The 43,871-nt window shown below is 70.9% G+C and carries 42 protein-coding genes, 1 pseudogene and 1 riboswitch; of the genes and pseudogenes, 8 read left to right on the forward strand and 35 right to left on the reverse strand.

Annotated elements, in window-relative coordinates:
* A partial coding sequence (locus M1E25_RS04370) for a PucR family transcriptional regulator ligand-binding domain-containing protein (RefSeq protein WP_251409832.1) occupies positions 1-997 on the reverse strand: 997 nt, incomplete at its 3' end.
* A 137-nt stretch (positions 998-1,134) separates the two neighbouring features.
* On the opposite strand from M1E25_RS04370, the gene M1E25_RS04375 reads away from it, so the two are divergent.
* Both M1E25_RS04375 and M1E25_RS04380 read left to right on the forward strand, forming a co-directional pair.
* The gene (locus tag M1E25_RS04375) at positions 1,135-2,607 is read left to right on the forward strand and encodes a sodium:solute symporter family protein (RefSeq protein ID WP_251409835.1); all 1,473 of its coding nucleotides are present in this window, start codon (positions 1,135-1,137) and stop codon (positions 2,605-2,607) included.
* A gap of 55 nt (positions 2,608-2,662) precedes the next feature.
* The gene (locus M1E25_RS04380; protein ID WP_251409838.1) at positions 2,663-4,300 is read left to right on the forward strand and encodes a thiamine pyrophosphate-binding protein; all 1,638 of its coding nucleotides are present in this window, start codon (positions 2,663-2,665) and stop codon (positions 4,298-4,300) included.
* 63 nt (positions 4,301-4,363) lie between these two features.
* On the opposite strand, the gene M1E25_RS04385 is transcribed toward M1E25_RS04380, so the two are convergent.
* Positions 4,364-4,876 carry an NUDIX domain-containing protein gene (locus M1E25_RS04385; protein ID WP_251409841.1) on the reverse strand — a complete coding sequence of 171 codons (513 nt, stop codon included), beginning with the start codon at positions 4,874-4,876 and terminating at the stop codon, positions 4,364-4,366.
* Positions 4,877-5,189: 313 nt separating this feature from the next.
* On the opposite strand from M1E25_RS04385, the gene M1E25_RS04390 reads away from it, so the two are divergent.
* The 3 genes from M1E25_RS04390 (at position 5,190) to M1E25_RS04400 (ending at position 7,538) form a co-directional block, all read left to right on the forward strand.
* Positions 5,190-5,921 carry an ABC transporter ATP-binding protein gene (locus M1E25_RS04390; RefSeq protein WP_251409844.1) on the forward strand — a complete coding sequence of 244 codons (732 nt, stop codon included), beginning with the start codon at positions 5,190-5,192 and terminating at the stop codon, positions 5,919-5,921.
* Entirely contained in the window at positions 5,903-7,132 is a 1,230-nt protein-coding gene (locus tag M1E25_RS04395; protein WP_251409847.1) for a hypothetical protein, read from the forward strand. The genes M1E25_RS04390 and M1E25_RS04395 overlap by 19 nt, the downstream gene beginning before the upstream one ends.
* 187 nt (positions 7,133-7,319) lie before the next feature.
* Entirely contained in the window at positions 7,320-7,538 is a 219-nt protein-coding gene (locus M1E25_RS04400) for a hypothetical protein (RefSeq protein WP_251409849.1), read from the forward strand.
* Here M1E25_RS04400 and M1E25_RS04405 read toward each other — a convergent pair.
* From M1E25_RS04405 to M1E25_RS04430, 6 genes and pseudogenes are all read right to left on the reverse strand, one after another.
* On the reverse strand, positions 7,525-8,577 hold the full coding sequence (locus M1E25_RS04405; RefSeq protein ID WP_251409852.1) for an ABC transporter ATP-binding protein: 1,053 nt from the start codon (positions 8,575-8,577) through the stop codon (positions 7,525-7,527). The two genes, M1E25_RS04400 and M1E25_RS04405, sit on opposite strands and share 14 nt — an antisense overlap.
* Complete coding sequence (locus M1E25_RS04410; RefSeq protein ID WP_372500520.1) at positions 8,577-10,316, reverse strand: ABC transporter permease; 1,740 nt, start codon at positions 10,314-10,316, stop codon at positions 8,577-8,579. The genes M1E25_RS04405 and M1E25_RS04410 overlap by 1 nt, the downstream gene beginning before the upstream one ends.
* Positions 10,292-11,395, reverse strand: coding sequence for a thiamine ABC transporter substrate-binding protein (locus M1E25_RS04415; RefSeq protein ID WP_251409858.1), 1,104 nt, complete (start codon positions 11,393-11,395; stop codon positions 10,292-10,294). Before M1E25_RS04415 ends, M1E25_RS04410 begins: the two co-directional genes overlap by 25 nt.
* 77 nt (positions 11,396-11,472) lie before the next feature.
* Positions 11,473-11,581: riboswitch (TPP riboswitch) on the reverse strand.
* Between the two features lie 61 nt (positions 11,582-11,642).
* Positions 11,643-12,749, reverse strand: a complete 1,107-nt coding sequence (rlmN, locus tag M1E25_RS04420) for a dual-specificity RNA methyltransferase RlmN (RefSeq protein ID WP_251409861.1) — start codon at positions 12,747-12,749, stop codon at positions 11,643-11,645.
* Positions 12,750-13,044: 295 nt separating this feature from the next.
* Positions 13,045-13,443, reverse strand: a complete 399-nt coding sequence (locus M1E25_RS04425) for a hypothetical protein (protein WP_251409864.1) — start codon at positions 13,441-13,443, stop codon at positions 13,045-13,047.
* Positions 13,440-14,014, reverse strand: a pseudogene (locus tag M1E25_RS04430) (transposase); the annotation flags it as partial. The pseudogene M1E25_RS04430 and the gene M1E25_RS04425, both read right to left, overlap by 4 nt.
* 294 nt (positions 14,015-14,308) lie before the next feature.
* Here M1E25_RS04430 and M1E25_RS04435 point away from each other — a divergent pair.
* Entirely contained in the window at positions 14,309-15,520 is a 1,212-nt protein-coding gene (locus M1E25_RS04435; protein ID WP_251409867.1) for a nitric oxide synthase oxygenase, read from the forward strand.
* A gap of 242 nt (positions 15,521-15,762) precedes the next feature.
* Here M1E25_RS04435 and M1E25_RS04440 read toward each other — a convergent pair whose 3' ends face one another.
* From M1E25_RS04440 to rpsB, 5 genes are all read right to left on the reverse strand, one after another.
* Positions 15,763-16,830 carry a phosphatidate cytidylyltransferase gene (locus M1E25_RS04440; RefSeq protein ID WP_251409870.1) on the reverse strand — a complete coding sequence of 356 codons (1,068 nt, stop codon included), beginning with the start codon at positions 16,828-16,830 and terminating at the stop codon, positions 15,763-15,765.
* A complete protein-coding gene (gene frr, locus M1E25_RS04445) occupies positions 16,830-17,387 on the reverse strand; it encodes a ribosome recycling factor (protein WP_251409873.1) in 558 nt (185 codons plus the stop codon). The genes M1E25_RS04440 and frr overlap by 1 nt, the downstream gene beginning before the upstream one ends.
* Positions 17,388-17,543: 156 nt before the next feature.
* On the reverse strand, positions 17,544-18,311 hold the full coding sequence (gene pyrH, locus M1E25_RS04450; protein WP_251409875.1) for a UMP kinase: 768 nt from the start codon (positions 18,309-18,311) through the stop codon (positions 17,544-17,546).
* Positions 18,312-18,470: 159 nt separating this feature from the next.
* Positions 18,471-19,307, reverse strand: coding sequence for a translation elongation factor Ts (gene tsf, locus M1E25_RS04455; RefSeq protein WP_251409879.1), 837 nt, complete (start codon positions 19,305-19,307; stop codon positions 18,471-18,473).
* Between the two features lie 88 nt (positions 19,308-19,395).
* Entirely contained in the window at positions 19,396-20,295 is a 900-nt protein-coding gene (gene rpsB / locus M1E25_RS04460; protein ID WP_251409882.1) for a 30S ribosomal protein S2, read from the reverse strand.
* Positions 20,296-20,690: 395 nt separating this feature from the next.
* Here rpsB and M1E25_RS04465 point away from each other — a divergent pair, with 395 nt between their 5' ends.
* Positions 20,691-21,590, forward strand: coding sequence for a M23 family metallopeptidase (locus M1E25_RS04465; protein ID WP_251409885.1), 900 nt, complete (start codon positions 20,691-20,693; stop codon positions 21,588-21,590).
* Here M1E25_RS04465 and M1E25_RS04470 read toward each other — a convergent pair.
* The 22 genes from M1E25_RS04470 to nsdA form a co-directional block, all read right to left on the reverse strand.
* A complete protein-coding gene (locus tag M1E25_RS04470) occupies positions 21,544-22,101 on the reverse strand; it encodes a TetR/AcrR family transcriptional regulator (protein WP_251409947.1) in 558 nt (185 codons plus the stop codon). The genes M1E25_RS04465 and M1E25_RS04470 overlap by 47 nt on opposite strands.
* Positions 22,102-22,180: 79 nt before the next feature.
* Complete coding sequence (whiG, locus tag M1E25_RS04475; RefSeq protein ID WP_251409888.1) at positions 22,181-23,017, reverse strand: RNA polymerase sigma factor WhiG; 837 nt, start codon at positions 23,015-23,017, stop codon at positions 22,181-22,183.
* Positions 23,018-23,249: 232 nt separating this feature from the next.
* A complete protein-coding gene (gene dprA, locus M1E25_RS04480; RefSeq protein WP_251409891.1) occupies positions 23,250-24,425 on the reverse strand; it encodes a DNA-processing protein DprA in 1,176 nt (391 codons plus the stop codon).
* The gene (locus M1E25_RS04485) at positions 24,422-26,038 is read right to left on the reverse strand and encodes a YifB family Mg chelatase-like AAA ATPase (protein WP_251409894.1); all 1,617 of its coding nucleotides are present in this window, start codon (positions 26,036-26,038) and stop codon (positions 24,422-24,424) included. Before M1E25_RS04485 ends, dprA begins: the two co-directional genes overlap by 4 nt.
* Entirely contained in the window at positions 26,038-26,505 is a 468-nt protein-coding gene (locus M1E25_RS04490) for a YraN family protein (protein WP_372500518.1), read from the reverse strand. The genes M1E25_RS04485 and M1E25_RS04490 overlap by 1 nt, the downstream gene beginning before the upstream one ends.
* Positions 26,506-26,645: 140 nt before the next feature.
* The gene (locus M1E25_RS04495; RefSeq protein ID WP_251409900.1) at positions 26,646-26,972 is read right to left on the reverse strand and encodes a DUF2469 domain-containing protein; all 327 of its coding nucleotides are present in this window, start codon (positions 26,970-26,972) and stop codon (positions 26,646-26,648) included.
* Between the two features lie 13 nt (positions 26,973-26,985).
* Positions 26,986-27,510: an NUDIX hydrolase gene (locus M1E25_RS04500; protein WP_251409904.1), complete on the reverse strand. Its 525-nt coding sequence runs from the start codon at positions 27,508-27,510 to the stop codon at positions 26,986-26,988.
* A gap of 13 nt (positions 27,511-27,523) precedes the next feature.
* A complete protein-coding gene (lepB, locus tag M1E25_RS04505; RefSeq protein ID WP_251409907.1) occupies positions 27,524-28,270 on the reverse strand; it encodes a signal peptidase I in 747 nt (248 codons plus the stop codon).
* A 58-nt stretch (positions 28,271-28,328) separates the two neighbouring features.
* Entirely contained in the window at positions 28,329-29,261 is a 933-nt protein-coding gene (lepB, locus tag M1E25_RS04510) for a signal peptidase I (protein ID WP_251409950.1), read from the reverse strand.
* A complete protein-coding gene (gene lepB / locus M1E25_RS04515) occupies positions 29,158-30,294 on the reverse strand; it encodes a signal peptidase I (RefSeq protein ID WP_251409910.1) in 1,137 nt (378 codons plus the stop codon). The genes lepB (M1E25_RS04510) and lepB (M1E25_RS04515) overlap by 104 nt, the downstream gene beginning before the upstream one ends.
* Positions 30,287-31,054 (reverse strand): signal peptidase I, encoded by a 768-nt coding sequence (gene lepB / locus M1E25_RS04520; RefSeq protein ID WP_251409913.1) that lies wholly within the window; start codon positions 31,052-31,054, stop codon positions 30,287-30,289. The genes lepB (M1E25_RS04515) and lepB (M1E25_RS04520) overlap by 8 nt, the downstream gene beginning before the upstream one ends.
* A gap of 45 nt (positions 31,055-31,099) precedes the next feature.
* Positions 31,100-31,450, reverse strand: a complete 351-nt coding sequence (gene rplS / locus M1E25_RS04525; protein ID WP_251409953.1) for a 50S ribosomal protein L19 — start codon at positions 31,448-31,450, stop codon at positions 31,100-31,102.
* A gap of 124 nt (positions 31,451-31,574) precedes the next feature.
* A complete protein-coding gene (gene trmD / locus M1E25_RS04530; RefSeq protein WP_251409916.1) occupies positions 31,575-32,402 on the reverse strand; it encodes a tRNA (guanosine(37)-N1)-methyltransferase TrmD in 828 nt (275 codons plus the stop codon).
* Entirely contained in the window at positions 32,402-32,989 is a 588-nt protein-coding gene (gene rimM / locus M1E25_RS04535; RefSeq protein WP_251409920.1) for a ribosome maturation factor RimM, read from the reverse strand. The genes trmD and rimM overlap by 1 nt, the downstream gene beginning before the upstream one ends.
* Positions 32,990-33,078: 89 nt before the next feature.
* A complete protein-coding gene (locus tag M1E25_RS04540) occupies positions 33,079-33,318 on the reverse strand; it encodes an RNA-binding protein (RefSeq protein WP_251409923.1) in 240 nt (79 codons plus the stop codon).
* Between the two features lie 2 nt (positions 33,319-33,320).
* The gene (gene rpsP / locus M1E25_RS04545) at positions 33,321-33,758 is read right to left on the reverse strand and encodes a 30S ribosomal protein S16 (protein WP_251409926.1); all 438 of its coding nucleotides are present in this window, start codon (positions 33,756-33,758) and stop codon (positions 33,321-33,323) included.
* Between the two features lie 172 nt (positions 33,759-33,930).
* A complete protein-coding gene (locus M1E25_RS04550; RefSeq protein WP_251409929.1) occupies positions 33,931-34,521 on the reverse strand; it encodes a hypothetical protein in 591 nt (196 codons plus the stop codon).
* A gap of 592 nt (positions 34,522-35,113) precedes the next feature.
* Entirely contained in the window at positions 35,114-36,652 is a 1,539-nt protein-coding gene (gene ffh / locus M1E25_RS04555) for a signal recognition particle protein (protein WP_251409932.1), read from the reverse strand.
* 147 nt (positions 36,653-36,799) lie between these two features.
* Complete coding sequence (locus M1E25_RS04560) at positions 36,800-39,325, reverse strand: [protein-PII] uridylyltransferase (RefSeq protein WP_251409935.1); 2,526 nt, start codon at positions 39,323-39,325, stop codon at positions 36,800-36,802.
* A 37-nt stretch (positions 39,326-39,362) separates the two neighbouring features.
* The gene (locus M1E25_RS04565; protein ID WP_251409938.1) at positions 39,363-39,701 is read right to left on the reverse strand and encodes a P-II family nitrogen regulator; all 339 of its coding nucleotides are present in this window, start codon (positions 39,699-39,701) and stop codon (positions 39,363-39,365) included.
* Positions 39,698-40,996 (reverse strand): ammonium transporter, encoded by a 1,299-nt coding sequence (locus tag M1E25_RS04570; protein WP_251409941.1) that lies wholly within the window; start codon positions 40,994-40,996, stop codon positions 39,698-39,700. Before M1E25_RS04570 ends, M1E25_RS04565 begins: the two co-directional genes overlap by 4 nt.
* 214 nt (positions 40,997-41,210) lie before the next feature.
* Complete coding sequence (gene nsdA, locus M1E25_RS04575) at positions 41,211-42,704, reverse strand: transcriptional repressor NsdA (RefSeq protein ID WP_251409956.1); 1,494 nt, start codon at positions 42,702-42,704, stop codon at positions 41,211-41,213.
* Between the two features lie 443 nt (positions 42,705-43,147).
* On the opposite strand from nsdA, the gene M1E25_RS04580 reads away from it, so the two are divergent.
* Positions 43,148-43,834, forward strand: coding sequence for a bifunctional DNA primase/polymerase (locus tag M1E25_RS04580; protein ID WP_251409944.1), 687 nt, complete (start codon positions 43,148-43,150; stop codon positions 43,832-43,834).
* Positions 43,835-43,871: the final 37 nt, after the last annotated feature.

Genomic DNA, 43,871 nt, shown 5'->3' on the forward strand with positions numbered 1-43,871 from the left:
CCGCGGCCAGGGCGGAGGCTGCGAGCGGGCCGCCCTCCTGCTGCGGGCCGCGCCGTCTGCCATGGACGACGGTCCATTCCTCGCCGCCGTCCAGCAGCGGCGCCACATCGGCCGGGGCGGCGCCCAGCAGCAGCCGTACCAGCGCGGCCGACCGGGCGGCGTCGGCCTCGGCGGTACGGGCCCCGGTCAGCAGGGACAGCAGCACGACCGCGACACCGGCGAGCGCCGCGCCCCCGGCGTCACGCACGGGAGTGCTCACGCCGAGGGCGGTGGCCCCGCCCCCGGGCGCGGCCGGTAGCCCGTACACGCTCAGTCGGCTCCCGCCGGCCGTCGCTGCGGCCGACGAACGTCCCGGCCGCAGGCGGGCGGCCAGCGACACCAGTTCGTCCCGGACCGGAGCCTCCGGCGGCGTCCCGGCCTCGGCCAGCCGGACACCGTCCCGCCCGAGGAGCACTGCCCATCCGCCGACGTGGCGGGCCAACTGCCGCAGGACGGCCGGGACCGGGTGCGGGCGGGCAGCGGCCACGGCAAGGGACCGCTGGGCCTCGGACATGTGCTGGAGGTCGCGGTGGCGCCGCTCGGCCACCGCCTGCCACATCGCCCGTGCCACGGCCGTGAACGGGGTGCGGCGCGGCACCTCGAGCAGCGGCAGTCCGTGGCGGTCGCAGGCCCGCACCAGAGCCTCGGGCACGGCCTCGTGGACGGGTGCGACGCCGAAGCCGAGTGCCGCCGCGCCCGCCTCGACCGTGCGGGCCACATAACGGTCCCAGTACTCCCCGGCCGCCGGACCGGCGTCGGCGGCCGGCCCCTTGACCCCGGCACTGAGCAGAAGTTCACCACCCAGCAGGTACGGAACGGGGTCCTCCATCTCGCTGGTGTGCACCGCGTGGACATCCCGGTCAGCCGCCGGGCCGGCCACCCGGCGCAGTCCGAGGGACGGCTCGTCCAGCAGCAGCGACAGCGGCACGGGAACGGTGGGAGGCAGGAGTTCGTGCACGGGGGTCCTCTGGATGTTTCATCCGTTCAGGGCTTCACAAGTGGAGGAAACATACACTTCCCGGCCCGATCGGCAGCCCCCTAGGGTCACAGCCCAGAACTCCTCCCCCTTCCGTCCCCCTCGCCCCAGGAGCAGCCATGGCTGTGGACTACGCCGTGATCGTCGTCTATCTCGCGGGGATGCTCGCGCTCGGCTGGTGGGGCATGCGCCGCGCCAAGTCGAAGAGCGAGTTCCTCGTCGCCGGCCGCCGGCTCGGACCGTCCATGTACTCCGGCACGATGGCCGCGATCGTGCTGGGCGGCGCGTCCACCATCGGCGGCGTCGGCCTCGGCTACCAGCACGGGCTCTCCGGCGCCTGGATGGTCTTCGCCATCGGCCTGGGGCTGCTGGCGCTCAGCATCCTGTTCTCGGCCCGCATCGCGCGGCTGAAGGTCTACACGGTCAGCCAAATGCTCGACCTGCGCTACGGCGGCACCTCGGGGCTCATATCCGGAATCGTGATGTGGGCGTACACCCTCATGCTCGCAGTGACCTCGACCATCGCGTACGCCACCATCTTCGACGTCATCTTCGGCATCGACCGAGTGGTGGCGATCATCCTCGGCGGGGCCATCGTGATCTGCTACTCCACGCTCGGCGGCATGTGGTCGATCACGCTCACGGACATGGTGCAGTTCGTGGTGAAGACGATCGGCGTGCTGCTGCTCCTGCTGCCCATCGCCGTGGTCAAGGCGGGTGGCTTCTCGAAGATGGCCGCCGAGCTTCCGGACGACTACTTCTCCCCGATGAGCATCGGAGCGCAGACCGTCTTCACCTACGTGCTGATCTACTCGTTCGGCATGCTGATCGGCCAGGACATCTGGCAGCGCGTGTTCACCGCACGCAGCGACCGCGTCGCCAAGATCGGCGGCACGGCAGCGGGCACCTACTGCCTGGCGTACGCGCTGGCCGGGGCCGTCATCGGGACCGCCGCGAAGGTCCTGCACCCGAACCTGGCCAGCGCCGACGACGCGTTCGCGGTGATGGTCAATGAGTCGCTGCCGATCGGCGTGAAGGGGCTGGTCCTCGCCGCGGCGCTGTCGGCGGTCATGTCGACCTCCTCCGGTGCACTGATCGCCTGCGCCACGGTGGCCAACAACGACATCTGGTCCCGGCTGCGCGGCAAGGTGGCCGCGGCCGGTGAGGCGGCGCACGACGAGGTGCGGGGCAACCGCGTCTTCATCCTGATCATGGGCGCGGCGGTCGTGGTCATCGCCATCGTGCTCAACAACGTGGTCGAGGCGCTCACCGTCGCCTACAACCTCCTGGTGGGCGGCCTGCTCGTACCGATCCTCGGCGGGCTGCTGTGGAAGCGCGGCACGGCGACCGGGGCGCTGGCGTCCGTGGCCGTCGGCGGCGTCACGGTCGTGGCCTTCATGTGGGCGAAGGGAATCCTCGCCAACGAGCCGATCTACTACGGGCTACTGGCCTCGCTCCTGACCTACGTCGTGGTCAGCCTGGCCACGAAGCCGACCGACCCGGCCGTGCTCGAGGCCTGGCGCAAGCGGCTGGCCGGCGAGGCCGGACCCGAACCGGAAGAGGCGCCCGCGGGAGTACCGGCCGGGGCCTGACCACCACACCCGCGGGCCGCACCCGCATCACCGCTTCCAGGAAGGCACCACCCCCATGCACAGCGCGCAGCCGCGCAACGGCGGCGACCTCGTCGTCGAATCCCTCACCTCACTCGGGGCGACCACGGTGTTCGGGCTCCCCGGACAGCACGCCCTCGGCACGTTCGACGCCCTGCGCCGTTCCGCGCTCGAGTACGTGGGGCTGCGGGTGGAGAACAACGCCGGGTTCGCGGCCGACGCGTTCGCGCGGGTGACGGGGAGCGTGGCGCCACTGCTGGTCTCGACGGGGCCGGGGGCGCTGATGACGCTCGCCGCTCTCCAGGAGTCGGCCGCGGCCTCCGCCCCCGTCCTCGGCATCAGCAGCCAGGTGCCCGCCGCGGGACTGGGCGGCGGGCGCAAGGGCTACTTGCACGAACTGGTCGACCAGCAGGCGTCGTTCCGGGACGTGGTGAAGTCGGTCCACACGGTGCGCAGCGCGTCGCAGATCCCGTCCGCCATCGCTCAGGCCTGGCAGGCGGCCCTGGAGGCGCCGTGCGGCCCGGTATGGGTGGAGATCCCCCAGGACGTCCTGCTGGCCGAGACGTCCGTGCCGCCCGTCCGGTCGTTGGGGGCGCAGCCGGAGGTGCCCGCGCCGCGGCCGGAGCTGGTCGACGAGGCGGTGCGGCTGCTCGACGCGGCCGAGCGGCCGGTCGTGCTGGCCGGCGGCGGCGTGGTGCGGGCGCAGGCACAGACCGAACTGCTGGAGTTGGCCCGGAAGCTGGACGCCCCGGTCGCCACCACGTTCGGCGGCAAGGGCGGGTTCCCCTGGGAACATCCGCTCTCGCTCCAGTCGTGGCTGGAGGACCGGCACACCACCGACCTGCTGGAACAGGCGGACGTGCTGCTGGTCGTCGGCTCCGGTCTGGGCGAACTCTCGTCGAACTACCACACGTTCGCGCCGCGCGGCCGGGTCATCCAGGTCGAGGCGGATCTCGGCAAGCTGGAGTCGAACCATCCGGCGCTCGGCGTGCATGCCGATGCGCGGCTCGCGCTCGGCGCGCTGGCCGCCGGGGTCGCTCCCGGCCGGGAACGGCAGGGCGCGCAGCGGGCCGCCGCGCTGCTGGCGCGGGTGCGGGAGCGGATCGAGGGCCAGGACCTGGCCACCGAGCAGGAGGTGCTGGCGAGCGTCCGCCGGGCGCTGCCCGACGACGCGGCCTCCTTCTGGGACATGACGATCCTGGCCTACTGGGCGTGGTCGGCCTTCGACCCGCGCGAGGGGGGCATGCACTCGGCCCAGGGCGCGGGCGGCCTCGGGTACGCGTTCCCCGCGGCGCTCGGCGCGGCCGCCGCGGACCGGTCGGCGCCGGTCCTGGCGGTTTCGGGCGACGGCGGCGCGATGTACTCGATCGCCGAGCTGGCCACGGCCCGTCAGTACGACCTGCCCGTCACCTGGTTGATCGTCGACGACGGCGGTTACGGGATTCTCCGCGAGTACATGACCGACGTGTTCGGTACGGCGACCGCGACCGAGCTGGCCCGTCCCGACTTCCCGGCCCTTGCCGAGTCCTTCGGGGTGCCCGCGGTCCGGACGTCCCCCGAGGAGCTGGCGGCCGATCTCGCCGCGGCTCTCGCCGCACCGGGCCCCTCGGTGGTCGTCCTCCCCGCTCTGCTCCGGATGTTCGCGCCCACCCACCTCGGCGGCCCGGACGCCTGAGCAGGCCGAGAACTGCGAACTCCGCCGCGAACCCGCACGTCGCGGCGGACCCGGGGCAACTCCTCAGTGACCGCCCATCCGGCCGGCCAACCACGCCGCGTGCTGACGGATACGCAACAGATCATCGGGAAAGCAGCTCTCCCAGCCCTCGTCCAGACGCTTCCATGCCACCGGCTGCCCGTCCTCCCCGACGAACGGGGTTGCCGCATCAACGACCGTCGCATACGACAAGCCCAGAGTGACCGGGTGGCGCGGGTGATACGAGCGAACCGCAACCGCCGCCGGGTCGGGCAGCAGTTCCGGCTGAAGACCCGTCTCTTCGAGCAGTTCCCGGGCCGCACCCTCGCTGGGCGTTTCTCCGGCTTCGACCTTCCCGCCCGGCGGAACCCACCCCCGCCAGGGGTGCTTCACCAACAACACCTGGGCAAGGATCGTGTCGAATACCCAGACCTCGGCCCCGAGTGGCTCCATCGGCCGCTGCCGGGCAGCGGCGAACCACTGGCGGGCCCCGTCGAACTCGGCCATCGCCCGTTGAGCATCCACGACCGCGGCCTCGACGGCCCGCTTGTCGGCCATGTTCCGAATCATCGGGCCAACATACGGTCACCCACTGACATCGCCCACGTCCCATCGATCTCATCAACGTCACACGCTGCGGCAACACGCCAACCCTCATGGCAAACCGCCGTGACTCCAGGGAGGGGGATGCCAACCGAAGAGAACCTGTCACCTGATCACATGAGCCGTACGGAGGAACCTCGCCGACGGCCGCGCCGAGCCGCCCCCGGGGCGGGCCCGGAGTACCTACGGTGCCAGTGACCGATTGGCCTCGTGTTCGTTCAGCCGGACAGGGGAACGGACCTGTCGTAGGTAAGCCGAGGTGTTCGCCATGGTGACCCCGCCGGACAACGACGTGCTCTGGGCACGCGCCCTGCACCATTCGCACAACGGATCCCCCGCTCTCGCCAACGTCTCCGTCGGTGTCCGCGAGGGCGAGATCCTCGCCGTCACCGGCCCGCGCGGAAGCGGCAAGACGACGCTGCTGCGGTGTCTGGCGGGCCAGATCCTGCCGGAGAGCGGTGAGGTGTGGTTCAACAGCGTCCCGGTGCACACGATGGGCCCAATGGACCGGGAGCGGTTGCGCAGGGACCGGTTCGGCTGGATCGACACCGAACCGCATCTGGTCCCGGAACTGACGGCGTGGGAGAACGCCGCCCTTCCGCTGCTGTTGCGCGGTACCCCGCACCGGGTCGCCAAGGCGGTGGCCCAGGAATGGCTGGAGCGGCTGGATGTCGCCGACTGCACCCGCAAGCGGCCGGCCGCGCTGCTCCAGGCCCAGCGGCAGCGCGTCTCGATCGCCCGCGCGCTGGCCTGCGAACCGTTCGTGCTCTTCGCCGACGAGCCGTCCGCGATCCTGCACCGCTCCGACCGGGCCCAGGTACTGCGTACGCTCACCGCCGCGGCCCGCACCCACGGCATCACGGTGGTGCTGGCCACGCACGACGTGGAGGTGGCGGGTCTCGCGGACCGGACCATCGCGCTGCTCGACGGCCGCCGGGTCGGCGGCGGCGTGGTCACGGGCGGGACGGAAGGCAGGGCCGCGTGCTCGCTCTCCGTCTAGCCCGCGGCGCTCATCCGCTGGTGCTGCTGCGCCGGCTGATGGTGGCCGCCGCGTCCGCCGGTGTCGGCTTCCTGCTGCTGTGCACGCTCGGCTATGCCGCCTCCCACCCGGCACAGGCCGCTGCCTCGGTGATGCGGCTGCTGTGGTGCGCCGTCCCGCTCGCCGCCATGGTCCAGTTGGCGGTGGTCGTGGCCCGCGCCGATCCCGCCTCCCGCCCGAAGCCGGGGCTGTCGTCGGTCGGGCTCGGCCCGTTCCGGCTGGCGATGGTGGCGGCGGCCTCGACAGCGGCGTCCTGTGTGGTCGGCAGCGCGATCGCCCTGCTCGTCTTCCTGTACCTGCGCGGCGATCTCGGCAGCCCCCCGGTGCACGGCGTCCTGACCCAGGTCCTGGGCGCCGAGGCCCGGTTGCCGGGGGCCGGAGTGATCACGCTGCTCGGCGCGGCCCCGGTCCTGGCGGCCACGTCGGCGGCGATCGCCCTGCGCCCCCCGGCCAACCGACCCGACACGACTCCGGACGCCGGCCGGCCTCCTGCGGAGCAGCCGGCCGACCCGGGCACGGCCCAGATCCTCCCTCCGGTGACCACGGCTCCCCGCGGACTGCCGTGGGGCGTGGCGCTGATGGCGATGGGGCTGGCGCTCGAGGCCTACGCGGGCCATGGGGTACCGCCCGCCCCGGAGAGCCTGCTGCCCATGCCCGGGCGGCTCGGATCGGGATCGCCCGGGGTCATCGGGGGCTGGATGCTCACCGCGATCGGGTTGATCTTCGCCGGTCCCGGGCTGACCCACGCGGCGGGGCGACTGCTGTCCGCCGGCCGGCCCAGCGCCCTGCGGCTGCTGGCCGGGCGGGTCCTGCAGGGCGAGGCCCAGCGCATCGGCCGCCCGCTCGGAGTGCTGTGCGCGGTCGCCTCGGGTGCCCTGGCGACCAGCGAGCTCTACGGCTCGGCCTCGGCGTCCGCACCGGGTTCGCCGTTCGGTCCGCTGACGGGGCTCGGCGCCGCGCTGGTGATGTCCTGCGCCACCGCCACCGTGCTGACCGCGGCGGTGGAGATGCGCAGCCTGCGCGGCACGACGACGGCAGCGTTGCAGCGGCTGGGGGTGACGACGCGGTTGCTGCGCCACGCGGTCGCGGCCCGTACCGCCATGCTCTTCCTGGTGCTGGCCCCGGTCACCTGGCTCGTCGCCGAACTCGCGGCGATGCCCCTGCGCAGCTGAGCCGCCGGAACCGGCTCAGCCGGCGCGCCGCCCGGAAGCACCGTGCTTCCGGGCGGCGCGGCATTTCAGGGCCGGCGCAGACGCCGCGCAGCCCGTCAGCGCCGGCTCCTTGCGGGCACGGACTCGACGCTGCTGCCGGCACCGGACCGGCGCTGCACCCGTGCGGCGATGCCCGGGAGCCGACCCGTTGTGCACCGAGCGGCCGCAACTCGCCGGAGCGACGTTCCCTTCGGCGAGGTCGCGTTCCACGGAGCGCATTCTCACCGGGCTCGGAGTACCGGAGGCATCCCGGCCGTCCGGGACGGCGGTGGCCGTGGTCCTCGGTCAGCAACTGCACCGGCCGGACACGGGAGCAGCACCCGCCGAACACCTGGTGGACGGGCTGATGACGCTCACGCGCCGGTGAGCCGGCCGGTGTCCTCGTCCGGAAGGCGCACCACCTCGCCGGCCGCGAAGACCACGCCCACCTCGGCGCCCGGCTCCGGCGCATCGCCCGGCGCACAGGACGCCTCGAGGGGCGGGCCGTCGTGCGGACGCAGGCGCAGCACCACCCGGTCCCCGCGGAACGTACGGGCGGTCACCGCGCACGGCAGGCCCCCGTGCACCGGCACGGGCCGCACCCCGGCCGGGCGGATCAGCAGCCGGCACGGCCCCGCCGGCGTCCCTCCGGGCACCGGCACCTTGCCCCACACCGTGTCGGCGACCGCGCCGGCGACCGTCGCCGGAACCACGTTGTCGAAGCCGAGGAAACGGGCCACGAATGCGGACGCGGGCCGCTGCCACACCTCCATCGGCGTTCCGGTCTGCGCGATCCGGCCGTCGCGCATCACGACGACCCGGTCGGCGAGGGCGAACGCCTCGCCCTGATCATGCGTCACGGCCAGCACGGTCGTCCCCAGCCGTCCGAAGAGCTCCCGCAGTTCGACCACGAGGCGCTCGCGCAGGCGCCGGTCGAGGCGGCCCAGCGGTTCGTCGAGCATGAGCACACGCGGCTGCGGGGCGAGCGCCCGGGCCAGGGCGACCCGCTGCTGCTCTCCGCCGGAGAGGGAGGCGATGTTCCGTCGCTGGGCGCCCGGGAGTCCCACGAGTTCGAGAAGCCCGGCCACGGTGTGTTCGGCCTCGGCGCGGCCCGTACCGCGGACCCGCAGGCCGAAGGCGACGTTCCCGGCGACGTCCCGCTGCGGGAAGAGCTGGTGGTCCTGGAACATCAGGCCGAAGCCCCTGCGGTGCGCCGGGACTCCACTCAGGTCGCGTCCGTCGAGCAGGACCCGCCCCGCATCCGCCTTCTGCAGACCGGCTATGACACGCAGCAACGTGGACTTGCCGCTGCCGCTCGGCCCGAGCACGCACACCGTGCGGTGCTCGTCCAGCTCCAGGTCGACGGAGTCCAGCGCGGTGTGGGTGCCGAACCGCACGCCGACACCGTCCAGGTTCAGCAGGGACATCAGAACTCTCCGGAACGGTCGGTGCGCAAGCGCTCCAGCAGGAGCAGGGAGGCGGCGCACACCAGCATCAGGACGGTGCTCAGGGCCATCGCCTGGCCGTAGTTGAGCTCCCCGGCGCGCCCCAGCAGCCGGGCGACCGCGACGGGCAGGGTGGGCGCCTCGGGCCGGGCGATGAACACGGTCGCGCCGAACTCGCCGAGCGAGACGGCGAAGGCGAAGCCGGCGGCGACGAGCACCGCACGGCGCACCATCGGCAGGTCCACCTCCCGCCAGGCCCGCAACGGGGAGGCGCCGAGTACGGCGGCGGCCTGGCGCAGCCGGTCGTCCACCGCACGCAGTACGGGCAGCACGGTGCGCACCACGAAGGGCACGCCCACCAGCGCCTGGGCGAGCGGCACGAGCAGCCAGGAGTCGCGCAAGTCCAGCGGCGGTTCGTCGAGTGTGATGAGGAAGCCGAAGCCGACGGTGACGGCGGACGTACCCAACGGCAGCATCAGCAGCGCATCGAAGCCGCGCAGCATCCGGCTCCCCGGCCCCCGGCCCACCGGGGCTCGGGCGAGCGCGGTGGCCGCAAGCCCGCCGACGAGCAGGGCGACGCCCGTGGCGACGGCGGCGTAGGCGAGCGAGTTGCCGACCGCCTCGACGGGGGCGACGAGGAACGTCGCGCCACTGCCTGCCGGGGACATCAGCGCCCGGTAGTGGTCCAGTCCGTAGCCGTCCGGACCGGTCAGGGAACGCTCGACGAGGACACCGAGCGGGAGGAGCACGAGCAGCAGCACCACGGTGAGCACCGCCCAGAGCAGCGCCCACTGGGCGGGGCCTTCGGGGCGGCGGGCCGTGCGGGCGGCGTCGACCAGGGTGAGGGAGCTCTCCCGTCGGCGGACGGTGCGTGCGTGCACGGCCAGGAGGGCGGCGACGGCCGCGAACTGGAGCAGGGTGAGGACGGCCGCGGTGCGCAGGTCCAGCAACTGGGCGGTCTGCCGGTAGATCTCCACCTCGAGGGTGGAGTAGCGCGGGCCACCGAGGATCTGGACCACCCCGAAGGAAGTGAAGGTGAAGAGGAACACCATCAGCCCGGCGGCGGCAACGGCCGGCGCGAGGGCCGGCAGTGTCACGGTGCGCCAGGCCCGGAGGCGGCCGGCGCCGAGCATCCGGGCCGCCTCCTCCTGCTGCGGGTCCAGCTGCGCCCACAGCCCGCCGACGGTGCGGATGACGACCGCGAGGTTGAAGAAGACGTGGGCGAGGAGGATCGCCCACACGGTGGTGTCGAGCCGGACGCCCCACAGGTCGTCGAGGAGACCACCCCGGCCCAGCAGGGCGAGGAACGCCGATCCCGCGACGACCGTGGGCAGCACGAACGGCACGGTCACGACCGCACGCAGCAGGTTCCGGCCCGGGAAGTCGAAGCGGGCGAAGACATAGGCGCCCGGCAGGCCGACTGCGAGCGTCAGCGCGGTGGATGCGGCGGCCTGCCAGCCGGTGAACCAGAGCACCTGCTGGACGTCGTGGTCGCCGAGGACGCCGGCGAGGTGCCCGGTGTGCCACTGCCCGTCGGCCCGGGTGCCCCGGGCGACGATGGCGGCGACCGGGAGTGCGAAGAAGACGGTGAAGAAGGCGGCGGGAACGGCCGTCAGGCCGAGCCGGAGGGCGAGTTCCCGCCCCCGGGACGGCCGCGGTCGCTGCGGACGGCGGCCGTCCCGGGCCGGGGACGCGTTCACTTCAGGACGAGCGACGACCACGTCTTGACCCATCGGTCACGGTGCTTCGCAATGCTGCGCGGAGCCAGGGTTGCCGGGTTTTCGATCTTCGCTCCGTAGCGCGTGAACACCTCGGGCAGCGCCGCGTCCCGACGCGCCGGGTTGACGAACATCTGCAGCGGCACGTCCTCCTGGAAGGTCTTGCTCAGCAGGAAGTCCAGCAGCGCCTTTCCGCCTTCGGGGTTCTTCGCGCCGTCGAGAAGACCCGCGAACTCGATCTGGCGGAAGCAGGTGCCGGTGGCGACTCCGGTCGGGCCCTGCTTCGGCTGCGGCTCGGCACCGAGGACCTCGGCGGGCGGGCTGGAGGCGTAGGAGACCGCGAGCGGCTTGTCGCCCTTGCCCTTGCCGCCCGCCGAGCCGGAGAAGCGGTCGTTGTAGGCCTGCTCCCAACCGTCGACGACCTCGACGCCGTTGGCCCGGAGCTTCTTCCAGTAGCCCTGCCAGCCGTCGGCTCCGTACTCGGCCACGGTGCCGAGGAGGAAGGCGAGGCCGGGTGACGAGGTGGCCGCGTTCTCGGTGACCAGCAGGTTCTTGTACTGCGGCTTGACGAGGTCGGCGAAGGTCTTCGGCGGCGCCAGGTCGTGGTCGGCGAACCAGGCGCGGTCGTAGTTGACGCAGATGTCGCCGGTGTCGACGGGCGTGACCCGGTGCTGCTTGCCGTCCAACTGCAGTGCTGCGGGGACCTGTTCGAGCCCCTTGGCGCGGTGCGGGGTGAAGATGCCGTTGCCGAGGGCCCGGGAGAGCAGGGTGTTGTCGACGCCGAAGAGGACGTCGCCCTGCGGGTGGCCCTTGGACAGGACGGCCTGGTTGACGGCGGTGCCGGCGTCGCCGCCGCGCAGCACCCGGACCTTGTAGCCGGTCCGTTTCGTGAACTGCTTCAGGACCGGGTCGGATGCGGCGAACGAGTCGTGCGAGACCAGGGTGACGGTCTTGGACGTGCCCCCCTTGCCCGCGGAGTCGCCCGTGCCGGCGCCGCACCCGGCGAGGGCCGAGGCTCCGAGGGCTGCGGCGACCGTCGCTGCTATGGCACGGCCCCGGTGGACGGAGATGGTGGTGATCACTGAATTCCTCCTGGCTTGCCAGGAGAAGGCGCACGCCCCGCCGCGGCCGGTGGTCGGCGCACGGCGGGGCGCAACAGCTCGAGTGGTGACCGAACTCCCTACGCCGGCATGACCCGGTTCAGGTTCGAGGGTCTGCGGCCTGTCTCTGCCGCACTCTCAGCGCTGCGCGCTCCCCTGTCGGAATGTGAATTTGTTTCGAACACACCTTAGCAAGGGCAGGCCGAACCCGACCCCGGGTGTGCGGCGTTCAGCGTTCGGAGGCCGCGAGCTGGCCGCAGGCGCCGTCGATCTCCTGGCCGCGGGTGTCCCGCACCGTGACGGGGACCCCGTGCCGTTCGAGCGCCGCGACGAAGGCCCGCTCGTCCTCCGGGCGGGAGGCCGTCCACTTGGAGCCGGGCGTCGGGTTGAGCGGGATGAGGTTGACGTGCACGCGGCGGCTCTTGAGGAGCCGGCCGAGGAGATCGCCGCGCCAGGCCTGGTCGTTGATGTCCCTGATCAGGGCGTACTCGATGGAGATGCGGCGACCGGACTTGTCGGCGTACTCCCAGGCGGCGTCGAGGACTTCGCGGACCTTCCACCGGGTGTTGACCGGCACGAGAGTGTCGCGGAGTTCGTCGTCGGGTGCGTGGAGGGAGACGGCGAGCCGGCACTTGAGGCCCTCGTCGGCGAACCGCAGCATTGCCGGGACCAGGCCGACCGTCGAGACCGTGATGCCGCGCTGCGACAGACCCAGGCCGTCCGGCTCCGGGTCGGTGAGCCGGCGGATGGCGCCGACGACCCGGTTGTAGTTGGCCAGCGGCTCACCCATGCCCATGAAGACGATGTTCGACAGCCGCGCGGGGCCCCCGGGGATCTCGCCGTCACGCAGCGCGCGCATACCGTCGACGATCTGGTGGACGATCTCGGCCGTGGACAGGTTGCGGTCGAGGCCGGCCTGGCCGGTGGCGCAGAACGGGCAGTTCATCCCGCAGCCCGCCTGCGAGGAAATGCACATGGTGACCCGGTCGGGATAGCGCATGAGCACGGACTCGACGAGGGTGCCGTCGAAGAGACGCCACAGCGTCTTGCGCGTCGTGTCGTCGTCGCAGCTGATGTGCCGCACCACACTCATCAGGTCCGGCAGCAGCTCGGCGGCCAGCTTCTCGCGGGCCGCCGCCGGGATGTCGGTCCAGGCCGCCGGGTCGTCGGCGTAGCGCGCGAAGTAGTGGCGGGAGACCTGTCCCGCGCGGAACGGCTTCTCGCCGATCGCCGCGACGGCCTCCCGGCGCTCGGCCGGGGTGAGATCGGCAAGGTGCCGCGGGGGCTTCTTGGCCCCGCGCGGCGCGACGAAGGTGAGTTCTCCGGGTGCAGGCATGGTCCGTCCAGTGTGGCAGATCAACTACGGCGGCCCAGGCCAGAGCAATGGGAGACGGGTCACCCTCTGCCGCCATCTGTCAACATCGGTCAACCTCGCACGGCGCAGAGACGGCCCAGGAAGCCAAAGCACAGCAGCTGCAACGGGCGAGCGTAGAGGGCGCTCATTCAAACACCCCGGGAGCGAGCGGCAGCGGATCGCTGTGAGTCCACGCGAAGGTGCGATCGGCTTCGAGGTGGGCCTCGCCCCAATGGATAGCATGGATACCGCTCTCCGCGTCCGCTGTGAGAGGACGTTAAGTCCGTTTCTGGTAGCGGCCCCGTCCCGGCTGGGTGAGGAAGCCCTGGCGAGTGAGGCGTCCGAGGCGGCTGCGGGTGATGTTGACGGATGCCTCGTCGGTGGGCATGCCGAGGAGTTCGTGCAGCTCACGGGCTCGAAACTCCTGGCCGGGGTGGGTGTTGAAGGCGTTCACGATGGCCTGGTAGGCGGTGTTCGTCTCGGGCGGTTCGGGTCCGCCGCCAGCCGGTGAGAGTTCGGTGATGACCTTCTGGGTGGTGGCCAGGTCCGCGAGTCGCGCTTCGGTCTCGGCCAGGACCGCGGTCAAGTGCTCGATCTGATCGCGCAGTTCACCGGTCCGGGCCGTGGTCTTGTCATGCTGGGCCTGGAGGTCCGCCAGGAGCTCGATGACGTTCACGCGGCCAGCCCGAGAGTGTCGCGCCAGGCCGGACTCGGTGTGGTGAGGCGGCGGGCCATGTTCGCGATGGAGGCCCAGTAGATGCGAGAGGCGGAAGTGTCGGGGCGGTGGTCGTACTCGCGGGCCAGGCGACGATGCAACCTCAACGTGCCGTTGGCCTGCTCCACGATCCACCGCTTGGGCTGCGGGACGAAGTCTTTGCCCTGATCTTCGGGGTTGCGGCGGACGACCTCGACATCGATGTCCAGCAGGACCCCGTGGATGATGACCTCGTCCTTGAACCCTTGGTCCACCAGGACCTTCTCCAGGCGGTTGCCGCACCGCTCGGCGGCCTGGTCGAGCAGGGCGGTGCCGGCGGCGTTGTCGTGCACGGAAGCGGCCAGGACCACGACGCCGATGATCAGTCCCAGAACGTCCACGGCCAGTCCCCGCTTGCGCCCCGACACCTTCTTGCCGGCGTCCAGCCCCGTCGTGGTCTTCGGGACACCCGCGGCCGCGCGCACGGACTGGGTGTCGATGATCACGAGGGACGGGTCTCCCGCACCTGACAGCGCAGGAGTTCCTGGATCCGCTCCACCGGCCAGAAATGAACGACGAGCGCCATGTTCGGCGAGTCTGTCGAGCAGGCGGATTGTGTAGACCCCGGCCAACCCGTTACCGCTGCCCCGGGGCAGGCCGGCGTCGCCGGATCCCAGGATCACCGAGACATCGCATCGGCCCGGCTTGGCGCGCCGACCGGGTTACCGGCGGCAACGCCTTGATTCCGGCCACGAGCTCGGTAAACCATGACGGGCAACCGGACATCCCACTCAATATCGGCCATCATGCCGTTCGTCCCCCCCACCCCCCGCCGAGAGAAGACGTCATGCTGCACGCCCGGAGCACACCGGTCCAGACCGGCAGCCTCACTCCCGGTGACGCACCTCCATCGTTCACTCCGACCGACCCCGAGGAGGCGATGGCCTTCCTCTCACGGTTCTTCTGGGAGAACCCCCGTCCCGGGGCGGAGATGCGGGGCCGGATGCACACCTGCGCCGAGGAGATCGACCGCACGGGGACCTACCGGCACACCGAGGAGGAGCTGGCCTGGGGCGCCCGTGTGGCCTGGCGCAACGCCTCGCGCTGCATCGGCCGGCTGTACTGGCGAAGCCTGCACATACGCGACCTGCGGAATGCCTCGTCCGCCGACGAGATCGCTCAGGGCTGCTTCGATCACCTGCGCACCACCTGGCGCGGCGGGCGCATCCGTCCGACCATCACCGTCTTCCCGCAGGACCGGCCGGACGGCTCGGCGATGCGCATATGGAACGACCAGCTCGTCCGGTACGCGGGCTACGAGGACGAGGCCGGAGGGACGGTCGGCGACCGGCAGTACACCGGCTTCACCCGCCTCGCCGAACGCCTCGGCTGGGCGGGGAAGGGTGACCGCTTCGACGTCCTGCCGCTGATCATCGAGACCCCGGCCGGGCTCAGCGTGCACCCGCTCCCCGAGGACGCGGTCGAGGAAGTACCGATCGCTCATCCCGAGTTCCGGTGGTTCGCCGAACTTGGCCTGCGCTGGCACGCGATACCGGCCATCTCGAACATGCGCCTGGAGATCGGCGGAGTGTCATACAGTGCCGCGCCGTTCAACGGCTGGTACCTGCAGACCGAGATCGCGGCACGCAACCTGGTCGACGCCGACCGCTACGACACCCTGCCTCTGATCGGTGCCCTCATGGAGCTCGACATGTCCTCGGAACGGACGCTCTGGCGGGACCGGGCGCTACTGGAACTCAACCGCGCGGTGTTGCACTCCTTCGACGCCGCGGGCGTGACGATGTCCGACCACCACACCGAGTCCCGCCGCTTCCTCGACCACATCGCCCGGGAGGAACGCGCAGGGCGCTGGTGCCCCGCGGACTGGAGCTGGATCGTGCCACCGGTGTCCGGCGGCCTGACGCCGGTCTACCATCGCTACTACGACGACGCGGACCTGCGGCCGGCATACGTGCTGGACCCGGACGCACGCCGGCGCGGGCGGGGTGAGTACTCCGCGGATTATCTGCCGACGAACGTGGCGCCCGACCTGATGTGACGACTCCGGTGTCCGCGTCCCTGTGGGTTGATCCCCGGTGCGCGCGTGCGACGGTCACGGATCGCCTGTCCCGCCGGTGCCCGCCCTCTCAATCGGCTCCACCGCGCGGCCCGGCATGCGGGTTCCGCTGATCCGAGTGCCGTCGCCGCTGCGTCTCCGCGAGGGCCCGCGACCGGGGCAACGAGGCGGGCCCTCCACCTGTCGTCCGGTGAAGGGCCCGCCTCGTTGACGTACCTGCCCCGTCAGTTCCCGACGAAGAGCACCAGCAGCAGCCACACCACCGGTGCGGTCGGCAGCAGAGAGTCGAGCCGGTCCATGATGCCGCCATGGCCGGGCAGCAGCTTGCCCATGTCCTTGATACCGAGGTCCCGCTTGATCATGGACTCGCCCAGGTCGCCGAGCGTGGCACTGATCGCGACGGCGAATCCGAGGATGAGGCCCTGCCACCACGAGCCGCCCTCGACCAGGAACTCCATGCACAGTGCACCGGCGATCATGGCGAAGGCGACCCCGCCGTACAGCCCCTCGCGGGTCTTGCCGGGGCTGATACGCGGCGCGAGCTTGTGTGTCCCGAACCGCCAGCCGACGGCATAGGCGCCGGTGTCGCTCACGACGGTCAGCAGGAGAAACGTCAGCACCCGTTCCGCGCCGTCGTCCGCAGCGAGCATCAGGGCGACGAATGTCGCCAGGAACGGGACGTAGAAGGCGGCGAAGATGCCGGCGGTGACGTCCCGCAGATAGTTCTCGGGCGGCTCGGCCATGCGCCAGACCAGCAGCGCGAGCGCGGTGACGGCCATCGCGAACCAGGCGCCTTCGGTGCCCCGCACATACCCCGCCACGATCATGGCAGCGCCGCCGACGGCGAGCGGTACGAGCGGAATCCGGATGCCCTTGCGCTCCTCGAGCCGGGTGGTCAGCTCCCAGAGCCCGACCACGACGGCCGCCGTGATGACACCGACGAACACGTCCTTGACGAAGAACAACGAGGCGATGATCACGGCCCCGAGGCCCACACCAACCCCTATGGCGGCGCGCAAGTCACGGCCGGCGCGCTTCTTCTGGGGCACTGCGGACTCCTCGGGTCTCCGCGGGGGTTCGGCGCTCCGACTGCCGCCGGCCGGGGGGCCGCTCGGCCGGGCGGCCCCCCGGTGACGGTCGTCCTGGTCTCCGCCTGTCTCGGGCACGGTGGGCATGGGCCGAGTCTGCGCCGCGTGCGCTGCACCGTGCGCGGGACCCGCCGGGACCGCCCCCTGCTGGGACGGTCCCCATTGGCCGGGGTGCGACGGGGCGCCCCAGGAAGAGTCGTTCATCAGACCTCGAGCAGCTCGGCTTCCTTGTGCTTGAGCAGCTCGTCCACCTGCGTCACGTACTTCGCGGTGGTGTCGTCGAGCTCCTTCTCCGCACGCCGGCCCTCGTCCTCACCGACTTCGCCGTCCTTGATCAGCTTGTCGATGGATTCCTTCGCCTTGCGGCGGACGCTGCGGATCGAGATCTTCGCGTCCTCGGCCTTGCCCTTGGCGACCTTGATGTAGTCCTTGCGGCGCTCCTCGGTCAGCTCCGGGAAGACCACGCGGATGATGTTGCCGTCGTTACTCGGGTTGACGCCGAGGTCCGAGTCGCGGATGGCCTGTTCGATGTTGCGCAGGGCGCTCTTGTCGAACGGGGTCACCACGGCCATGCGGGGTTCCGGCACCGAGAAGGACGCCAGCTGGTTGATAGGCGTCATCGCACCGTAGTAGTCGGCCACGATCTTGTTGAACATCGCCGGGTGCGCACGCCCGGTGCGGATCGCGGCGAAGTCCTCCTTGGCGACCACGACGGCCTTTTCCATCTTCTCCTCGGCCTCGAGGAGGATCTCTTCGATCACCACTTGCTCCTGGTCCTAGTTGTGAGCACAGGCTCGCCCCTGCCCGCGTCTTCACCTGCACGGTGTCCGACCGCGCAGGACGTTGTCCATCCCCGGGCCGGGTGGTTCCTCCGGCCCGGACAAGACCGCTGCCGCACCGGAGATACAGCCCGCAGATCAGCCCCGGGTGCCCTCGTCGCTGACCAGCGTGCCGATCTTCTCACCCCGTACCGCCCGCGCGATGTTGCCCTCGGCAAGCAGTTCGAAAACGAGGATCGGCAGCTTGTTGTCCATGCACAGGGTGATCGCGGTGGCGTCGGCGACCTTCAGCCCGCGGGAGATCACCTCGGTGTACTCCAGCGCGTCGAACTTCACGGCGTCCGCGTTCTTCTTCGGGTCGGAGTCGTAGACCCCGTCCACCCCGTTCTTGCCCATGAGCAGTGCTTCGGCGTGAATCTCCAGAGCGCGCTGAGCGGCAGTGGTGTCGGTCGAGAAGTACGGCATGCCCATGCCCGCGCCGAAGATCACGACGCGTCCCTTCTCCAAGTGCCGCACGGCGCGCAGTGGAATGTAGGGCTCCGCGACCTGCCCCATGGTGATGGCGGTCTGGACACGGGAGTCGATGCCCTCCTTCTCCAGGAAGTCCTGGAGAGCAAGGCAGTTCATGACCGTGCCGAGCATGCCCATGTAGTCGGAGCGCGCCCGGTCCATGCCGCGCTGCTGGAGTTCGGCGCCGCGGAAGAAGTTGCCGCCGCCGATGACGACCGCGATCTGCGCCCCGTCCCGGACCACGGCCGCGATCTCCCGGGCCACCTTGTGCACGACGTCGGGGTCGACGCCGAGTCCCCCTCCGCCGGCGAACGCCTCGCCGGACAGCTTGAGCATGAAGCGGCGGCCGCTGCTGCCGTGGTCGCTCTTGTCGGCCTTGTCGGCACCCTGGTTCATGGAACTCTCCTCGTGCACATACAAGAAGGCCATCGCCGGTGGTCTCTGCTCGAGCCCGCTGCGGCAATGGCCTCCTCGTCACATCTTGCGGTCGTCCGTCACCGGCGGCCGACTGCCCCCGACCTTAGCGGGTCAGGAGTATTCCGTCGCTCTGCGGCCTCAGACGCCGACGCGGAAGCGTGCGAAGCGCTTCAGCGTGACGCCAGCCTCGTCGAGGACCTTCTGGACGGACTTCTTGTTGTCCTTCGCGAAGGCCTGGTCGACCAGGACGTTCTCCTTGAAGAAGCCGTTGACACGGCCCTCGACGATCTTCGGCAGAGCGGCGTCGGGCTTGCCCTCCTCGCGAGCGGTGGCCTCGGCGACGCGACGCTCGTTCTCGACCGTCTCGGCCGGGATCTCCTCACGGGAGAGGAACTTCGGCGAGAAGGCGGCGATGTGCTGCGCGATGTCCTTGGCGACCTCGGCGTTCTCCTTGTCGAGTTCGACCAGGACGCCGACCTGCGGGGGCAGGTCCGGGCTGGTGCGGTGCATGTACGCCGCGACGTAACCGCCGGAGAACTGCGCGAAGCGGTCGAGGACGATCTTCTCGCCGAGGGTGGCGTTGGCCTCGTCCACGAACGCCTGAACGGTCTTGCCGGCCTCGATCTCGGACGCGCGCAGCGCCTCGATGTCCGCCGGGTTGCTCTTGGCCACGTGAGCGGCCAGTGCGTCGGCGACGGCAACGAACTTGTCGCCCTTGGCGACGAAGTCGGTCTCGCACTTCAGCTCGAGCAGAACGCCCGTGCTGTTGTCGTCGGAGAGCAGGGAGACGACCGCGCCGTTCTCGGCGCTGCGGCCCTCACGCTTCGCGACACCCTTCTGGCCCTTGATGCGCAGTGCCTCGACGGCCTTGTCGACGTTGCCCTCGGCCTCGTCCAGCGCCTTCTTGCAGTCCATCATGCCGGCGCCGGTGAGCTCACGGAGCTTCTTGACGTCAGCGGCGGTGAAGTTCGCCATGGTCTGTCAGTCTCTTCTCGGAAGTCGGTGATCTACGGGTGGACGGCGGGGGCCTCGGCCCCCGCCGTCATCAGCCGTGACGGTCTCGTCAGGCCTGCTGAGCGTCCGCGGCCGGGGCGTCCGCGGCCGGGGCATCGGCAGCAGGGGCGTCGGCAGCAGGGGCGTCGGCGGTGGCTTCCGCCTTCTTCTCGCCCTCGGCAGGCTGCTCGGCCTTCTTGTCGCCCTCGAGCAGGTCGCGCTCCCACTCGGCGAGCGGCTCAGCGGCGGCCTTCTCGCCCTTGGCCTCACCGGCACCACCGGAACGGGCGATGAGTCCCTCGGCGACGGCGTCGGCGATCACACGGGTGAGCAGGGTGACGGAACGGATCGCGTCGTCGTTGCCCGGGATCTTGTAGTCGACCTCGTCCGGGTCGCAGTTGGTGTCGAGGATCGCGACGACCGGGATGTTGAGCTTGCGCGCCTCGCCGACGGCAATGTGCTCCTTCTTGGTGTCCACGACCCAGACGGCGCTCGGCACCTTCTGCATCTCGCGGATACCACCGAGAGTCTTCTCCAGCTTGGCCTTCTCGCGGGAGAGGACCAGGAGCTCCTTCTTGGTGAGACCGGAGGCGGCCACATCCTCGAAGTCGATGAGCTCGAGCTCCTTGAGGCGCTGGAGGCGCTTGTAGACGGTCGAGAAGTTGGTGAGCATGCCGCCCAGCCAGCGCTGGTTGACGTAAGGCATGCCGACGCGGGTCGCCTGCTCGGCGATCGCCTCCTGCGCCTGCTTCTTCGTACCGACGAACATGATGGAGCCGCCGTGCGCGACGGTCTCCTTGACGAACTCGTAGGCGCGGTCGATGTACGACAGCGACTGGAGCAGGTCGATGATGTAGATGCCGTTGCGCTCGGTGAAGATGAAGCGCTTCATCTTCGGGTTCCAGCGGCGGGTCTGGTGCCCGAAGTGGACGCCGCTCTCCAGCAGCTCCCGCATCGTGACGACGGCCATGGCCGTACTCCTTGAGGTACTCGGTTTCGCGGCGGCCGGGCGGCCGTCGCGCCTGACGCCCCTGCGCGTCTGCCAGGGAAGACGACTTCCGAGGACCGAGAGACGCGGCCTCCGTGTGGATCCGGGGTCCCGGGACGGATTCCGGGGGCTGCCGGGCAACGGTGGCGGGGCGTGCGAAGTCGATCCGGTGGCCCGGATCGCCACCTGAAGTGTACGGGACCCGGGAACCGCCGGGCGACATGCGCCTGCCTCTCACCGGCCGGACAGAAGGGTTGCCACAGCCGCCTCGAAGCCCGCCCCCTCACACGGGTGACGGAGTTGTTCACAGATAGCCGGTCGTCCACACTTCTCCGTCAAGATCCACCGGATCTCCGGCCGTACGCCACTGTCCCGTCATGCCGCTTCTCACCGCTCACACCATCGCCGACAACCCGCTCCGGGCGGCCCGGCACGCTACGGCTCTGCTCCTGTGCGCCCTGTTGTTCCTCCTCCTCCGGCCCCCGGACCCGGCGAGGGCGGTGCAGACACCGGGCGGCAAAGAGCCCGGCTCCCGGCCGGCGCCGCCATCGGGAGCGGTTGTGCCCGCAGAGGCCCCGGGCAAGCGGTCCTGGCCGGTGGGGCCACGCGGCGTCGGACCGCCTCCCCCGCTGATCCACAGATGGGAGCCACCGCCGTCGCCCTACGCGGCCGGCCACCGCGGTGTCGACCTGGCCGCCGGGCCGGGCGCCCCGGTGCGTGCGGCGACGGACGGCACGGTCGCGTTCGCCGGGATCGTGGCCGGACGGCGGGTGCTGTCGGTCGATGTGGAGGGCTCGGGATCTCCACCGCTGCGCATCACGTACGAACCCGTGCGAGCTCGGGTCTCGAAGGGGGACCGGGTCACGGCCGGTGAGCAGGTCGGGGTGATCGACACGGGCCCGTTCCACTGCACGCGGGCCTGCCTGCACTGGGGCCTGCGGCGCGAGGACGGCTATCTCGACCCGCTGACTCTCCTCTCCGGGCTCCGGGGAACACGGCCGCCGTCGCGGCTGCTCCCTGTCTTCGGCCCCGCCGAGCCGCCGGAGCCGGGGAAGGCGTCAATGGACGCCGGCTCCCCCCAATCGCGGGAGTGGCTGCTGCTCTGCCTACTCGTCGCCGGCGGCTGCTGGACCCGTGAGCGGATTCATCGACGATTTCCCGGGCACGGCTGGGCGCCGCCTCGGCGCCGACGCCCGGGGGAGCGGGCAGGGCGGCGGCCACGTACCGGCGTCAGCCCGCCACACCCCGCAAAGTCATGGCCACGGCGGCCTCCGTGATCCGGGCGGGATCCTCGCCGGCACCGAGTTCGATGCGGCGCACCGCGGCGTCCACGACGCCCTGGAGGAGCATCGCCGCGAGGGCGGGATGCTCGTGTCCGAGTTCGCGGAGCGCCTCGACGATCACGGCGATCAGCCCTCCGTGGGCAGCCCTGATCCGCTCCCGGGCCCCCGCGTCCAGCTCACCTGCGGAGATCGCCACCACGGCGCGGTGTCTCCGGTCACCGACCAGGGCGAGTTGCTTGCGCACGTAGGCCTCGACCTTGGCCTGCGGTGTGTCCACGGCACGCATGGCCGCTTCGACCTCCGCCGCCCAGACGGGGAGGTCCACCGCGCACAGCTCCTCGACCACGGCCGCACGGGAGCGGAAGTACTCGTAGACGGACGAGCGGGCGAGCCCGGTCCGTTCGGCCAGGGCCGGGAAGGTCAGAGCTGCCGTCCCGCCCTCGGAGAGAAGGGACCGGGCGGCGTCCAGCAGGGCGCCGCGCTGCATCGTCCGGTGCTCGGCCACCGAGGCCGCTCGAATCCTTGGCACGCACCCACCCTACGGACGCGGCGGGCGGCCCCGCGGACGTTCGCCGCGATGGGGTTCAGCCCCGGACATCGGCCAGTTTGGCGCGCAGCTGGAGGACGGATTTGGTGTGGATCTGACTGACCCGGCTCTCCGTGACGCCGAGGACCTGCCCGATCTCGGCGAGGGTCAGGCCCTCGTAGTAGTAGAGGGTGACAACGGTCTTCTCGCGTTCCGGCAGCGTGTTGATGGCCCGGGCCAGGAGACGGCGCATCTCCCGGCCCTCCGCGACCTCGACGGGGTTGTCCGCAGAGGTGTCCTCCAGTGTGTCCATCAGGCTGAGCCGGTCGCCGCTCTCGCTTCCCGCGTGCAGCAGTTCCTCGAGGGCGACGACGTTCGCCAACGAGAGCTGGCTGAAGACATGGTGGAGATCGTCCAGGCTCATCCCGAGCTCGTCCGCCACCTCGCCTTCCGAAGGGGTCCGGTGGAGCGACGCCTCGAGCGTGGCATAGGCACGTTCGACGGCGCGGGCCTTCTGGCGCACCGAGCGGGGAATCCAGTCCAGGGCGCGCAGCTCATCGATCATGGCACCCCGGATGCGTGTGATCGCGTAGGTCTCGAACTTGATGGATCGCTCGGGGTCGAACTTCTCGATGGCGTCGATCAAGCCGAAGATCCCCGAGGAGACGAAATCGGCCTGCTCGACGTTGGACGGCAGGCCGACGCTGACCCGGCCGGCCACGTATTTCACCAACGGCGAGTAGTGCAGGATCAGTTGCTCCCGCAGCCGCTCGTCGGCTGTGGCCTTGTAGGACCTCCACAGTTCGTCGAGCGACGAGGGCGTGGCGGGGCGCACGCTGCCGCGGGCGGCGGGTGGCGCTGCCGCGCGATCAGACCCGGAGGTGTGCTGGGGCATTCGTCGCCTTGAGCCGTTCTGCCGTCGTCGGAGTGAGGACGCTGTCTGGGTGATGTGAGCGTAGCGTGACCATCGCGTCGCAGCGTGCGAAGGCCGCGCTTCAGGCGTGCGCAGATTCGTTCCGTCCCCCGCACCGAAGGGTTACGGAGCGCACTTTGCGCACCGGCCGTCCGCGAGACGCGAAACGGTCCTGCGGTTGCCGCGCCCCAGCTTTTCACCCGATCGCAGCAGGTCAAGGACCGCCTCGCGCAACCGGATCAACGTCCCCCCGCGGGTGAACCAGTTTCCAGGTGCACCCCTGCCGTTCGACGAATCCGAGGGACTGCAGTTCGCAGAGCGCCTCCTCAGCCGCGCGGAGCGAAGCCCCCGCCCTGCGAGCCACCTGGTGCGTCTCGACGGCACCGTGCGCCGGGAGCGCGTCGAGGATCCGGAGCCGGTGCGGACCGACCGCGTCCCTGGGCATGACGTGTCCGTGCCGTGGCGGCGCGAGGTCACCGATGCTGCCGATCAGTTCGATCACCTCGGAGGCGTCGGTGACGAGCACGCCCTCGCCTCGCAGCAATTCGTGCACTCCGGCGGAGAGACCGGAAGTGACCGGCCCGGGCACGCCCATCGTGTAGCGGCCGAGGCGCAGGGCGCACCGGGCGGTCGCGAGCGAGCCGCTGCGGTACTGGGCCTCGACGACCAGCGTGCCGCGGGTGAGCGCCGCGATCAGCCGGTTGCGGAGCACGAAGCGACTGCGCGTCGGGTGACTACCGGGCGGCAGTTCGGCGACAAGCAGGCCGTGGTCGGCGATCCGCGCGATGAGCTCGGTGTGCCCGCGCGGATAGGCGGAGTCGACCCCGCAGGCGAGTACGCCGACGGTGGCCCCGCCGGCGGCCAGTGCTCCCCGGTGCGCGGCCCCGTCGACTCCGAAGGCGGCTCCTGACACGACCACCCAGCCGGACTCCGCAAGCCCTGACCCGAAGGCGGCGGCCATGTGTGCGCCGTAGTCCGTGCAGGCTCTGGCCCCGACGACGGCCACGGATCTGAGGGCCCACATCCGCAGCGACGGCTGTCCGCGCACCCACAGACCGATGGGCTGAGCGTCGCCCAGGTCTTCGAGCTGGCGCGGCCATTCCCGGTCGCCGGGGCAGAGAAACCGTCCGCCGATCGCCTCCACCGCAGCCAGGTCCGCCTCGGGGGCGAGCCGCTCCGCGCGGATCCGGTACCCGGCCAACCGCTCGGCGCTCATTCCGGGGGGCGGTTTCCGCCCGCCGGTGAACATGTGCAGCAGTTCGCACGGGCCCATCCGGCGCAGCATCGCGCCGGCCAGTTCGTCCCCGGGTTCCACGATCCGGGTGAGCGCCGCCCGGGTCAGCCGTTCTCCCGTGTCCGCCGATCGCGGCACGACAACCTCCGAGCTCATCGCGCCCCCCGGGCAGGAACGGCTCCGCGTTCTACGCCGGTCCGCAGTTGCAGGGCCTGGGAGACATCCTGAGAGCTCGGCCTGTCGTGGCCTGCCAGGTCCGCGATGGTCCAGGCGACCCTCAGCACGCGGTCCAGGCCGCGGGCGGTGAGCATGCCCCGTTCCATGTCCCGCTCCGCCTCCCACAGCGCGTCTGGCGCGGCCTGCCAGCGGGTCCTGAGCTCGTGCCCGGGAACCTCGCTGTTGATGCGCCAGGGGGTACCCGCCAGCCTGGCTTCCGAACGCTCGCGAGCCAGTCTCACCCGGCCTGCAACCGCCGCGCTGTTCTCCTCCCCCGCCCCGCTCGTCAACTCGCTTCTGGTCACCGGTTCCACCTGCACACGGAGATCCATACGGTCCATCAGAGGCCCGGACAGCCGGGCCTGGTAGCGGCGGATGTTCGCGGGCGGGCATTCGCAGCCCGCGGCGAGCTGGGAGTGCCGGCCGCAGGGACACGGGTTGGCCGCCATCAGCAACAGGAATCTGGCCGGCAGCCGTACGACCCCGGCGCTGCGAGCCACAACCACGTGTCCCGACTCCAGTGGCTGTCGCAGCGCGTCCAGGACCCGTCCGCTGAACTCAGGAGCCTCGTCCAGGAAAAGGACCCCGTGATGCGCCAGTGAGACCGCCCCCGGTCGCGGCAGCCCATGCCCTCCGCCGACCAGGGACTGCATCGTGGCCGAGTGGTGAGGCGCGCAGTACGGGGCGCCGTCGATCAGCGGCTTTCCCGGCGGGAGGGTGCCGGCGATCGAGTGGACCGCCGTGGCCTCGAGCGACTCCCGGCGCGTGAGCGGCGGCAGGAGGCCGGGAAGCCGCTCCGCCAGTATCGTCTTGCCCGCGCCTGGAGGGCCCTTCAGGTAGAGGTGGTGGCCCCCGGCAGCCGCCACCTCCAGCGCCAGACGTGCGGTGCGCTGACCCGCGACATCGGCCAGATCGGGCGGAGGCTCGGCCCGGTCCGAGCCCCGCCCGGTGCCCGTGCCTGCCGCGCCCGGCAAGGCGAGTCCGGCCAAGAGGGCGTCCGGCCTCCCCGGGTCGGGAGACTCGCTCTCCTCGGGAACCGGCTCGCCCGAGAGCACCGCGATGAGTTGCCGCAGACTGCGCACCCCGAGCACCGCGACATCGGGCACGAGCGACGCTTCCGCAGCCGTCCGCTCCGCCACCACCGCCTGGCGGTACCCGGCCTCCGCAGCGGCCATCACGGCGGGCAGCACTCCGCGGACCGGGCGCACCCGGCCGTCCAGACCGAGTTCGCCGATCATCATCAGATCCGCGATCTGCCGCGGGTCGATGCGCTCGGCAGCCGCCAGGACGGCGCACGCCACGGCGAGGTCGAACCCGCTGCCGCTCTTGGGGACGGACGCAGGGCTCAGTCCGACCGTGAGCTTCTTCTGCGGCCAGTCGACGCCGGAGTTGACCACGGCGGCCCGGACCCGGTCCCGGCTCTCGATGAGGCTCTTGTCCGGCAGCCCGACGAGAGTGAACGCCGCCACACCGGGTTCGAGATCCGCCTGTACCTCGACGACGATGCCCTCGACCCCGACCAGTGCCACCGAGCAGGTGCGCGCGAATCCCATCAGGTCACGCCCCGCACATGCTCCACGACCGGCGCACCGTGCGCCGGCAGCAGCACACCGACGAGGTCGATGCGCACGCCTCCGGACGGCGGGGCGCTGTGCTCCGCCAGCCAGCGGTCCGCAAGCCACCGGGCGGCAAGACGCTTCAGCCGCGCGGCCTTGCGCGGGGTGACGGCAGCCATCGGATGCTCGGGGCCACCCGCCCGCCGGGCTTTCACCTCACAGATCACGACAGAGTCACCGTCCGAGGCGACGATGTCGATTTCGCCGTCACGGCAGCGCCAGTTGCGTTCCAGGATGTTCATGCCCGCTGCCGTCAGGCGACGGGCGGCCACCTCCTCACCGTACCGACCGAGTGCGCGCCGCCCGTCCGTAGACCCGGCGCGGGCTCCCGGGTTGCCCGCGCCGCCGGTCGGGCGGTGACTGCTCCTGCCGGTGACCGTTGCACCGGATTGTCCGTGCACCATGGACATCACCTCCGTCACCGACTGTGACGGAGGTTGTGGGATCCGGTGGATCCTGCTGGAAAACGGTGGACAACCCGGCGGTTGTGGATAACCCGATCACCCGAACGAGGAGTTCCGGACGCACCGGGGTGCATGTGCGATCAGCTGCTGAAGCCGGACTCCCCGGAGGGAAGATCGAGGTCGCTCTTGTTCAGCTCCTCGATGTTCACGTCCTTGAAGGTCAGCACGCGCACCTGCTTCACGAAACGCGCCGGCCGGTACATGTCCCACACCCATGCGTCGGCCATGGACACCTCGAAGAAGACCTCGCCCTGTACCGAGTGCACCTGCATCTCGTAGGCGTTGGTGAGGTAGAAGCGCCGTTCCGTCTCGATGACGTACTTGAACAGCCCGACGACGTCTCGGTACTCCCGGTAGAGCTTGAGCTCCATCTCGGTTTCGTACTTCTCGAGGTCCTCGGCGCTCATGGCATGTTCCCCTTCAGCCGTGCGTTCCCCCATTGTGCTCCAGGTTCCTGCGGAACCCCGGCCACTTGCGGCCGATATCCACAGGTGAAGCCGGGGGCCCGTCGTCGAGCAGCGTGCGCAGGAGTCCGGCGAGCCGGTTCGGGTACACCGTCTCACGGGTGCGGGCCAGATCGTCCTGCGTCCACCAGCGCAGTGCCGCCACGCTGCGCCGCTCCAGCTCCGTGTGCCCTCCGGTGTTCGTCCGGGTGCTCTCGGTACGAGCGAGGTAGTACCACTCGTCCTGGTCCCACCTTCGCCCGTCGAAGACGAACGAGCAGGTTCGACGCCACACGGCGGGCCCCAGCCGGATGCCGGTGATTCCGGTCTCCTCGGCCACCTCCCGGTGGGCCGCCTCCTCCCGCGTTTCGCCGTCCTCGACCCCGCCACCGGGCGTGAACCACCAGGTCCTCGCCGGACGGTCGGGATCGAAACCGTGGAGCAGCAGGATCCGGTCCGCCGGATCCAGCAGCACCACGCGCGCGACCTTGCGCCGGGTCACGGGGGTGACCTCCTCAGGCCCGCGCCGGCACCCGGGCCCTGCCCCGGGAGACCCGCTGGGCGAGCGACCCGATCGCCGCGCCACCGAGCACAAGCACAGCCCCGGCCGCAATCGCCGTCCCGATGAGCGGCAGCGGACCGGGGTGGGAGATCCCACCGGACAGGGACTCGAAGTTCGTCGCGGGCCGCATCATCCCGGCGCCGTTCACCGGCCACACGACCGAGTCCACCCGGGCGTCCACCGATTCGCGCGGCACTGCTCCGTGGTTGCCGTCGCCGAGGTGGACCCGGGAGTCCAGCGACTCGTCCCGGTGGTCACCCATCATGAAGAGCTCTCCGTCCGGGACCGCGACCTTGAAGGGGGTCAGGGACGCCGGGGCTTTTCCGCCACCCTGCAGGTACGGTTCCTCGACGGGTTTGCCGTTGACGCTCAGCCGCCCGTCCTTCGTGCAGCAGACGATCTTGTCGCCGCCCACGCCGACAGCCCGCTTCACCATGGGCATGTCGCCCCAGGCGGAGTCGGTGAAGACCACGACATCACCTCGGCGCACCTGCTCGCCGTCGATGCGCTGGGCCAGGACGCGGTCCCCCTGACCGATGGTCGGGGCCATCGATGCGGTCGGCACCGTGTAGGGCTGGTACAGCACCGCGCCCCATGCAAATCCACCCAGGAACAGCACACACCCAACGGCCATGGCCAGCCCGGACAGTGCACTGCCCAAGCGGCCACGGCCGCTGCCGTTACGTCCTGCCTCGCGCATCCCAGCTCCTTGCCCTCAGAGATCTGGGCGGCACCCTACCGGGGGTTACCGAGCGCGGTCAGCCGTCCTGTACCGCTTTCTTGATCGATTTCTGCGCCGGGAGCACCGTGCCCGCCTGCCTGCGGCGGCGCCACAGCACGATCGGCACGGCACCCGCAACACCGAGGGCCGCCGGAGCCGCCGTCGTCGCCGCTCCGAGGCCGGGCTGATCGAAGGTGGCAGGCACCGACAGCGCGGACCAGCGGTTCACGGGCCAGGCCACGACCACCGCTCGGCCCACGACCTCGTCGGTGGAGACCGTGCCGTTGCCCGGCAGGTCCTGGTGCCAACGCGAGTCGAGCGAGTTCTGGCGGTGGTCGCCCATCACCCAGATACGTCCCTCGGGCACCGTCAGCGGGCCGAACGGCTTGTCACCGCAAGGAGTGTTGCCGGGGTAGAGATACGGCTCCTCGAGCGCCTTGCCGTTCACCTTCACCGGGCCGTTGCCCTTGCACTCGACGGTGTCGCCGCCGATCGCGATGACCCGCTTGATCAGATCCTTCTCCTCGGCCGACGGCATGAGGCCGATGAAGCTGAGAACCTTCTGGACGCCTTCCGCGACGGGCCCCGAATCGACGGCCGGGGTCTCGCCGAGCCAGCCGCCGGGATCGTGGAAGACGACGACCTCGCCGCGCTCCGGCTCCGAGCCGAACCACGGTGTCAGCTTGTCCACCAGCACCCTGTCGCCGCGCTGCAGGGTGTCCTGCATCGAGTCGGACGGGATGGAGAACGCCTGGAGCAGGAACGTCTTGATCAGGAGGGCGAGCAGGAGGGCAATGCCGACGAGAATCGGCAGTTCCTTCCAGAAGGAGCGCTGCTTGCGCTGCCCTCTCACGTCATTGCCTTCCTCATCGCTGCCAGGGCCTCCGGAGGGAGGCACCACCGGGGGCTCGAGCAGCTCCCCGGGCCGCCTCTCGGGCTCGCCATGACCGGATCGTGCGCCGACCGCCAAATCCCCCACATCCACTCCTCACTCCACGCTGCCGCCTGCCCCACGCATGGCGCAGGCCCACCGCTCCGATAACGAGCGGGAGTTCCGCAGGGGTCGGGAATTGAATCGATCCTTGCATTTCTTCGGACAACTCGGACTCAGTGGACACCTTATGCCCAGAAGAGCTCGCCTCCCGGGAACTTCGCCCGTCCGCCGTTGCGGACTCCGTCCTTCCGGCGGCAACCGAAGCGAATGCCGCGGATTCCTCGAGTCTGCGCCAGTGGCCGAGGGGCCAGGCGACAACAACAGCCCTGCCCACAACGAGATCTTCCGAGACCGTTCCGTGACCGATATCACTGAGGTGGTAGCGGGAGTCCGCCGAGTTCGACCGGTGGTCGCCCATCACAAAAAATCTCCGTGCGGGCACATCCACCTCGAACTTCCTCGTGGACGGCGCATTCCCGGGATGCAGATACGGCTCGTCGACCGGCTTCCCGTTGACCGTTATCCGGCCCTTCTTGTCACAGCACTTCACGGTGTCCCCGCCGACCGCGATCACACGCTTGATCAGGTCCTGCTCATCCGCCGACGGCAGCAACCCTATGAACGTCATGACGTCGCGGAACGGCCCGGACCCGGATGCCGTATCCCCTTCCGACGGCTGCGCCTTCAACCAGCTGCCGGGGTCCTTGAACACCACGACGTCACCGCGCTCCGGCTTGGAGCCGAACCACGGGGTCAGCTTGTCGACCAGCACCCTGTCGCCGATCCGGATCGTCTGTTCCATCGATCCCGACGGAATCACGAAGGCCTGGACCAGGAACGTCTTCAGCACCAGGGCGATCAGCAGGGCGACACCGACCAGGATGGGGATCTCCCGCACAGCCGACCGTCGCCTGCGGCGCTTGATCCGCTGCGCCATCCGGCGCCGCTCCGCCCGGCCTTTGGGAGGCCGCTCGGCCGCCTGGTCGACGTCCTCCCGCGCGGACATGGCCGCCGGCGCACTCCGGGAGGTCTGCGGATGTCCGGCCCGGCGGCGCCCGCGGCTACCCATGTTCACCGCCGACCGCGCCGGCGCCGGACCCCGGTACGGAGGCGAACGCCGCGGGGCGCTGCAGCGCCGTCCACCGACCGTACGGCCAGCCGATCCAGTCGACGCGACCCACCACCCGTTCCACCGGCACCATGCCGCCGCCCGCCTCCCCCAGATGGTCACGGGAGTCACGGGACCGATCGCGATGATCGCCCATCATCCACAGTCTCCCGTCAGGAACCACGATGTCGAAAGGTACGCGGGAGGGGGTATCGCCGGGGTAAAGGTAGGCCTCCGTGACCGGGGTGCCGTTCACCGTGATCCGGCCGCGTCGGTCGCAGCAGGTCACCCGGTCCCCTCCGACCCCGATGACGCGCTTGACGTAGTCGGTCTCCCCCGGCTCGACGAGTCCCACCGCCGAGCCCGCCCCACGCAGCACCCGGGACACCGGATCCGAGGGATCCCGGACCGGATCGAACGATCCCGCCCCGTCGAAAACGACGACGTCGCCGCGCGACGGGCTGCCGCCGAGGCGGTAGGCCAGCTTGTTGACCAGGACGCGGTCGCCGACGCGCAGGGTGTTCTCCATGGATCCGCTGGGGATCAGGAACGGCTGTACGGCGAAGACCGCCGCCACGAGCACCAGCCCCGCGCCGACGGCCGCCGCCCGTCCGAGACGCCCGGCACGCCCCGGGGAATGCCTGAAGCGCGGCCCCCGCCCGTCACCCTGATCGGGTTCGGACGAGTGACCGCGCTTCGAAGACTGGTTTCCGGTGTCCATCGAGCCCTGAGCCTATCCCGCCCGGGTCGGGCCACCGGAGCGAGATCACCTCTCGCGCTTCTCCTTGATCTTCGCGGCCTTGCCGCGCAGCTCACGGAGGTAGTACAGCTTGGCGCGGCGAACGTCACCGCGGGTGACGACCTCGACCTTCTCGACGATCGGGGTGTGCACCGGGAAGGTGCGCTCGACGCCGACGCTGAAGCTGACCTTGCGCACGGTGAAGGTCTCGCGCACACCCGAGCCCTGGCGGCGGATGACGACACCCTTGAACTGCTGCACACGGGACCGGTTGCCCTCGATGACGCGAACGTGGACGTTCACGGTGTCACCGGGACGGAAGGCCGGGACGTCGCTGCGCAGCGACGCAGCGTCGACGTTGTCGAGGAGATGCATGATCATCTGCTTTCTTCGCTGATGCCACAGGTCATCAGCGGCATTCGTCTGAGTTACGGAGTGCAGCCGCGTCGGGCGGCGTCGGTCCCCCTGTGGCAGGGGCGCTCACCGGACGCACAGCAGCGGCTCATTCTTCCACGGGCCTGCCCGGTCTCCCAAATTCCCGCACGTACCGGCCACCCTCGCTGACTTCCCAGCCCAGTTCGGCCAGCAGTTCACGGTCCCGCCCGTCGAAGACCTCGGGATCGCAACGTTCCATCAGGTCCGGCCGGTTGAGCGCGGTCCGGCGGATGGCCTCGTCGCGCCGCCAGCGCGCAATTCTCCCGTGATGCCCGCTCACCAGCACGTCCGGGATGCCGCGGCCGCGCCACTCCGGCGGCTTGGTGTAGACGGGGCCCTCGACGAGATCCGCCATCCGGCCCGGGGCGAAGGAGTCGTCACGGTGGGACTCCGCGTTTCCCAGCACTCCGGGGAGCAGCCGCGCCACGGCCTCGGTGATGACCAGCACCGCAGCCTCGCCACCGGCCAGGACGTAGTCGCCGATCGACACCTCGTGGATGTCGAGTCGCTCCCCGTACTCCTCGATCACACGCCGGTCGATGCCCTCGTAACGGGCCGGTGTGAAGAGCAGCCAGGGGCATTCGGAGAGCTCGACCGCGAGGGCCTGGGTGAACGGGCGGCCGCTGGGCGTCGGGACGACGAGCGTCGGCCGGGTGTCCCCTTCGCCGGAGGCGATGACGGAGTCGAGGGCCTCACCCCAGGGATCCGGCTTCATGACCATGCCGGGTCCGCCGCCGTACGGAGTGTCGTCGACCGTGTTGTGCCGGTCGTGCGTCCAGGCGCGCAGATCGTGCACCCGGACGTCCAGCTGCCCCCGGGCACGCGCCTTGCCGACCAGAGACACGTTCAGGGGTTCGAGGTACTCGGGGAAGATCGTGACGATGTCGAGCCGCATCAGCTGCCCGCTCCCCCGCCGGCCGGTGGGCCGTCAGCGGAACCGCCCCCGGCGGGCTCCTCGTCCGCGGTCCCCTCACCGGCGTCGATCAGACCCGGAGGCGGGTCGATGACCGCCCGCTGCGCCTTCAGGTCGATCTCCGGCACGATCTCGCTGACGAACGGCACCAGCACCTCGCTGCCGTCCGGACGCTCGACGACGAGCAGGTCCTGGTACGGGAGGTGGGTGATCTCGGAGACGCGTCCCACGTGCCGGCCGTCGAGGGTGACCACGTCCAGGTCCGTCAGCTGGTGGTCGTAATACTCCTCGGGGTCCTCCGGCTGCTCCTCCGGGTCCACCTCGGCGATGAGCAAGGTGTTGCGCAGAGCCTCGACCGCCGTACGGTCCGGCACCCCCTCGAAGCGCAGCAGCAGACGTCCGCTGTGCACCCGGCCGCTCTCGATGGTCAGCGGGCCGACGGAAGCAGGATCGGTGAGGAGCACAGCACCGGGGGCAAGTCTCAACTCGGGCTCGTCGGTGCGCACTTCCACCGTGACCTCGCCCCGGAGCCCATGGGCCCGGCCGATCCGTGCGACTACCAGCTGCACTTTCGTCTCTCCCGCTGTTCTCTGCGACGGCGACGGGCCGGGGACGGCCGAAAGCCCTCCCCGGCCCGTCGCCGGAAATCAACCGCTGCTCAGACAACCTGGTCCACGTCGACGAGGTCCACGCGGATGCCCCGGCCGCCGATGGCGCCCACGACGGTGCGCAGCGCACGCGCGGTGCGGCCGTTGCGGCCGATCACCTTGCCGAGGTCGTCAGGGTGCACCCGGACCTCGAGTACGCGGCCGCGCCGCAGGTCGCGCGAGGCGACCTGCACGTCGTCCGGGTTGTCGACGATGCCCTTCACCAGGTGCTCGAGGGCCTCCTCGAGCATCCTCAGGCCTCGGTCGACTCGGTGGACGCGGCCTCGGCCTCGCCCGCCTTCTTGTCGGACTTCTTGGCCTTCGGGGTGATGGCCTCACCCTTCGGCTCGTTACCGGAGTCCTTGGCCGCGGCCTCGAAGAGGGCACGCTTGTCGGCCTTGGGCTCGGCGACCTTCATGGGCTCCGGGGCGGGCAGGCCCTTGAACTTCTGCCAGTCACCGGTGACCTTGAGGATGGCCGCGACCGGCTCGGTCGGCTGCGCGCCGACACCCAGCCAGTACTGGACACGCTCGGAGTCGACCTCGATGCGCGACGGGTTCTGCACCGGGTGGTACAGACCGATCTCCTCGATGGCACGGCCGTCACGGCGGGTGCGGGAGTCGGCGACGATGATGCGGTAGTGCGGCGACCGGATCTTGCCCAGTCGCTTCAGCTTGATCTTGACTGCCACGAGAGTGGTGTCTCCTGCTCTATGACGTGTTTGAGCGGCAACGGCTTCCACGTGGGGTTGTGGGACCGAGCGCTCGGTGGACGCGTCAGCCGAGGGAGAGAGGGGTCCGATCCGGCTGCCGAGAACTCAGCTGACCATTCTGCCACACGGCCGCGGTGGCTCTGCCGCCCCCTCAGGCGACGGCCGCGGTCTCCGGAATGCGGAACGGTTCCCCGCACCCACCGCACACGATCGGCGCCTGGGCCAGGACCGAGGGCACCACACGGACGTTGCGGCCGCAGTCGCAGACCGCCTTCACCCGCACCCCGCCGCCGGACGAACCGTGACGCGCGGCCGGCCCGCGGAAACTCCGCGGGGTGTCTCCCGAGGTGGCGGCCGTGTGCTCCTGGAGGGCTCGTTGCAGCCGCTCCATGGTGGGGCGGTAGCGCCGGCCGGCCTCCGGACTCAGGACCACGAGGGAGAAACCGCTGCTGGGGTGTGGCTCTTCCGGGTGGTCGAGCCCCAGCTCTTCGGCGATCGCAAGGAATCTGCGGTTGTGGTAGCGGCCGGCGCGCGAGGTGTCGCGGACTCCCCGGGCGGTCGCGATGCCGTGCACTGCCTCGTGCAGCAGCCTTTCGAAGGAGAGTTCGGCGCCGCATGCCGACGAGGACTCTCCGATCAGCGATTCAGGGGCGGCCAGATCCGGCAGCTCGGGGTGGTGCCGTTGAATATCGGCCCAAGCCAGCGCCAGTTCTGCGGCAAGAACTGTTGGTGTCGTGCTCACGTCGTAAACAACGAGCAGAGGCGCCCCAGTGTTCCGATACCGGGTCAACCGAAATAATTTTGCACTTACCAGTCAGTTGAGCCTCGATGCCGTACGACGAGAGCGGGCGTGTCATTCGGTGACGAATCACGCGGCCCGCATCAATTCCACTCGCATCGCAATGTACGCGGCCTGCCCAGCCGGACGTAGTCGCCGTACGCAGGGCGGGGGACCGCCGCACCGGCTTCCGGCCCGCAGTAATCCGGTCAAGCGGGTGCAGAAGGCTCCCGAGCCTAGCGGTCACCGCAGCGCCGGCCGGAACCGCCCCCGTGACGTCCCGGGCAGAGCACACGGTGGGGCCGGGAGCCCCACCGGACTCACCTGCCCTTCCGGCATACGGACCGGGAGGCCGCCGTGCGCGGCCTGCTGGCGCCAGCCATGTTCGACTCCGCCGCAGGAACGGCGGGCATGGAACGGGTGACCCGGGAGCTGACCGAGGCCCTGCACCCCCGCACACGGCAGGACGGCACGGTCCGGCCCCGGTCCGACACAGCAACGGTCCCGGTGCGGAAGCAGACGCCTCGCGCACCGGGACCCGCGGGGCTCGCAGTCCTCACTGGGGCGGGAGCATGTCCCGGAACTCCTTGGGCAGTTCGAACGGCGCGGCCTCCTGACCGGCATCGTCCTGCCCACCGCCGGCCCGGCGGGCGGCCGCGGCCTGCTCCTCGGCCTTGCGCTTCATGGGGTTGCCGCTGCGCTGCTTACCCTTGGCCTGCTTCTGCTTCTTCTTCTGGCGCGCGCCACCGCCCCCCGTCCCCGGCATCCCCGGCATCCCCGGCATGCCGCCGCCCTGGGCCATCCTCGACATCATCTTGCGTGCCTCGAAGAACCGCTCGATCAGGCTCTTCACCGCGCTGACGTCGACGCCCGAGCCCCGGGCGATACGAGCGCGGCGCGAGCCGTTGATGATGTGCGGATCGTGGCGCTCGCCGGGCGTCATCGACTTGATGATCGCGGCCGTGCGGTCGACCTCGCGCTCGTCGAGGTTGTTGATCTGGTCCTTCATCTGCGCCATGCCGGGCAGCATCCCGAGCAGCTTCGAGATGGAGCCCATCTTGCGGACCTGCTCCATCTGGGCCAGGAAGTCGTCGAGCGTGAACTCCTTGGGCCCCTTCGCCAGCTTGGCCGCCATTTTCTCGGCCTCGGCCTGCGAGAAGGTCTGCTCGGCCTTCTCGATCAGGCTGAGCATGTCGCCCATGCCGAGGATGCGGGAGGCCATGCGGTCCGGGTGGAACGCGTCGAAGTCGTCGAGCTTCTCACCGTTGGAGGCGAACATGATCTGCCGACCGGTGACGTGCGCGATCGACAGGGCGGCACCGCCACGCGCGTCGCCGTCGAGCTTGGACAGCACCACGCCGTCGAAGCCGACGCCGTCCCGGAAGGCCTCGGCGGTGTTGACCGCATCCTGACCGATCATCGCGTCGACGACGAACAGGACCTCGTCCGGGCTGACCGCGTCGCGAATGTCCGCGGCCTGCTGCATGAGCTCCTGATCGATGCCGAGACGGCCGGCCGTGTCGACGATGACCACGTCGTGCTGCTTGCCGCGCGCGAACTCGACGGAGTCCTTGGCGACCTGCACGGGGTCGCCGACGCCGTTGCCCGGCTCGGGCGCGAAGACCGCGACCTCCGCCCGCTCGGCGACAACGGACAGCTGGTTCACCGCGTTGGGGCGTTGGAGGTCACAGGCCACGAGCAGCGGGGCATGGCCCTGGGCCTTGAGCCAGCGGCCCAGCTTTCCGGCAAGCGTCGTCTTACCGGCACCCTGGAGGCCGGCGAGCATGATGACGGTCGGCGGGTTCTTGGCGTACCGGAGCCGGCGTGTCTCGCCGCCGAGGATCCCGACGAGCTCCTCGTTGACGATCTTGATGACTTGCTGCGCGGGGTTCAGCGCCTGCGAGACCTCGGCGCCGAGCGCGCGCTCCTTCACCTGCTTGATGAAGGCCCGCACGACGGGCAGCGCGACGTCCGCCTCCAGCAGGGCGATCCGGATCTCGCGCGCCGTGGCGTCGATGTCCGCCTCGGACAGGCGACCCTTGCCCCGGAGGTTCTTGAACGTCGCTGCGAGGCGGTCGGAGAGGGTATCGAACACGGTGGTCGCGAATCCTTCGGTCGGAAGTGGAGCCGGCGGTCGACCCCCAAGGGTATCTGCACGCAAGAGTGCCATCCCCGCCCGGCGGTCTCCACCGTGCCGCCCGGTGCCTGAGCCCGGGCGTCCGCGGTGCCCCGGCCCCCGGGCTCAGGCCCTTACCGCACGCTCCACGGTACGGGCGAGGGCAGCGGCTTCCTCGTCCGGCAGCGGAGCGCCCGCAGCGTCCGTCACGTAGAAGGCGTCGACGGCGTTGGCCCCGAGCGTGCTGACGTGCGCGCTGCGGACCCGTGCCCCGGCGGCTTCCAGCGCGAGGCCGACCCGGTGCAGCAGGCCGGGGACGTCCTGGGCACGCACCTCGATGACCGTCGCGAACCGGGAACCCGCCGGAGCGACCGTCACCCGGGGCGGCGGGGCGACGATCCCGCGCCGGACCGGGTGGGCGGCTTCACGCTCGGCCAGCCGGCCGGGGACGTCGAGGCTGCCGTCGAGAGCTCGCTCGAGGTCCTTGCGCAGTCTGACCGCCTCCGGGAGGGATCCGTAGACGGCCGAGACCCGCCAGGTCAGCAGCAGGGCGTCCCGCTGCGCGGCCCGGGCACCCGGGCCCTGCGACCCGGCGGCGTGCGGCAGGGTGAGGACGCGCAGGTCCGCGGTGCGCACCCGCAGGCGGTGCAGGGCGAGAACGCCGGCCGCCGCGGGCAGCACGCCCTCCCGGTCGGGCACGGCGATCACCAGCTCGACACCGACCGGTTCGCCGGCGGCTCGGCCCGCGTCGTGGTGGGCATCCGCCCCCTCCGGCGGATGGGGGTCGGTCTGCAGCACCAGCACCGGGACCCCGGTGCTGAGCGCCTCGTGCGCCAGGCGCTCGTGTGCGACGTCCGCCGCGTCCCCGGCGGGCGGCTCATGCGGGACGCCGTCGAGCACGGCCCGCACCCGCCCGACCAGGTCCCCGACCAGCGTGGCCCGCCAGGAGCCCCACGCACCCGGTCCGGTGGCACGGGCATCGGCCTCGGTCAGCGCGTGCAGGATCTCGAGGGTTCCGACGTCCCCGACGGCCCCGGCAACGGTCTGCACGGTGGCCGGGTCGTCCAGGTCGCGCCGGGTGGCGGTCTCGACGAGCAGCAGATGGTGCCGGACGAGCGTGCCGAGAACGGAGGCGTCCCGGCTGCTGAACCCGATGCGCTCGGCCATGTCCCGGGCGATCGTCTCCCCGACCACCGAGTGGTCACCGGGCCAGCCCTTGCCGATGTCGTGCAGCAGCGCCGCGACCAGCAGCAGATCGGGGCGACCGACCCGGCGGGTGAGTTCCGAGGCGCGCACGGCCGTCTCCACCAGATGGCGGTCAACGGTCCACCGGTGCACGGGGTTGCGCTGCGGACGGCAGCGGACACGCTCCCAGTCCGGAAGCAGCCGGGTGATCAGTCCCCCGGCTTCCAGCGTCTCCCACACCGGCACGGTCGCCTCCCCCGCGCCGAGCAGTGTCACCAGTTGCTCCCGGGCCTCCGACGGCCACGGGTCGGGCAGCGGACGGCAGCCCCCCGCCCCGGCCATGCGCTGCACCGCCGCCAGGGACAGCGGCAGACCGGCCTGTGCGGCGGCGGCCGCCGCCCGCAGCGGCAGGACGGGGTCGCGTTCGGGCCTGGCCGTGCGGGCGAGCCCGGCCTCGCCGTCCTGCTCCACGACGCCCTCGGCGAGCGGGCTGCGCGCGCTCTCGGCCGGTGCCCGCCCGCCCCCGGTGAGCGTGCCGCGCAGGCCGCGCAGCCGGGGCCGTCCCGACCGGGCGCGCAGCACTCGGCCGACCTCGCGCCAGGTCAGGTCATCCGCGTGGGCTACCGTGCGGGCTGCCTCGTAGACCTGCCGCAGGAGTACATCGGCGTCAAGCACTCCGAGATGGTGGGAGACCTGGTCCTGGTCCTGCAGCACCAGCCGGTCGGTGGCGCGTCCAGTGGTCAGGTGCAGGGCGTCCCGTACGTCCAGCAGCCGGGTCCGCGCCTCGGCGAGCCCGTGACGCGGGGCGTCGGCGAGCCAGGACGCGGCAACGGCCCGCAGGGCGGTGAGGTCGCGCAGCCCTCCGCGCGCCTCCTTGAGGTCGGGTTCCAGCAGGAACCGGAGTTCGCCGTGCCGGCGGGCCCGCTCCCGGCACAGCTCGCGGAGCTCCGGCAGCCGCGTCGGTGCCCGGTTGCGCCAGTCGGCGAGGACGGCGGACCGCAGACCGGCCGTCAGTTCGGCGCTGCCGGCCAGGTGGCGGGCGTCGAGCAGGCCGAGATGGGCCCGCAGGTCTCCTTCGGCCGTCTTCCTGGCCTGCGCGGGAGTGCGTACGGAGTGGTCGAGATCGAGCCCCAGGTCCCAGATCGGGTACCAGAGCCGGTCCGCGAGGGCGGCCAATCGCGCCGGGTCGAGGGTGCCGTCGTGCAGCAACAGGAGATCGAGGTCGCTGCGGGGGGAGAGTTCGCCCCTGCCGTAGCCGCCGACGGCGACGAGGGAGACCCCGGCAGGCACTCCGTGCGTCCCGGAGGCAAGGAGACCGGCCAGCCACCGGTCGGTGATCCGGGCGAGTTCCGTCCGGCGCGGAGGCCCGGACCGCGCCTGCTCGTGGAGCAGGCGCAGGCGGGCCTCCGCGTAGCAGGAGGCGGGCCCCGAGTACCCGGTCGCGGAGGTTGTCTCGGCACTCGTCACGGCTCGGCTCCTCATCGTTGCGTGCAGTCCTCCGAAGTCAGAGGGCGTCGGGGCCGCGCTCGTCGGTGCGTACCCGGACTACCGTCTCCACCGGGACGCTCCAGACCTTCCCGTCGCCGATCTGACCGGTGCGGGCCGCCTTCACGACCACCTCGATCAGCTGCTCGGCGTCGGCGTCCTCGACCAGTACCTCGATCCGGATCTTCGGTACGAGGTCAACGGTGTACTCCGCGCCCCGGTAGACCTCGGTGTGGCCGCGCTGCCGGCCGTAACCACTGGCTTCCGTGACGGTGAGGCCCTGTACTCCGAAGGCCTGGAGTGCCTCCTTGATCTCGTCGAGCCGGTGGGGCTTCACGACGGCGGTGATGAGCTTCATACGTCCACCTTCTTGTTCAGCGACTTCTGGGGCTCGGTTGCGTCGCCCCGGCCGGGGGCCGCCACGGGCAGGTCACGGCGCGCCGAGGAGCCGCCCATGGCACTGAAGTCGTAGGCGGTCTCGGCGTGGAATGCCTGGTCCACTCCGGCGATCTCCTGCTCCTCGCTCGCGCGGAAGCCGATGGTCCGGTCCACCAGCACGGCCAGCAGCCAGGAGACGAGGAAGGAGTAAACGATCACGGCGCCGGCTCCGACGGCCTGCCGGCCCAGCTGCACCAGCCCGCCGACACCGTCGACGGCGAGGACGCCGACCAGCAGGGTTCCGATGATGCCGCCGACCATGTGCACGCCGACCACGTCGAGCGAGTCGTCGAAGCCCAGCTTGAACTTGAGGCCCACGGCCCAGGAGCAGACAGCTCCGGCCACGACCCCGATCAGGATGGCTCCGAGGGCGTTGACGTTCGCACCGGCCGGTGTGATGGCGACGAGTCCGGCGACGGCGCCGGATGCTGCGCCGAGCGTGGTGAACGCACCGTGGCGCACACGCTCGTACACCAGCCAGCCGAGCATCGCGGCGCCGGTGGCGACCTGGGTGTTCAGCGCCATGTTGGCGGCGGTCCCGTCCGCGGCGAGTTCCGAACCGGCGTTGAAGCCGAACCAGCCGAACCAGAGGAGGGCGGCCCCGAGCATGACGAGCGGCAGACTGTGGGGCCGCATCGGGTCCTTCTTGAAGCCGATGCGTTTGCCCACGACGAGCACGGCCGCGAGGGCGCCGATGCCCGCGTTGATGTGGACTGCCGTGCCGCCGGCGAAGTCGATGACCTCGAGCTTGCGGAGCCAGCCGTCCTCCTGCCACACCCAGTGCGCGACGGGGAAGTAGACGGCGGTCACCCAGAGCGTGATGAACAGCGCCCAGGCCGTGAACTTCACCCGGTCGGCCAGGGCCCCGCTCATGAGGGCGGGGGTGAGCACGGCGAACATCAGCTGGAAGAGGGCGAAGGCGAAGACCGGGATGCCCTTCTTGCCGTCGGTGAGGGTGTCGGGGCCGATGCCGGCCAGCCCGATGTGGTCGAGGTTGCCGAGCAGGCCGCCGCCGACGTCGGCGCCGAAGGTGAGCGAGTAGCCGTACAGCACCCAGAGCACACTGACGATGCCCAGGGAGATGAACGACATCATGAGCATGTTGAGGGTGGTCTTGACCCGCACCATGCCGCCGTAGAAGAAGGCCAGGCCGGGCGTCATCAGCATGACGAGCGCGGCACTGATCAGTACGAACGTGGTGTCTGCGCCATTCAAAGCCGGTGTCCCCTCGTGGGTCGGACGGCCCTGCGGCTGCGCCGTCGAGGGGAAGCCTGTGGGCCGATTTCGTCCACGAGAGTGACCGAGCGCCGTTTCGGCGGGCGCAGCGCGGCGTTTCACCCGGGTGACATCGGTGCCCGGTGTGTTACGCGACGGTGAACCGCCGGGTGACCCGTCACCGGTCGGTGCGTGCCCGCCCCGAGGGCCGTGCTCAGACGGCCTCGGACACCGCGTTCGCCGATTCCGGCAGGTCCTGGAAGAGCTGGGCGGCCAGGTCCGCGATCTCCACCACGTCGGCGTATTCGCGGGCGGCCATGTCCACGGTTTTCCGCAATCTGGTGTTCACCCGCTCCGAACGCATCTTTCCGGCCATGGCAAGCGCCTTCTGCGCCGGCTCCGCGGACAGCGCCGGCTCCTTCTGGAGCAGATGGACCCGGGCCATGCCGATGAGGTTGAGGGCGTACGAGCGCTGGTGCACCTCGTCCTCACGGAAGAGCTCCACCGCTCTGCTCATCGCCGGCTCTGCCATGGACGCGTAGGCCGGGCTACGGCCGGAGACGTGGGCGAGGTCGCAGTAGGAGTGGGCCGTCTCGCCGTTCAGCTCGGCCTCGGAGAAGAACCGGATCCAGTCGGGGTCGTTCTCGTCCTCGCCGGCCTCCTCGAAAGTCGCCTCTGCCATCCGGACGGCCCGCTTGCACTTGCCGGGGTCGCCCATGTTCGCGTAGGCCCGTGCCTCAACGGCGTGGAGCATGGCCTGGGTACGGGCGGTGGCGCAGTCGCGGCTGCCGTACTGGGCCAGGTGGATGAGTTCCAGGGCATCCTCGGGGCGGCCCAGATGGATCATCTGGCGCCCCATGTCGGAGAGAATGTACGACCCCAGGGGCTTGTCGGCGGCCTCCTTCGCCGCGTGCAGCGCCAGCACGAAGTACTTCTGGGCCGTGGGCTGGAGCCCCACGTCGTAGCTCATCCAGCCGGCCAGCTCGGCAAGTTCCGCGGCGACCTTGAACAGGCGCTTCTCCACGGCGGCCGACTGGGACTCCTGCAACAGCTCGGTGACCTCGTGGAGCTGCCCGACGACGGCCTTGCGCCGCAGGCCGCCGCCACACTGCGCGTCCCACTGCCGGAACATCACGGTCGTGGCCTCGAGCAGCTCCAGTTCGGGACCGGAGAGCCGGGAGGCCCGGCGCTCCCGGGCCTGCGCGGGGATGAACGCCACCAGGTCGGGCGTCCGGGCGGGCGTGGGCACCAGCCAGCGCTGCAGGGGCTCGACGAGCGCCGGACCGGCGGCGAGCGACAGCGACGTCCCCAGGAATCCGCGCCGGGCGAGCATCAGGTCGCTGCGGGTGAACTCGCTGATCAGCTCGACGGTCTGGGGCCCCGCCCAGGGCAGGTCGATACCCGACTGTCCGGGCGACGGGCTGGAGGGGCGCAGCCCCAGGTCCTCCACGGCGACAACGCTGCCGAAACGTTCGGAGAACAGGTCGGAGAGGATCCGCGGGATCGGCTCGCGGGGTTGCTCCCCGTCGAGCCAGCGGCGGACGCGGGAGGTGTCGGTGCTGATGTGGTGGGCACCCAGGCGGCGAGCCCGGCGGTTGACCTGGCGGGCGAGTTCGCCCCTCGACCAGCCGCTGCGCACGAACCACGACCCGAGCTGCGCATTGGGGCGTTTCCCGGCCTGGATGCCGCCGCTGCCGTTGCCACCCACGAGAATGCCCCCATCCGAGATGCGTGCCGCGTCCGAGCCCTGTACTGAATGCCGCTCGGTGCGCTGGTCCGCCCGGTGCACCGCCGGGGCGGCGGGCGCATCGGGGAGCCGCATGCCTTCGGCATACCCACGATCCACGCTTCCCTCTCGGACTCGTGCACCGAGCGTAACCTTACGGTCACGGGAGGCAGGAGGGCGGGCCGGGGAAACGCCACCATTCGCCACCCCTTCGAATGAACCCAACCGAGCCGCTTCACGATTCACTTGACACCGAACGGTCGGCAAGCGGCGACCGGGAGTGAACCGGGGTGCGTTCTTCGGAGTCCACCACCCTGCGCACCACAGTGCGCCACCGTGCGCCACTCGCACCCCGGGTCAATGACACAGTGTCACTCCCGACTCCGCCTCGTAACCATCGGCAGGCGGAACCCGTTGGAGGGGGCATGGGCTTCACTATTGGCGGAATCCGGGACCTCCGCTCCGCCTCGCGGCGCCGGAATCGGGCATCCGAGTACACGGCCGTGGCGGAGTACACCGGGCTCTGGGGCTGGGACGTCGTGCCGGGAGCGCGCGCCGGCCGGACGGCCACGGCCGAACAGCCCGGCACCGGCGCGGTCGAGTGCTCCTGCGGAGACGAGGGCTGCCCAGCCCCAGGCGCCCATCCCCTGGAGTTCGCCCCGGAGGTGAAGGCCGGTGCCACTCTCGGCGAGGTCGGCCGGGCCTGGGGCGAGGTGCCCGGCGCGGCCGTTATGCTCCCGGTCGGCCGGACGTTCGACGTGCTCGAGGTGGCCGAAACGGCCGGACGGCACGCTCTCGTCCGGCTGGAACGTATGGGCCTCCCGCTCGGCCCGGTCGTGGCCACCCCGCACGGCCGGGCCCACTTCTTCGTCGCTCCCGGCGCCGCCGCGGACCTCCCGCTCCTGCTGTACCGGATGGGCTGGGACGACGCAGAGCTGGATCTGAGGGCGCTCGGTCCCGGCGACCACATCACCGCACCCCCTTCCGACCTCGGCGGCCTCGGCCCGGTGCGCTGGCTGCGGCCGCCGACGCTCGACACCGTCGGATGTCCCCCGCACGCGCGGCTGCTCCTGGGCACGCTGGCCTACGTCTGCCACCGGTCGGCGGTCTGACGCCGCGGAGGCGCGAGCACGGCGGCGCCCGGCAGCA

This window comes from Streptomyces meridianus (assembly GCF_023703325.1).
Lineage (GTDB): Bacteria > Actinomycetota > Actinomycetes > Streptomycetales > Streptomycetaceae > Streptomyces > Streptomyces meridianus.

Excerpts from the sequence above, each read along its gene's own strand:
- M1E25_RS04375 (WP_251409835.1), top strand. The coding sequence starts at position 1,135 with ATGGCTGTGGACTACGCCGTGATCGTCGTCTATCTCGCGGGGATGCTC.
- M1E25_RS04380 (WP_251409838.1), top strand. The coding sequence starts at position 2,663 with ATGCACAGCGCGCAGCCGCGCAACGGCGGCGACCTCGTCGTCGAATCC.
- M1E25_RS04385 (WP_251409841.1), bottom strand. The coding sequence starts at position 4,876 with ATGGCCGACAAGCGGGCCGTCGAGGCCGCGGTCGTGGATGCTCAACGG.
- M1E25_RS04390 (WP_251409844.1), top strand. The coding sequence starts at position 5,190 with ATGGTGACCCCGCCGGACAACGACGTGCTCTGGGCACGCGCCCTGCAC.
- M1E25_RS04405 (WP_251409852.1), bottom strand. The coding sequence starts at position 8,577 with ATGTCCCTGCTGAACCTGGACGGTGTCGGCGTGCGGTTCGGCACCCAC.
- rlmN (WP_251409861.1), bottom strand. The coding sequence starts at position 12,749 with ATGCCTGCACCCGGAGAACTCACCTTCGTCGCGCCGCGCGGGGCCAAG.
- M1E25_RS04435 (WP_251409867.1), top strand. The coding sequence starts at position 14,309 with ATGCTGCACGCCCGGAGCACACCGGTCCAGACCGGCAGCCTCACTCCC.
- M1E25_RS04440 (WP_251409870.1), bottom strand. The coding sequence starts at position 16,830 with ATGAACGACTCTTCCTGGGGCGCCCCGTCGCACCCCGGCCAATGGGGA.
- pyrH (WP_251409875.1), bottom strand. The coding sequence starts at position 18,311 with ATGAACCAGGGTGCCGACAAGGCCGACAAGAGCGACCACGGCAGCAGC.
- tsf (WP_251409879.1), bottom strand. The coding sequence starts at position 19,307 with ATGGCGAACTTCACCGCCGCTGACGTCAAGAAGCTCCGTGAGCTCACC.
- rpsB (WP_251409882.1), bottom strand. The coding sequence starts at position 20,295 with ATGGCCGTCGTCACGATGCGGGAGCTGCTGGAGAGCGGCGTCCACTTC.
- M1E25_RS04465 (WP_251409885.1), top strand. The coding sequence starts at position 20,691 with ATGCCGCTTCTCACCGCTCACACCATCGCCGACAACCCGCTCCGGGCG.
- whiG (WP_251409888.1), bottom strand. The coding sequence starts at position 23,017 with ATGCCCCAGCACACCTCCGGGTCTGATCGCGCGGCAGCGCCACCCGCC.
- dprA (WP_251409891.1), bottom strand. The coding sequence starts at position 24,425 with ATGAGCTCGGAGGTTGTCGTGCCGCGATCGGCGGACACGGGAGAACGG.
- M1E25_RS04485 (WP_251409894.1), bottom strand. The coding sequence starts at position 26,038 with ATGGGATTCGCGCGCACCTGCTCGGTGGCACTGGTCGGGGTCGAGGGC.
- M1E25_RS04490 (WP_372500518.1), bottom strand. The coding sequence starts at position 26,505 with ATGGTGCACGGACAATCCGGTGCAACGGTCACCGGCAGGAGCAGTCAC.
- M1E25_RS04495 (WP_251409900.1), bottom strand. The coding sequence starts at position 26,972 with ATGAGCGCCGAGGACCTCGAGAAGTACGAAACCGAGATGGAGCTCAAG.
- lepB (WP_251409907.1), bottom strand. The coding sequence starts at position 28,270 with ATGCGCGAGGCAGGACGTAACGGCAGCGGCCGTGGCCGCTTGGGCAGT.
- lepB (WP_251409910.1), bottom strand. The coding sequence starts at position 30,294 with ATGGGTAGCCGCGGGCGCCGCCGGGCCGGACATCCGCAGACCTCCCGG.
- lepB (WP_251409913.1), bottom strand. The coding sequence starts at position 31,054 with ATGGACACCGGAAACCAGTCTTCGAAGCGCGGTCACTCGTCCGAACCC.
- trmD (WP_251409916.1), bottom strand. The coding sequence starts at position 32,402 with ATGCGGCTCGACATCGTCACGATCTTCCCCGAGTACCTCGAACCCCTG.
- M1E25_RS04540 (WP_251409923.1), bottom strand. The coding sequence starts at position 33,318 with ATGCTCGAGGAGGCCCTCGAGCACCTGGTGAAGGGCATCGTCGACAAC.
- M1E25_RS04565 (WP_251409938.1), bottom strand. The coding sequence starts at position 39,701 with ATGAAGCTCATCACCGCCGTCGTGAAGCCCCACCGGCTCGACGAGATC.
- M1E25_RS04580 (WP_251409944.1), top strand. The coding sequence starts at position 43,148 with ATGGGCTTCACTATTGGCGGAATCCGGGACCTCCGCTCCGCCTCGCGG.